Genomic DNA, 56461 nt, shown 5'->3' on the forward strand with positions numbered 1-56461 from the left:
CTATATTCATTTATTTATCACCTTTTTCTATATTCATTTATTTATCACCTTTTTCATAATCATATACATATACTATTTCATCTTTATAATCATTTTTACCACCTAATTTTTCATATACATGGCAAGCTCTAGGATTACCTTTATCAGTTATTAAAAACATTTCAGAACAACCAATCTCTTTAGAATATTCCTTAATAAAAGATAATAATTTTGAACCATAACCTTTGTCTTGATAGTTAGGTAACATTCCTATTGAGTGTAAATAAAACATTGTTTTTCCATCAGGTCTTAAAAGTGTATAGCAATATGCAAATCCTATAATTTTATTATTTTCTTTAGCTATAAACCCAAATGAACTGGTATCATTAAGAAATCCTTTTAAATTATCAATATCAAAAACCATATTATCATCAATTAAAACTTCTTCCATAAACTTTTTTTTTCACGCTATCAAAACTCCTTGTCAACTTTCGATTTGTCATAATCATTCTACCATACCGTTATGAATAAATCATCTCTTGCAAAATAATTTCTTCTGCCCGGTTGTGAATGTTATTGCAACGCTGCACCCATTCCATTTGATGGGTACGCTTCAATTCCTCGGTCACACCATCGGCAGCCTTCATCTGCTCCATGATGGTGTCTAACCGTTCCTGTGCCTGTTCGTTCAGGTCTGCAAGATATGTCCATAACTCCCCGGTCAGTGTCAATGTGTTCAATCTGGCTGGGTGGGCTTCTCTTAAATATTCCCGGTGCATCCGTCCGTACTTTCCGATAGGGCGGTGTTCCTCCGGCAGCTTCAAATCTGGGATATAGTAATCTCCGACAAGGATATAATCAATTCCGTTTTCCGTTATTCTTGGTTTCAATTCGCTCATGTTCCTTACCTCCTGTGGAAGCAGGCTCGTCTGGTACTAACTCAATCACATCGGTAATCTCACAATTCAGCGTTTCGCAGATACGGGCCAATGTATCCATGCTGATGTGCTTTCCCTCTTTGCTCATGTTGGCAATCATATTCGTTGTCATACCGGCGGCAAGCCTTAAATCTTCTTTTCTCATATCACGCTCTAACAGTGTATGCCAGAGTGGTTTATAGCTGATGTGCATATTGTTTTCCTGCCTTTTTATCCATACCACCGGGGCGGCTGCCCCGGCAGGAACTTTTCTCTTATTATAACACCAATCTTGTGTAATCACAATTTATTTTTGTATCCTGCCGCTGATACCGTCTGGATTGTGCTTTTCCTTTCTTTTTGTTCCCTTTAATTAGCCATAAACTGTTTCATGCCCTGGCTTTTCGCGCCCGGATTGTCGTTTCCGTAGCCCTCCAAGAGGTTGATAACGCCCCAAATGCCAAGACCTGCTCCGAGAGCGATAACGAGTGTCTGCAAAACGCCTACTGCGCTGTTGAAAAATGCCATAATATAACTCCTTTCTGCCGCTGTGCGGCTGCCCGAAAAAGGGCATAAAAAACGGCGGTCAGTTTTCGATAACTGCCGCGGTCATAAGTCCCCGCGCTGCGTTTGTTGCTGCTGCGCGGCGGTATTCAGTTGTAGGGTGCGGCTTCCTGCCGCGATACGCGCAAGGAGTAGGGGCGCGTACCATGTAGCCCGTGTTTATTATTTTTACTTTAAGCTCCCTCCTTTTCAAAAAGCGGTGTGTAGACAGGCTTAATGCCGTACTGCCGTTCCCGGACAGCTTCGATATACTTGATATAGGAAATACCTGCCTGTCTTGTCCTGCGTTCCTGTTCCCGCTGCATTTCCTCGGCAGCTTCCACAAGCCCGCTGATAGCCCGGATTAGCTGCTGTTTTGCCTTTTTCTTTCTGATACGCTTATTCATTTTCTGTGTCCTCCTGCAAATCTGCTTCGTCAACTTCGTAATAGTCAAATACCTCGTCCGGCTTTACGATTGCAGGACGGCGGCGCAAGTGCTTTTCCATGTCAAAGGCATTTTTCTTGTCAAAGTCGGAAAGGTACTTGTACTTCGGGTGTTTGGTAATATCGTATTTTTCGGAGAAGAACGGACGCACCCCGCGTAGTTGCAAGATACATTTCCCGCCGTCCATGACCGCAATTTCATCTTCGCTCATAAGCTGCTTGCCTAACTTCTGATAGTTCAGCCCGTGGGAAAGCTCCCGTCCTCTTGTTTCGGAAGTGTTGAAGCTGTCAATGGTTTCTTTCCCCAAGATTTCCGACATTTCTTTAAGGGTCGTTTTCTCCTTGCCGCCCAAGAACAGGGTCGTATCATGAGGTAAGCTTCAGCTCATCCTTCGAAAAGGACTTGCATCCACTCCCTCCCAAACCGCACGTACACCTCTCGATGTATACGGCTTTCCGCTTATCATTTGCGGTGTTACGAATGAATTAAATTATGGCATTCGGGGCATACCACGAGTGTTTTCCGTCTCCTTTTTCGCATGAGTAGTACCCACTCTGTATTTCCCTTTAAATCTTTGAGTTTCTTAACTTGGTGTATTACCAGATTTCTACAGTCTTTTTGGCATAATTCACAAGTATGACGTTCCACTCTCTGTTTGAGAGTGTTAGTCTTGGCATATTTTGAAAACTGCGGAAGCTCGCTTACATTATCAAACTTTGTAGCACATTCCTTCCGTTTATAACCATCCCTGTAGAATGTTGTTGTTTTCATTCCCTGCCTTGTTTCATACGCAACTGTAAATAATTCGTTTCTGCAATATCTCCGCTTAATCTCATGAACATTCGTCTTATACTTGCACGCAAATGTTTTATACATGCTGTATTTCATTACATTGGCAAATCTCCCTATTTTAAAGGAGTCATTCGCTATGGAGTAATAATTATATAATCCACGGACTTCTGCATTGTATCTTGCGAGAATTTCAATATCGCTCTGGTTTACCAGTTTTCCCCTATGAAGGGCTACAAATCTCTCTTTTCCGTTTTCGTTGATTTTGATTTTCATTGCTTTGTATTCAATTAACTTACCTACCATTTTTGGCGTGGAACATACAGTTTAACAACTCCTGTCTGACATCTCTGAACCCTTCCGTTAGAAGCCTTCTGTAGCGTCTGCACTCTTGATACCGTAATGTCGTAACCTAGAAATCTTGCTCTGTCTCCAGTGTGCGTAACCTTTGTCTTAGTGTCTGACATTTCTAATTTCAATGCTTTTTGCAGGAATATTTTCACGTCTTTCTTGATAGCTTCTGCGTCTGCTTTGCTACCAATAACCCCGATGATAAAATCATCCGCATATCTCGTATACTGCACCCTTTTATAATTACTGTCGTTATAGACGTAAGGTGTTGTAGATTTTTCAATCATTTCCAGTTCCTTAAGATTTTTGCATCTGATTTTCTTTTCTTCATCAGACAGACTATCCCATATCTCTCTGCCCTTTTTCCTATATCTGTATGCCTTACCGACACTGGACTTATATGCAGTAGAAAAATGTTTCTTCTTGGCTTCTGTATTGAAGTTTTCTGCATAATTTTCCATAAATTTGTCCAATTCATGAAGGTAAATATTTGCCAGCACTGGACTGACTCCCGACCCCTGCGGCACTCCGCTATAGGTTCTGTTGAATGTCCATTGTTCCATATATCCTGCTTTTAGGAATTTCCATATAAGCTGGATAAACGCTTCGTCATCAATCCTCTTTTTCAAGAGGTCGATAACTACATGGTGGTCGAAACTGTCAAAACAAGCGTGTATATCTCCTTCCACAAACCAGTTCGCACCAGTAAAGGTGTTCTGTATCTGTTTCAGTGCTGTCTGACAGCTTCTGTTTGGTCTGAACCCATGTGATTTATTACTGAACACAGGCTCATAAATACTCTCCAAAATCATCTTAACGACTTCCTGCACGAGTTTATCATCCCCTGACTGAATACCCAGAGGACGTTTTTTACTGCTGTTTTTCTTTGCAATATATTCTCTTCTTGCAGGCTTAGGTTGGTAACTTCGGTCTTTTAAGGATAAAATAATCCTCTCAATTCTCTCGTTACCCATGCCATCAATCGTTGTTCCATCAGCTCCGGCAGTCATACTGCCATCATTTGCGTAGATATTTTTATACGCAAGCCAATAAAACTCCGGATTGTACAGATTTCTGTATAATCTCTGAAATCTGTAAGTTTCATTCTTTGACTTTTCCATCAAATTTTTCAATACCTCAGTTGGATTTCTCAATGCCTCTCGCACCTTCCTTCATTTTAGTATTTTCTGATAAGCTGCTCCCCTTCGCCATGTGAACGTCATTAACGTCTCGGACTACTATGGGAGCTGTGTGACCATGCCTGTTACCAGGTTTAGGTCATCCCCAGTTAGTAAATACAGGATTAGCATTCAGTGTTGTCGGCACCGACTTTCGCCATTTATCCGCTGTCTTGCGGTTGCTCTTTCATGAGTATCGCTTGCTTTCATAACTGCGAAATGAAACCAACATGAAAAGCATACGTTTCAATCCTTTTCGTATGCGGGGCACGGGTTCCCCCGCTCTGGCTATCGTTTAGGCAGTTTAGCTTTGTACCTCATACACTGATTTTTATTCTTAAATATTCTGACGCATAGGATTAGCGCCTTTCCTATTTACGTTCCAACTGGAACAACAACATGCTACACTCCCCTTCGGGTTTCCCCTCTCGGATAAGTTGTAGAATAATAGGTTGTGATTTTTCATCACCTGATACTTTTACCTACCGCTTGCTAAAGGCGGTATCCTGTAAGTACCACGTCGCCAATTTATATTGCGCTGGCGACTTCCGGGCGCACGCAGTTGCCGACAATGGTATCGGCGTTGTCCTTGTAGATAGCCTTTAGCTGCGACTGGCTCTGCAAGATGATGGACGCGGAGATTTCGCGGCTCCTTATCGTGGCAATGAGTTTTTCAAACTTCGGTATCTGCCCGATATTTGCAAACTCGTCAAGCAGACAGCGCACATGAACAGGTAGCCGCCCGCCGTACACATCATCTGCCTTGTCACAAAGCAGATTGAAAAGCTGTGTGTAAAGGATTGATACAACAAAGTTAAAGGTGTCGTCGGTGTCGGAGATAATAACAAAAAGCGCGGTCTTTCGGTCGCCTAAGGTGTCAAGCTCCATTTCGTCGGTTTCCATCAGCTCGCGCAGTTCCCGAATGTCAAAGGGGGCAAGACGCGCACCGCAGGAAATGAGGATAGAGCTTCTTGTTTTTCCGGCAGACAGCAAAAACTTCTTGTACTGGCGCACCGCAAAATGTTCCGGGTCTTTTTCCTCCAAGCGTTCAAACATGAGGTCAACGGGGGATTGAAATTCCGGGTCGTCCTCGCGGGCTTCCGACGCATTTATCATTTCAAGCAGCGTCGTAAAGTTTTTCTCATTCTCCGGGGCTTCGTACCAGATGTAGCCGATAAGGGCGCAGTAAAAAAGCCGTTCCGATTTCACCCAAAAATCCTCGCCGGATTTTTCCCCGTCGCCTTTGGTGTTGGCGATAATGGTATTTACCAGTTTCAAAATATCCTTTTCGCTGCGCAGATAGGCGAAGGGATTGTACCGCATGGATTTCTTGAAATTGATGGTGTTTAGCACCTTGATTTTGTACCCGCCCCGCTGCAAGAGCTTTCCACACTCGATTAAAACCGTTCCTTTCGGGTCTGTGACAACATAGCTGCTGTGCATTTGCATTAAGTTGGGCTTTACAAAAAACCTTGTTTTGCCGCTGCCGGAGCCGCCGATGACAAGCACGTTTTTGTTTCTTGCATACTTCGGGTGCTTCGGGCGGCTGCTCATCATCAGCCTTTCGGTCTGCGTCAGCAGCACGTTATTTTCAAACATGGGGTCGATATATGGCTTTATATCCTCGGCATTGCCCCAACGTGCAGAGCCGTACTCCATGCCCTTACGGTATTTCTTTGCGTTCTTGCCTTTCACATAGACCGCAAGCCGGATAACGACAGCCCCGACAATGCCGATAAGCAAATCCATAGGGTTAAAACTCGGCAGGGCATTTGAAAAGGCAGCGGAAAAGCCGCTGCCAATGGAAACCAGCTTGCCGGAGAGGTCAGCCCCCGGCGAGAGCCGCACCGCCTGTCCGACTTTATCAAAGAGATACACAAAGAGCAGATAGGGGGCGTTTAGGATAAGCAGCTTCTTGATATTCGGCTTCATAGCGATACCTCCCTGTCCTTGTATTTTGTCTTTTGACGGTTCGCGTTAAGCTGCTTTGCTGCTTCCCGGAATGTGGCAAGTGCCTTTCGGATAGAGGGCTTTTGCTCCTGTGTCAGCTTCTTTGCGGAAAACTCCTTAAAGGCTGCGGTCAGAGCGTCCGCGTCCCGCCCCTTGAAAAAGACGAGATAACGGGGCGGCGTTTCGGTGCTGTCTTTCTTTAGGGCAAAGTCGATACCGTATTTTTTTGCCGTCTGCTCAAAGGCTTTGATATTGCCCTCGGTTATCTCAATGTTGGATAGCCCCGCGTTCTGCTTCGCAAGCTGCTTTAGGGTCTGCTTCCCGTGGGGCTGTTTTTCCTGCTGCTTTTTTGCCTGTGCAAGCATGGCTTTGATTGCCTTTTGCAGCGTTTCAGCGGTCAGCTTCGCTCCCTTGACAGAGAGCGCAACCACTTTTTCGTTGATTTCATCTTGCAATGTTTACCGTCCTCCTTTCCCGGTAGTAGTGATAGTGTTAAGGTGGTACGCCGCTTTTGGGCGTGAAAAAAGGGCGTCCGTTCTTCACGCCGCCCCGTTAAATCCGCACCCGCAGCCCGTTCAAGTCCTCGGCGCGGATACCTACAAGATACCAGTTGTCCCCGTACTCAATCCGGGTCGGCTTCCATTTGCCGCCTGTGAATACGTCCATGCACTCGCCGCAATGCAAGCCGCCGTAATAGTCGGCAATATCAAAGCGAATATCGTAGCGGTCAGCGGTTTCGTCAAAAATTAAAGCTCCTGTTTTCTGTGCCATGTGGTAAATCCTCCTTTTTTCGTTTACAGGCTTTCGCCCTCGTTGTAGGTGTAGTAGTCCGGGTCGCCGTATTTAGGCTTGCCGGATAATGCGCCGCTTGCCATGTCGTGAGCGACAAGGGAAGTATAGTAGCTGTCAATGGTAGACGGGGCATTGAAAAGCACCGCCTTTAGGTACTGCTTGATGTTGCGGATTTTCGTGGTGTTCTCCTGCATACAGTCAAGCACAAAGCGGATATGTTCGCTGTTCAGCTTCATAAACTTTGACTTCACAAGCTCGGCGGGGTAATCGTCCCCGGCAATACGGATTTTCTTTCTTGCCGTACAGACGGTTTCAAGCATGAGGTCAACAATTTCATTCAGACGGTCGCGGTCAAGGCTTCTGTCCTGTAAGAGAATGTCATAGGCGATATTGTCTTTGATAATTTCCTCATACACTCTGTAAGCGTCGTTCCTTTCCGTTCTTTTCCGTTCCGGCGGCTGTGCCGTTTCGTCCTCGCCATAAGGCAAGGGATTTAGGGAATGGATAGGAATGGAATGGGTACTTGATAAATCCGTATTTGATTTTTCTTTTTTTGGTAAGTTAGTTCTTTGTATATCTTTATTTAATTGCGTTGGATTTTCCAACGTAGGTTTTTCCTGCGTAGGTTTTTCCAACGTTGGATTATCCAATGTTGGATTTTCCAATGTAGGTAAATCCGATACAGGCGGGGTCTGCGGCTGCTCAAAGATTACATAGTCTGTGCCGCGCAAGCGTCCTTTCTCGTCGCGCTCCCTTGAACGGACGATATACCCGGCGCGTTCCAGTTCCTTAACGGCTTCCCGGATAGCGTCGATTTTCTCCCGGTTGATAAAGGACAGCCCCGCAAGGGTATAGTCCCAATCCTCCGGCAAGGACAGCATTTGCGATAACAGCCCTTTTGCCTTTAGGGATAGCTCCTTATTGCGTAAGTGGTGGTTGCTCATAACCGTATAGCCCTTGTTGCGCTCCACTCTGAAAACTGCCATAGCTTCATCACTCCTTTGCTGCATACCTGTTACGCAATAGAAACGCGATTTTGAGGGTTTAGGTATCAATCCCTTATCCGCTGAAAACCGCGCCCGCAAAGCCGCATAAATCAAGGGCTTTTTCCTGCCTACTGCGTAACAAAGGGCATGAAAAAAGCGGCGTTCCTGTTCTTCCTTGTGGGAAGTGAGAAACGCCGCCTGTGCGGTGCGTTATTCTGCTTCTTCGGCTATGAGGTCTTGTATGACTTCGCCAAAGTCTGCCGTAAAGGAAAAAATGAAGTATTCCAAAACGGCGGGGTCTGCGTCCATAGGCTCGGCTTCTTCGGAAAAGGGCAAGCCCATAAGCCCATAGAGCATTTTTATGATTTTGAACAGCTTCCCCCGGTCGGCGGGGGTGTTCATGGTAACAAGTACGTCGGTCAAGCGGTTTACGGTTTCCATGTCGCCGCCTGTCGTTACCCATACCATTTCTGCGAATGACTGCGTGATTGCCCCGGCGACAAGGTTTACCTTATCCTTGCTGATTTCGCCGGACGGGAGTATAATACCCTTGTCTAAAAGTACGTTTTTCATGTCGTCCTCCTATAATCTGTGGTGCCAAAATGGTGCCCGGTCTTACAAAATCATCTTATACGGAGATACGGCAAGATAAATGACGATACGCGGAAAACCTTGATTTTAAGCCATTTTCGCAAGGTTTTATAAACACTTGCGCGGGCTTATAAGAAGATTTCCGTCTATCAAATCAATAAAAAATCTCTGTCAGGAGTCTGAACTTCCGACAGAGATTTTTTTATGGTTTTTATGCCGCCGTATCGCGGGATTCTTTTCGAATGGTGAATGTAAAAATACAGATTACCACACAGCAGATGATCCAGGTCGTCGGTTCGCAGAAGCAGACGGCGCGGTATCCGATCGACGGGACGAGAAACAGGGCGAAGAGTATAAATGCACATCAAAGAGATGATGTCCTGGGTGGAAAGCCATCTGACGGAGCCGCTCACTTTAAAAGAAATCGCCGCAAGCGTTCACCTCTCTCCACGGGAATGTCAGCGGATTTTCAAAGCGTATCTGCACCGGACGCCGATGGAATATCTGCAGTGGAGACGGATTCTCGCAGCGGCAGACAATCTGCGGAACACAAACGAATTTTGCCCTTGTCGTTTTTGGGAACAGATGGTATAATCATTTCATAAATGCAAGACATTTGTGAAAAAATATCATAAAGGAACGAGGATGCAAGATGAAACGACGAGTATTACTGAAATTGAGCGGAGAAGCTCTTGCAGGAGAGAAACACACCGGTTTTGACGAGCCGACCGTCACAAAAGTGGCAAAACAGGTAAAAACTCTGGTAGACCAGGGGATTGAAGTCGGCATCGTAATCGGAGGAGGAAACTTCTGGAGAGGACGCAGTTCCGAAAATATCGACCGTACCAAAGCAGACCAGATCGGTATGCTGGCAACCGTTATGAACTGTATCTATGTATCAGAAATCTTCCGTTCCCAGGGAATGATGACCGCAGTTCTGACTCCATTCCCATGCGGAGAGTTCACAAAAGGATTTTCCAAAGACCGTGCAAACAAATATTTCCAGCACAACATGGTTGTATTCTTTGCCGGCGGTACAGGCCATCCATATTTCTCAACCGATACGGCAACCGTACTTCGCGCGATTGAGATCGAGGCAGACGAGATTCTGCTTGCAAAAGCAGTAGACGGTGTCTACGACAGCGATCCGAAAACAAACCCGGATGCAAAGAAATTTGACGAGATTTCCATTCAGGAAGTCATTGAAAAGGATCTGAAAGTGGTAGATATGACCGCATCCATCCTTTGCAAGGAAAACAAAATGCCGATGCTGGTATTTGGTTTAAATGAAGAGAACAGCATTGTAAATGCTGCAAACGGAAAAATTAACGGCACAAGAGTAACGGTATAATTAATAAAAATTCAGCAGTAAAACACTTGCTGTTTTACTGCGTAAGAAAATGATTCAGGTGTGAGCAGCTCTCCTTTTGCGAAGCAAAACTTTAAATGAGAGCTGCGAATGTCACAGTTCGCAGAACTGTGACCGTATAAGAGATAGCAGGAGGACAAATTTAATATGGCAAATCAGATCGACGAGAGAGTAAAACCGTTTGAGGTAAAAATGGGCAAATCCATTGCAAGCCTCGATTCCGAATTCGGAACCATCCGCGCAGGCCGTGCAAACCCGCACGTACTGGACCGCATTACTGTAGATTACTATGGAACACCGACTCCGCTGCAGCAGGTGGCAAACATCTCTGTTCCGGAAGCACGTATGATCCAGATCCAGCCGTGGGAAGCATCCCTGGTAAAAGAGATCGAGAAAGCGATCATGATGTCTGACCTTGGCATCAACCCGTCCGATGACGGAAGAGTCATCCGTCTGGTATTCCCGGAGCTTACCGAGGACCGTCGTAAAGAGCTGGTAAAAGAGGTAAAGAAAAAAGCAGAGGGCGCAAAGGTAGCCATCCGCAACATCCGCCGCGATGCCAATGATGCGTTCAAGAAACTTGCCAAAGAGGACGTTTCCGAGGACGAAATCAAAGAGCTCGAGGAGCAGACCCAGAAATTAACAGACAAATATATCAAAGAAGTAGATCAGATGGTGGACGTAAAATCCAAAGAAATTATGACCGTGTAATACAAAGAAAACGAGGGGCTGCCTGTCATTTGCAGGCAGCCTGTTATCGTTTACGGAGGAAAAAAGTATGGATAATGAATTAAAAGTGCCGAATCACATCGCCATCATCCTGGACGGAAACGGCAGATGGGCGAAAAAACGCAATATGCCGCGCGGCTACGGCCATATCGTCGGATGCGACAATCTGGAAAAAATGTGTGACGTGATTAAAGACATGGGTGTCAAATATCTGACCGTCTATGCGTTCTCAACCGAGAACTGGAAACGCTCCCGCGCCGAGGTGGAGGGCCTCTTAAAGCTGTTCCGCCAGTATCTGAAACGATGCATCAAAAAAGCACATAAAAATCAGATGCGCGTCAAAATCATCGGAGATCCGAGCGCATTCCCGCAGGATATTCAGGACAGCATTCATGAACTGGAGGAGTGCTCCAAAGATTACGATCACATGTACTTCCAGATCGCAATGAACTACGGTTCCCGCGATGAGATTCTGCGCGGCATGACCCGCATGATCGAGGATGTGAAAAACGGAACTCTCGCAGAGAATGCGTTTGATGAGAACGGAAAACTGACGGAGCAGTGTTTTGAGAGCTACCTCGACACCGCCGGAATCCCGGATCCAGATCTTCTGATCCGTACAAGCGGCGAGCAGCGCCTTTCCAACTACCTGATGTGGCAGCTGGCCTACACGGAATTTTACTTTACCGAGGTTCCGTGGCCGGATTTCCACGAAGAGGAATTGAGAAAAGCCATCGAACAATATAATAACAGAGACCGGCGTTACGGCGGCGTGAAGGAGGAATAAAAAAGATGTTTAAGACAAGACTGTTAAGCGGCATCGTGCTCGTCCTTGTGGCGCTGCTTACGATCTGCAGCGGCGGAACTGTGCTCTATATGACGGTTCTGTGCCTGTCGCTGATCGGTGCAGGAGAGCTGTTCCGCGTGATGAAGGTAAGAGAAGATAAATGGAATCTGTTGGAAATTACGGGCTATGCGGGCGTTGTGATTTTCTATCTGTCCCTGCTGCTTCATGACCCGATGTACCAGATGCTCGCGCTGATCCTGGATCTCGTGCTTCTGATGGCAGTATACGTATTTACTTATCCGAAATACAACGCCAATCAGGTGATGCCGGCGTTCTTTGCGATTGTCTATGTCGGCGTAATGCTTTCCTATGTATATCAGACCCGTATGCTGGACGGCGGAAAATTCCATGTATGGCTGATTTTCCTGTGCTCCTGGGGCTGCGATACGTGTGCATACTGTGTCGGCGTACTCTTTGGAAAACATAAAATGGCGCCGGTTTTAAGCCCGAAAAAATCCGTAGAAGGAGCTGTCGGCGGTGTCGTCGGAGCGATTCTGCTCGGCATCATCTATGCGGCTGCGACAAAGGGCGGCATGGTGGAATACGCCATCATCTGCGGTGTCGGCGCGCTGATCTCCATGGTCGGAGACCTTGCGGCATCCGCAATCAAACGAAATCAGGGCATCAAGGATTACGGAAAGCTGATTCCGGGCCACGGCGGTATTCTTGACCGCTTCGACAGCGTGATCTTTACCGCACCGATCATCTATTTCCTGTCGGTGCTTCTGATTCATTAAAAAAGCTTCCCCTACAGCATAAACGGGAAGCAGATGGGAGAAACTGGAATATGAAGAAAATAGCAATTCTTGGTTCAACCGGTTCGATCGGAACCCAGACCCTCGATGTCGTGCGTGCCAACGGCGATCTTGAGGTGGTCGGCATCAGCGCCGGAAGTAATATTACACTGCTCGAGCAGCAGATCCGGGAATTTCATCCGAAGTTTGCGGCAGTCGGCGATGAGGCGAAAGCGGCAGAACTCCGTGACAGAGTGAAGGATCTTCCTGTAAAAATCGGCAGCGGCATGGACGGCATGATCGAGCTTGCCACGATGCCGGAGAGCGAAATCCTTGTGACAGCGATCGTCGGCATGATCGGCATCCGCCCGACGGTTGCGGCGATGAAGGCAGGAAAAGACATTGCACTGGCAAACAAAGAGACACTGGTAACGGCGGGACACATTATTATGCCGCTGGCAGAGGAATGCGGTGTGCAGATCCTTCCGGTGGACAGTGAGCACTCGGCGATTTTTCAGTGTCTGCACGGGGAAAACAGAAAAGAAATTGAAAAACTTCTGATTACTGCATCCGGCGGTCCGTTCCGCGGAAAAACAAGAGCGGAGCTCGAAAACGTAACGGTAGAGCAGGCGCTCCGTCATCCGAACTGGTCGATGGGGCACAAGATCACGATTGATTCCGCGACACTCGTTAACAAAGGACTGGAAGTCATGGAAGCAAAATGGCTGTTCGGTGTTGATCTCGACCACATCCAGGTTGTGGTACAGCCAAAGAGCATTATCCATTCCATGGTAGAATTTAAAGACGGCGCTGTCATGGCACAGCTTGGCACACCGGATATGAAACTGCCGATCCAGTACGCACTGTATTACCCGGAGCGCCGCTTCCTTGCAGGCGACCGCCTCGACTTTGCGGCGCTGACACAGATCACGTTTGAAAAACCGGATATGGATACCTTCCTCGGCCTTCCGATGGCAATGCAGGCGTCCCGGACGGGCGGCTCCATGCCGACGGTCTTCAATGCGGCAAATGAACGCGCCGTTGCACTGTTCCTCGCGAAGAAGATCCGTTTCCTCGAGATTTACGACGTGATCGCCGGTGCAATGGAAGCACACAAAACGATTGCCGATCCGACGCTGGAGCAGATTCTCGCGGCGGAGCAGGAGACGTATGAATGGATTGCGAACAGATATAAGATGGGAGAATAAGACAGCATGATTGTAAAAATCCTGATAGCCGTACTCATTTTCGGAATCACCGTCATTATCCATGAGCTGGGGCATTTTCTTTTGGCGAAAGCGAATGGTATTACCGTGACGGAATTTTCGATCGGCTTTGGCCCGACGGTGGTAAAGACAGAAAAAGGAGGAACGGTCTATTCCTTAAAACTTCTGCCTTTCGGCGGTGCGTGCCAGATGCTCGGCGAGGACGGTGAAGAGGAGGGGGAAGGAACCTTTAACAGCAAATCCGTGTGGGCAAGAATTTCCGTCGTTGCGGCGGGACCGGTGTTCAACATGATTCTGGCATTTTTCTGCGCAATCTTTGTGATCAGTTACGCGGGAAGTTCCCCGGCGCGCGTCACAGAAGTGGCAGACGGTTCGCCGGAGGCAGAGGCAGGCCTGGAAGCGGGAGATATCATCACTTCCTATGAAGGAAGACATATTTCCATCGGAAAAGAGCTGAACTCTGTGATGACGGTACGGGGTGTGCCGACGGATGAGATTACGCTGGAGGTTAAAAAGGCCGACGGGGAAAAGAAAACGATCACATATGAACCGACGGTGACAACGCGGTATATGATGGGCTTTAACTACGATGACTGTGACCGCGGCATGGAATTCACGTATGTGCAGCAGAATATGCCGCTTGCCGCTGCGGGTGTTGTCGCGGGCGACCTGCTCGTATCGATCAACGGAGCGCCGATCACCTGTGTGGCAGATTTTACTGCTTACCAGACAGAGCATCCTTTCGATGGAAGCGCTGTGACGCTGGAGTATGAGCACAGCGGAAAGACGAAAGAGATTACGGTGACACCGGTTGAAAATACGTATGCGAATGTACAGTTTTCGTATCAGCTCCGGGAGAAACAGTCCCCGATCGGCGTGCTGAAATACAGCGTGCTGGAGATCAAATACTGGGTGCGCACCGTCATTGACAGCGTCAGTATGCTGATCACCGGACAGTATTCTGTGAACGATCTTTCCGGCCCGGTCGGCGTGGTGGATGCGATCGGAACCGCCTATGATGATGTAAAATCGCAGGGCGTTCTGGTTACGGTGATGACGATGCTGAACATGGTGATTCTGCTGTCATCAAACCTTGGCGTCATGAACCTGCTGCCGCTCCCGGCACTCGACGGCGGACGGCTTGTCTTTCTGATCATAGAAGCCATCCGCAGAAAACCAATCCGGCGAGACCTGGAGGGTATGGTTCACTTCGCGGGCCTGGTGCTTCTGATGGCGTTGATGGTCTACGTCATGATCCACGACGTCCAGCGGATCCTGTAAATCGAAAAATGAAAAGCAACAAAGCCTCATATTCTGCATACCATAAAAGGAGTGCAGGATATGGGGCTTTTTTATGAAAAATTTGCGTATGCAGCAGGAAATGACTGACCGCGGGCGGCTGGAAATCCGGGTAAATACAAGAATCCAGGCGCGGCCTGTTTCCGGGGCGCGGGTGACGGTTTCGTATACGGGAGATCCGCAGAATGTGATCGAGGAGCTGATTACCGACGGGGACGGCAGAACGGAGACGCTGGATCTGGCGACGCCGCCGCTCGAGTACAGTCTGGAACCGAATGTGAATCAGCCGTATTCCGAATATACGGTGAAAGTGGAGGCGGAAGGGTATGAACTGGTTGAAGTGACGGGCTCCGAGCTTCTTTCAGGAGAACAGTCCGTCCAGCAGGTGGACCTCAAACTGGCAGAGGGCGCAGCGTTTGCGGATGTGACGATCCCGGACCATACGTTGTTCGGCGAATATCCGGCGAAAATTCCGGAAAGTGAGATCAAGCCGACGAGGGAGAGCGGTGAGATTGTGCTGTCCCGTGTCGTGATCCCGGAGTATATCATCGTCCACGACGGAGCGCCGACCGACAGCACGGCACGCGACTATTATGTGCGGTACCGCGACTACATCAAAAACGTGGCGTGCTCGGAAATCTATGCAACATGGCCGGATGCGGCGATCCGGGCGAATATCCTCGCAATCATGTCATTTACGCTGAACCGTGTCTATACAGAATGGTACCGCAACAAGGGATACGATTTTACGATCACTTCGTCGACGGCCTACGATCACAAATGGATTTACGGCAGGAATATTTTCGACAGCATTTCCCTTGTGGTCGATGAGATTTTTGCTGATTACCTGTCGCGCCCGAATGTGAAACAGCCGATTCTGACGCAGTACTGTGACGGAAACCGTGTGAGCTGCCCGAACTGGATGAGCCAGTGGGGGTCCAAAAACCTGGCGGACCAAGGGTATTCAACGATTCAGATTCTCCGCAATTATTATGGAGACAATATGTATATCAACACGGCGGAGGAGATTTCCGGCATCCCGTCCTCCTGGCCGGGGTATGACCTCACCATCGGCTCGTCCGGGAACAAGGTACTGCAGATGCAGGAGCAGCTGAACGTGATTGCGGAGGTGTATTCATCGATTCCGACGGTCTATGAAAATGGCTATTTCGATGAAGAGACGCAGGACGCCGTCGAAGCGTTCCAGCGGCTGTTCGGCCTGCCGGTTTCCGGCATTGTGGATTATCCGACATGGTACAAAATTCAGTCGATTTATGTGGCTGTGACGAGGATTGCGGAGCTGCAGTAGGTATACAAAAGTCTTTATAAGGGGCGTGTTTTCTGCGAAAAAACGCGGAAAATGCGCCCTTTCTGCGGCTTTTGAAACGGATCAGAAAAATTTTAAAACTGTCAAGAAAAAATACTTGACACCCTGCGCCTTTTCGTGTATGATAACCAAGGTGATCGCAATGGAAAAAATATTGGAACAGACATTACTGTATGATTTTTACGGCGAACTTCTGACTGAACATCAGCGTCAGGTATATGAGGACGTGGTGCTCAACGATTTTTCCCTGAGCGAGGTTGCGGCAGCGCGGGGCATTTCCCGCCAGGGAGTTCACGATCTGGTCAGACGCTGCAACAAGACACTGGAAGAGTATGAAGAAAAGCTTCATCTGGTACAACGCTTTGTGCAGATCCGGGAGAATGTAAACGAGATCCGAAAGCTGACAGACCCATCCGGTGATACCCCGAAAGAAGATGTGATGCAGCGGATTGCAGCAATTGCATCGGATATATTAGAGGAGCTTTGAGCATGGCATTTGAAAGTTTAACCGAGAAACTCCAGAATGTTTTCAAAAATCTCAGAAGCAAGGGCCGCCTGACCGAGGCGGATGTAAAGACTGCGCTGAAGGAAGTAAAAATGGCACTTCTCGAGGCGGATGTCAGCTTCAAAGTAGTAAAACAGTTTATCAAATCCGTACAGGAGCAGGCAGTCGGACAGGACGTCATGAACGGACTGAATCCGGGTCAGATGGTCATTAAAATCGTAAATGACGAGCTGGTCAAGCTGATGGGTTCCGAGACAACGGAAATCGCACTGCGCCCGGCGAGTGAAGTTACCATTATTATGATGGCAGGTCTTCAGGGAGCCGGTAAAACAACCACAACCGCAAAAATTGCAGGAAAGTTAAAAGCCAAGGGAAGAAAACCTCTCCTTGCCGCCTGTGACGTCTATCGCCCGGCAGCGATCAAACAGCTGCAGGTCAACGGAGAAAAGCAGGGTGTGGAAGTGTTCGCTATGGGAGATAAAAACCGTCCGGTGGATATCGCAAAGGCAGCGCTGGTGCATGCAAAGACAAACGGCTTTAACGTATTGATTCTGGATACGGCAGGCCGTCTGCACATCGACGAAGAGATGATGCAGGAATTACAGGATATCAAAGCGGCTGTTCCTGTGGATCAGGCCCTTTTGGTAGTAGATGCTATGACCGGACAGGACGCAGTCAATGTGGCCGAGATGTTCAGCAATAAAGTCGGCATCGACGGTGTAGTACTTACAAAATTAGATGGTGACACCAGAGGCGGTGCGGCACTTTCAATCCGTGCAGTTTCCGGCAAACCAATTCTCTATGTCGGCATGGGCGAAAAGCTTTCGGATCTGGAGCAGTTTTATCCGGACCGTATGGCGTCCCGTATCCTCGGCATGGGCGATGTGATGAGCCTGATTGAAAAAGCGCAGGCAAACATCGACGAAGAAAAAGCAAAAGCCATGGAACAGAAGATGAAGAAGGCGCAGTTCGACTTCAACGATTATCTGGATTCCATGGAGCAGATGCGCAATATGGGCGGCATCTCCAGCATCCTGAATATGCTTCCGGGCGTCGGCGCGAAAATGAAGGGCCAGGATCTTGAGAGCATGGTGGATGAAAAAGACATGGCAAGAAAGGAAGCTATTGTACTTTCTATGACGCCAAAGGAAAGAGAAAACCCGGATCTCATCAATCCGTCGAGAAAGCAGAGAATTGCAAAAGGCGCCGGTGTTGACATCGCGGAGGTAAACCGTTTCATCAAACAGTTTGAACAGTCAAGAAAAATGATGAAACAGATGACCGGAATGGTCGGTAAGGGTGGTAAAAGAGGAGGATTCAAACTTCCCTTTTAGCATAAAAGAAAAAATATAAATAAATACATGAATTTACAATGGAGGTAAAGAAAAATGGCAGTAAAAATGAGATTAAGAAGAATGGGACAGAAGAAAGCTCCTTTTTATAGAATCGTTGTAGCAGATTCCAGATCCCCAAGAGACGGACGTTTCATCGAGGAGATCGGAACTTACGATCCGAACCGCGAGCCGAGCGCAATCAGCTTCAACGAGGAGGCTGCTAAAAAATGGCTGGCTAACGGCGCACAGCCGACCGAAATCGTTGCCAAACTCTTAAAACAGGCTGGTATCGAGAAATAATTCATACGGGGGTATCTTGTAATGAAAGAACTTATCGAAGTAATTGCAAAATCTCTGGTTGATCATCCATCTGAGGTAGTTGTGACAGAAACCGTCAGCGGTGATGACCTTCTGCTGGAACTCAAAGTAGATCCGTCAGATATGGGAAAAGTCATCGGACGTCAGGGACGCATTGCGAAAGCAATCCGTACGGTTGTAAAAGCAGCTTCCTCAAAGAGCGACAGAAAAGTTGTCGTAGAAATTTTACAGTAAGTAAAAGATAGGAAAAGGAACCGACAGTTGTTGCCGGTTCCTTTCTTTACGCGGGCAACGAGACAAAGTCCGTGCTTGCACGGGACCTTGGCGACTGCCGCGATAACTTGAGAAACTCGCAAAGCGTGTTTCTCAAGTCGCAATACACAGTAGAACTGGTTGGAAAGGGTTTTTGAATGGAAGAATATTTGCAGATTGGCGTAATTACCACAACCCACGGCGTACGCGGTGAGGTAAAGGTATACCCGACGACAGATCCGGAGCGTTTTCTTTCTCTGGACCGCGTTTTTCTCGATACAGGAAAAGAAAAAAAAGAACTCCATGTAACTGGCGTGCGTTTTTTCAAACAGCTTGCCATTGTAAAATTCAAAGGAATTGACAACATCAACGATATCGAACGGTATAAAGGCTGCAGCCTCTATGTGACGAGAGAGGATGCCATTCCGCTGGAAGAGGACGAATACTATATCGCAGACCTGCAGGGAATGCAGATGTACACCGAGGACGGCGAACTGTTCGGCACGCTCCGCGATGTGATGGAGACCGGTGCGAACGACGTCTATATTGTAGATTCGAAAGAGCACGGAGAGGTTCTGATTCCGGCGATCCATGACTGCATTCTGGATGTGGACCTGGATGAACAGAAGATGACGATTCACCTTCTTCCGGGCCTGATTGACTGATAAAGAGAGTAAAGAACGATGAAATATCATATTCTGACGCTGTTTCCGGAGATGATCGAGCAGGGGCTGCACACCAGCATCCTCGGAAGAGCCATCAACAACGGCTATATTTCCCTCGAGACGACGAATATCCGGGATTTTTCAGCAAATAAATTCAACCGCGTGGACGATTACCCGTACGGCGGCGGTGCGGGCATGGTCATGGAGGCGGAGCCGGTGTTCCGCGCCTACCAGTCGGTAGCCGAAAAGATCGGGAAAAAGCCGCGCACGGTCTATCTGACACCGCAGGGAAAAGTACTGAACCAGACGATGGTGGAAGAGCTGGCGCTTGAGGACGATCTTGTGCTGCTCTGTGGCCACTATGAGGGCATCGATGACCGCGTACTGCAGGAAGTGGTAACGGACTATATCTCGATCGGGGATTATGTTTTAACAGGCGGAGAACTCGGTGCAATGGTGCTGGTGGATGCGGTATCGCGGTTTGTGCCGGGTGTCTTAAGCAACGAGGAATCTTCGCAGTTTGAGTCACTGCAGGACAACTTGCTTGAGTATCCGCATTACACAAGACCGGAGACATGGCACGAGAAAAAAGTTCCGGAAGTGTTGCTTTCCGGTGACCACAAAAAGATCGAAGCATGGCGCCATGAGGCCTCTCTGGTGCGGACAGCCGAGCGGCGGCCGGACCTTCTGGAAAATGCATTCCAGATTTCCTGCGCATGCAATGAAAAAGAGGAATCGTCTGCCTGGGCGCACGATCTTTTGGCAGGCATGACACGCTATGGTGTAAGCCTTGATCTCGGACGAAAGAAGATCCGGAAACAGAAAAATCTGTTTGATGACCATGATCTGCTGATTCTGCAGCTTCCAGGAACGCTTGAGGAGGGTATGAAAGCAAAGAGCGAGTATATCCGCAGCTTTGCCGGAAAAGAAACACCGCTGGTGTTTTTGTGCCCGGACGGATTCTCGGAAGAGGAAGAAAAACTCGAAGAGCAGCTGGAAAAAAACGGTTTCCGTCTGGTCGCACGGCTTACCGGCATACCGTCCGCGGACGGCCTGCAGCGGTTTTCTTTCGCGCTTCGCAGTCTGCTGTACAGCGGCGAATGGAAAGTGAAAAAAATACTTGCATCTGCGGATGCATTATAGTATAATGTATTTTGTTGTGAGTAAAGAGATGGTCCGCTGTTGCAAAAAGGCATTAAGAACATCCAGGGTAAAAAAAGGAGATAAAGAAATGAACGACATTATTAAGAAAATCGAAGATGCACAGTTAAAAGCAGAAGCACCGGAGTTCCGCGTTGGTGATACCGTTAAAGTTTACGGTAAAATCAAAGAGGGTAACCGCGAGCGTATCCAGGTATTCGAAGGCGTTGTCCTGAAAAGACAGGGCGGCGGAAGCAAAGAGACCTTCACTGTTCGTAAGAGCTCTAATGGCGTAGGCGTTGAGAAAACATGGCCGGTACACTCTCCGAATGTTGAGAAAGTAGAAGTTATCAGACGTGGTAAAGTAAGACGTGCGAAACTGAACTACTTAAGAGACCGTGTTGGTAAAGCAGCGAAAGTGAAAGAGCTGGTAAAATAATAAGTCGTTAAAAGGATGGCCGGAGGAACATAAGCAATTGTGTTTCTCCGGTTTTGTCTTACGGAGAATTACACTATGGGTATGAATACCAGATATGTAAAGGAATATTTCTACAAGAAAAAGATCCGTTCCACGTTTGTATGGATTCTGGAAATTATTGCGGCGATTCTTCTTGCCGCGGCATTTTCCTGGTTTTTCTGCAGAAGTGTCGTGGTGCAGGAGGGTTCGATGGAGCCGACTCTCGTGCCGGGGGAGCGTGTGCTGATGGACTCCGCCTGGTACCGCTTAAGTTCTCCGAAACGCGGGGATATCATCGCGTTCCGGACGAGTGAGGACAAGAAGGCGAGCATCCACATCAAGCGTGTGATTGCGCTGCCGGGCGAGACGGTACAGATCAGGGACGGACAGATCCTCATCAACGGGGAAGTCTATAATGAAAAAGATGAATTTCCGGCCATCACAAACGCGGGACTTGCCTCCGAGCCGATCACGGTCGGGAAGGGACAGTACTTTGTACTCGGCGACAACCGGAACAACAGCGAGGACAGCCGCCACAACGGCATGGGACTCGTGGATTCGGACCGCATTGTCGGAAAGCTCTGGTTTACGATTTCGCCGTGGAAGAAAATCGGTTTCGTGTAAACGCAGCATAGAAGGAGAAGAAACATGAATTATCAGTGGTACCCGGGTCATATGACGAAGGCCCGCAGACAGATGCAGGAAGACTTAAGGCTCATCGACCTGATGATTGAGCTGGTCGATGCGAGAGTTCCTGCAGCGAGCCGCAACCCGGATATAGATGAACTTGGAAAGAACAAAGCACGGCTGATTCTGCTGAACAAATCGGACCTTGCCGATGAGCGCGGAAACGATGCCTGGATGGAATATTTCAAGGGAAAGGGATATTCTGTTGTGAAGGTCAATTCCCGTTCCGGAGCCGGCATGAAAGCGATCAACAGCGCCGTACAGGAGGCCTGCAAAGAGAAAATCGAGCGCGACCGCAAACGCGGCATCCTGAACCGTCCGGTCCGCGCGATGGTTGTCGGTATTCCGAACGTCGGAAAATCGACATTTATCAATGCGTATGCGGGCAGAGCCTGTGCGAAAACCGGAAACAAACCGGGCGTCACGAAGGGAAAACAATGGATCCGTCTGAGCAAACAGCTGGAGCTTCTGGACACACCTGGTATCCTGTGGCCGAAGTTTGAGGACCAGCAGGTGGGACTGCATCTTGCGATGATCGGTTCCATCAACGATGAGATCCTGAACGTAGAGGAGCTGGCGCTGTCCGTCATCGATTATCTGACGGCAGAGTATCCGGGAACGCTGGAGAAACGCTTTGGCTTTGAAGGTGTGACGGATCGTGTGGAAATCCTGGGTGAGATTGCGCGTGTGCGCGGCTGCCTGAAAAAGGGAAATGAGCTCGATTACGAAAAAGCAGCACGGCTTCTGATGGATGATTTCCGGAGCGGAAAGCTCGGCAGAATCACGCTGGAAAAACCGGAATAAATGGATTTATCAAAATAAAAAATGCGGAGAACAACGATGACAGAGAAAAAACAATCAATATCCGCCATACGGGAAATTTTTGCGGCAGCTCGGAGACGGAGCTGCCCGCCCTTTATCTGGAATACGAAGAGGATTCCCGTGCCGGCGTACAAAATCTGATTCAAAAATACCAGAAACAGGAAGAGGCCTTGAAAAAAGAGCGCGAGCGCACGGAACAGATGAAGATCTACGAGCACAAATATGAGGATCTTGGCTGGATCTGCGGCATCGACGAGGTCGGAAGAGGCCCTCTGGCGGGCCCTGTGGTCGCAGGTGCGGTCATTCTGCCGCGCGACAGTAAAATCCTGTATCTGAACGATTCCAAGCAGCTGACGGCCAAAAAACGCGACGAGCTGTACGATGTGATCATGCGTGAGGCAGTGGCCGTCGGCATCGGCTATGCCTCTCCGGCGCGGATCGACGAGATCAATATTTTACAGGCAACGTACGAGGCGATGCGGGAGGCGATCAGCAAGCTTTCCGTGAAGCCGGATGTGCTCTTAAACGATGCGGTGAAAATCCCGCAGGTGGACATCCGCCAGGTGCCGATCATCAAGGGAGATGCCAAGAGTGTTTCGATTGCGGCGGCAAGTATTATTGCGAAGGTGACAAGGGACCGCCTGATGGAAGAGTACGACAAGGTGCTTCCGGGCTACGGTTTTGCATCGAACAAGGGCTACGGTTCGGCAGAGCATATCGCTGCTTTAAAAGAAATCGGCCCGTCACCGATCCACCGGCAGTCGTTTATCGGCCATTTCGTGTAAAGGCGCCGCATCAAAAAAAGGAGAGGGTATCGCATTTGAACCAGCGGGAAGTAGGAACGAGACAGGAGAGCCGTGCGGCAGAATATCTGGAAAGCCTGGGATATCATATCTTGGTGCGGAATTTCCGGTGCCGCTTCGGTGAGATCGACCTGATCGCAAAACAGGACGACACATACATTTTTATCGAAGTAAAATACCGCACCGGCCGGACAGCCGGAGACCCGACAAGCGCCGTGGATGGAAAGAAACAGAAGAAAATTTCAAAAACAGCAGATTACTACCGCATGCTCCACCAGATCCCGATGGATGTGCCCTGCCGCTTCGACGTCGTGGCAGAGACACCGGAGGAGATCCGCGTCTATGCGAACGCGTTTTATTATCAGGGGAGCGGCTGGTAGGAAGGGAGTTTTTATGATACCAATTCAATGGAAACAAAACGATAAAAAAACGATGCATGTCAACGAGGCGGAAAACGGCGTGGTCTATCTGACCTGGCCGGCGATTGAGAAAATTGAGGGCATCCGCCATGCATTTTCTACACGGATCGGCGGGGTGAGTAAGAAACATCTTTCCAGCATGAATCTCAGCTTTTCGCGCGGCGACGATCCGGCGAATGTGCGGGAGAATTACAGAAGATTCTGTGAGGCGGCGGGGTTTGAAGTGGAAAACATTGTTACCTCCGATCAGGCACACACGACGAAGGTCCGTTATGTGACGAAAGCAGACTGCGGCAGCGGCGTGACAAGAGACCGCGATTTTCATGATATTGACGGTATGATCACTGATGAGCCGGGCGTCGTACTTGCGACATTCTATGCGGACTGCGTGCCGCTCTACTTTGTCGACCCGGTGCACCGTGCAATTGGACTTTCACATTCCGGCTGGCGTGGAACGGTCCACAAGATGGGACAGGCAACGCTCGATGCGATGCACGAACGGTTTGGAACAGAAGCAAAAGATGTGATCGCAGCCGTCGGCCCGTCGATCTGCCAGGACTGCTACGAGGTGAGCGGTGACGTGATCGAAGAGTTCCGGGCAGCATTCCCGGAAACACTGCATGAGAAACTGTTCTACGGAAAACCAGATGGAAAATACCAGTTAAATCTCTGGGAGGCGAATCATCAGATCCTTCTTGCGGCAGGAGTGCCGGAGAAGCAGATTCATCTGCCGAACCTCTGCACCTGCTGCAACCCGGATTTCCTGTATTCCCACCGTGCATCGAAGGGAAAAAGAGGAAACCTCGCGGCATTCCTTTCCCTGGTCTGAAAACAGAATAGAAAGCAGCAAAAAACGGACCTGGAAAAAACAGATCCGTTTTTTGCTGTATGCATCCGGCGGACACAAAATCGATTATCTGTGTTTTGCCAGCAGCTTATTGATTTTCTCTGTCGTAGACTGTACTTTTGCAACGGATACGTCGTGGTTAAGCGTATCGATGATGCTTGCCATATATTTGCTCATCTCAGCCGGCTCATACCAAGGACGGGAAACGAGTTCCGGTGTACGGTAGGTCAGGTCGGTGGTGATGACTTTGCTGATATAGCCTTTCTCATAGTAAGCATCGAATTTCTCCAGACCATCGGTGAAGAGGCCGAAGGTGGTGCAGACAAAGACGTGGTCAGCGCCGCGCTCTTTGACCTGTTTTGCAACGTCGAGCATACTCTCACCGGAGGAGATCATATCGTCGATGATGACAACATCTTTTCCTGCTACGGAATCGCCGAGAAACTCATGTGCCACGATCGGGTTCTTTCCGTTTACGATGGTGGAGTAATCTCTTCTCTTATAGAACATACCCATATCGACGCCGAGCACGTTGGAGAAGTATACGGCACGCGCCATCGCTCCCTCGTCCGGGCTGATGATCATCAGATGATCGTTGTCGATCGTCAGATCCGGAACGGAACGAAGAAGGGCTTTTAAAAACTGGTAGGTTGGCATGAAGTTGTCAAAGCCGCCGAGCGGAATTGCGTTCATGACACGAGGATCGTGTGCGTCGAAGGTGATAAAGTTGGAAACACCCATGTTCATCAGCTCCTGCAGAGCAAGTGCGCAGTCGAGAGACTCACGTTTGGTGCGCTTATGCTGTCTTCCTTCATAAATGAAAGGCATGATTACGTTGATCCGGTGTGCTTTTCCTGTTGCAGCAGCGATGATACGTTTCAGATCCTGATAATGGTCATCCGGTGACATGTGGTTCTCGTAGCCGCAGACCTTGTAAGTGATGCTGTAGTTGCAGACATCAACCAGGATGTAAAGATCGGCACCGCGGACGGATTCGTTGATCTTTCCTTTTGCTTCGCCGGAACCGAAACGCGGGCACTCGCAGTCAATCAGAAAAGAATCCTCGGAATATCCGGAAAAGGAAACCCCGTTGCGGCGCTCGGCGAGCTCTTTACGGAACTGAACCAGATACGCATCAACTTTTTTTGCCATTTCCATACTGCCCGGCAGAGCTGCGAGCTTTAACGGAGCAACCGGAATGGAATTTTCAAGTAAATCTAAATTAGCCATACAAACCTCCAGTAATCGACATTTTTTACAAACCATTTACTTCCTATTTATATCATCTTGGGAAAGGGTGCGTCAAGCAAAAAACGAAAGAATCCTTGCTTTTTGTGCAGGTTGTTGTTATTATAATGGATGAATGTCCGGAAGGTATGCAAAAAAAGCACGCTTTTTACTGGGCAAAGAGAAGTTATAAAGAAGTAAATGGAAAGGCCAAAACGTAAGATCTGTGAAAAACAAGACGAAACACATTATCAAGACAATAGAACCGGGCAGTATTGCCGAAGAACTGGAACTCGAACCGGGCGATGAACTGCTCCGCGTGAACGGGGAAATCATCGAGGACGTCTTCGATTACCACTTCCAGACCAACGACACGTATCTGGAACTCACGATCCGGAAAAAGGACGGCGAGGAATGGGACCTGGAAATCGAAAAAGAGTATGACGAGGAAATCGGCATCACATTCGAGAACGAGTTCATGGATCAGTACCGTTCCTGCAGCAACAACTGCATTTTCTGCTTCATCGATCAGATGCCGCCGGGAATGCGTCCCACCTTGTATTTTAAGGATGACGATTCGCGTCTGTCCTTCCTGCAGGGAAACTATATTACACTGACCAACATGAGCGACCACGATATCGACCGGATTATCCGCTACCATCTGGCACCGATCAATATTTCGTTCCAGACAACGAACCCGGAGCTCCGCTGCAAAATGCTGCACAACCGTTTTGCGGGCAATATCTTTCCGAAGGTCCAGCGCCTTTACGAGGCGGGAATCGAGATGAATGGACAGATTGTGCTCTGCAAGGGATACAACGACGGCGCAGAGCTGGAGCGCAGTATTTCGGATCTGTCAAAATATCTGCCGCATCTGAAAAGTGTTTCGGTTGTCCCGGTCGGACTTTCGAAGTACCGCGACGGACTGGCGCCTCTGGAACCGTTTACCAGGGAGGATGCAAAAGAAGTTCTTGCCACGATTCACAAATGGCAGAAAAAGCTGTATGAACAGTGGGGACTTCACTTTATCCATGCTGGTGATGAATGGTATCTGCTGGCGGGAGAGCCGATTCCGGAGGAGGAAAATTACGATGGCTATATCCAGCTGGAAAACGGAGTGGGAATGCTCCGGCTTCTGGAGGACGAGGTTGCGGAAGAACTTTCGAAACGAGAAGGGGACGACCGTCACCGTCATGTAACGATTGCGACCGGAAAAGCTGCGGCGCCGTCGTTGGAAAAACACATGCAGAAAATTCGTGAAAAATATCCGAATGTACAGGCGGAGGTTATCACGATTATCAACTATTTCTTTGGAGAATCCATTACCGTATCCGGTCTGATTACCGGAAAGGATCTGATGGAGCAGTTAGAGGGAAGAGATCTTGGCGACTGCCTGCTGCTTCCGTGCAACATGCTCCGTTCGGGAAAAAACGTCTTTCTCGACGATGTGACGGTGGAAGAGGTGGAAGAGCGCCTGAAAACACCGGTACAGATTATCGATGAGCCGGGCAGCGACCTGGTGAAAGCAGTTGTGGAGGAAAACCAGGAGACGATACACAGAAGGAGAACAATGTATGAGCAAGCCGATTGTAGCAATTGTGGGCCGGCCGAACGTGGGTAAATCCACCCTGTTTAATGTATTAGCCGGAGACAATATTTCGATTGTAAAAGACACACCGGGTGTAACCCGTGACCGTATTTATGCCGACGTGGAGTGGCTGAACCACAAATTTACGCTGGTAGACACCGGCGGTATTGAGCCGGAATCCAAAGATATCATTCTCTCCCAGATGAGAGACCAGGCGCAGATCGCCATTGATACCGCAAATGTCATCATCTTCATCACTGACGTCCGTCAGGGCCTTGTAGATGCCGATGCAAAAGTAGCTGATATGCTCAGAAGAAGCCGCAAGCCGGTTGTGCTGGTGGTCAACAAAGTCGACAACTTCGACCGTCAGATGATGGATGTTTATGAATTCTATAACCTCGGCATCGGAGAGCCGCACGCCATTTCCGCATCCGGAAAGCTCGGCATCGGCGATATGCTCGATGAGGTGACAGGATATTTTGATCCGGAGATGGAAAACGAGGAGGAGAGCGAGATTCCGCGCATCGCCATTGTTGGAAAACCGAACGTCGGAAAATCCTCTCTGGTCAACAAACTGCTGGGCTCGAACCGTGTCATCGTATCCGACATCGCCGGAACGACGCGCGATGCGATCGATACCACGATCATGCACAATGGAAATGAATATATTTTCATCGATACCGCAGGCCTTCGAAAGAAAAACAAGATCAAAGAGGAGCTGGAGCGGTACAGCATCATCCGTACCGTATCTGCCGTAGAGCGCGCAGATGTCGTTGTTCTTCTGATCGATGCAACCGAGGGCGTCACCGAGCAGGATGCCAAAATTGCCGGTATCGCCCATGAGCGTGGAAAAGGTATGATCATTGCGGTAAATAAATGGGATGCCTTGGAAAAAGATGACAAGACGATCTACCGCTTTACCGAAAAAGTAAGAAATACATTGGCTTACATGCCGTACGCAGAGCTTTTGTTCATCTCTGCGAAGACAGGACAGCGTCTTCCGAAGCTGTTCGAGACGATCGACATGGTTCTGCAGTACCAGAACCTGCGCGTACAGACCGGTGTCCTGAACGAGATTCTGACCAAGGCAATGGCAATGCAGCAGCCGCCGTCAGACCGTGGAAAACGACTGAAAATCTACTACATGACACAGGTTTCGGTCAAACCGCCGACATTTGTTATTTTCGTCAACGACAAAGAACTGATGCATTTCTCCTATGTTCGATATCTGGAGAATAAAATCAGAGAGTCGTTCGGCTTCCGCGGCACACCGCTGAAATTCATCATCAGAGAACGAAAAGAGAAGGAGCAGTAAAGAGTTATGGTACGGATCATATGCCTTTTGATCGGATACGCATTTGGCCTTTTTCAGACCTCATATATTTATGGAAGGACGAAGGGAATTGATATCCGGGAACACGGCAGCGGAAACGCAGGAACGACCAACGCGCTCCGGACTTTAGGGAAAAAAGCAGGCGCCATCACGCTTGCCGGCGACTGCATCAAATGCATTCTGGCGGTCCTGACGGTACGCCTGATCTTCGGTGCATCGCACCCGGAACTGCTGAAACTGCTGACGGTGTATGCTGCGGCCGGAACGATTCTCGGCCACAACTTCCCGTTTTACTTAGGCTTCCGCGGCGGAAAAGGAATCGCTGCAACCGCGGGTCTGATTATCTCGTTTGACTGGAGAATCACGCTGGTCTGTGCAGCGCTGTTTTTCCTGAATCTTGCAGTAACACACTATGTTTCCCTCGGTTCCATGATGGTTTACGTTGTCTTTTTTGCGATGGCCGTTATCATGGGACAGGCGGGCTGCTTTGCGCTGGAACCGCCGTATCTCTATGAGATGTACGTGGTGATCGCACTTCTTGCCGTGCTTGCCTTCTGGGAGCACCGTGCAAACATCAAGCGCCTCATCGCGGGAACAGAGCGGAAAACGTATTTATCCAAAAAGTCGGAGAAATAAAATATGGCAAAGATTAGTATCATCGGAGCAGGAAGCTGGGGAACCGCCCTCGGCCTCCTGCTCTGCAACAACGGGCATGACGTGACGATCTGCTCGGAAAATGAAAAGGAAATTGAGAGCTTAAAGGAACACAGAGAGCATCTGACGAAGCTTCCGGGCGTAAAACTGCCGGATGAAATGAAGTTCACCTGCGATGTGCGCGGCTCCCTTTCCGGACAGGACATCCTTGTGATGGCAAAAGCATCCCCGTACGTGCGAACCACATGTAAAAAGTATGCGGCGGATATTCCGGACGGCCAGCTCATCGTCAATGTGGCAAAAGGCGTGGAAGCCGATACCCTGATGACGATGTCTCAGATCATCGAGGAGGAAGTGCCGGGAACGAATGTCGTTGTTCTCTCCGGACCGAGCCATGCAGAGGAGGTCGGCCGCGGCCTGCCGACCACGATCGTTGTCGGCGCGCATGACCGCGAGAGCGCACTGTATGTGCAGAATGTGTTCATGAGCCCGGTCTTCCGCGTTTACACAAGCCCGGACATCACGGGAATTGAACTTGGCGGAGCTCTGAAAAATGTCATCGCACTGGCAGCCGGAACGGCGGATGGTCTTGGCTACGGCGACAATACGAAAGCGGCTCTGATTACCCGCGGGATCGCGGAAATTGCACGGCTCGGCACGGCGATGGGTGCCCATGCGGAAACCTTCTATGGCCTTTCCGGCATCGGTGACCTGATTGTAACGTGTGCGTCCGTACACAGCCGGAACAGGAAAGCAGGATATCTGATCGGCCAGGGAAGAACAATGCAGCAGGCGATGGATGAGGTTCAAATGATTGTTGAAGGTGTCTATTCCGCAAAAGCGGGGCTTACCTTGTCAGAAAAATTCGGAATCGAAACGCCGATCATTCAGGCAGTCAATCAGGTTCTGTTTGAAAACAAAAACCCGAAACAGGCTGTGGATGAACTGATGCAGCGTATGAAAAAAGACGAACTCGCCCCGGATCTCTGGGAGCGGTAAAAATAAGAAACCTGTCACTTCTGTGAAATGATACAGAGACGGCAGGTTCTTTTTTTTGTGCAGACCGAAATTTTTCAGCAAAAATACGGGAAAAAGATGACAATACTTTCGAAATCAAGTATAGTAATAGAAAGCGGAATAATTTTAACTGAAAAGATGCGGAGGAAAATACAGCAGGAGGAAGAAAGAATGAGAGGAGTAGAAACAAGAATTCAGGAAATCCGCCATGCCATTTTTACGGAAGTTGCAAAAATGGCGTATGACGTGGACTCCCCGGTGGAAAAGACGATCGAGGAAATTCCTTACCGTGTAATTCCCGGTGAGGTCGGAAATTTTAGAAATGATGTGTTTCTGGAGCGGGCGATTGTAGGAGAGCGGCTTCGCCTTGCAATGGGACTTCCGTGCAGAAGCGCGGCAGAGCACGCCCCGATCTCGGACAATATCAAACTGGCGGACCAGGCGGAGACGTATTATACACCGCCGCTCATTAATGTCATCAAATTTGCATGCAACGCCTGTCATGAAAAACGGGTTCTGATCACGGAGGGATGTCAGGGATGTCTTGCACATCCGTGCGTGGAAGTCTGTCCGAAAAAGGCCATTACGCTGGACCGCACCAATGGACGATCCTATATTGATCAGGATAAATGCGTCAAATGTGGTCAGTGTGCCAAGGTATGCGGATACCAGGCTATTATCATTCAGGAGCGTCCGTGTGCGAGAGCCTGCGGAATGGATGCCATCGGTTCAGATGAGAACGGAAAAGCGGATATCGATTACGAGAAATGTGTATCCTGCGGCCAGTGTCTCGTCAACTGCCCGTTCGGCGCTATTTCGGACAAATCCCAGATCTTCCAGGTAATCCGTGCGATCCAGTCGGGAGAGCGCGTCTATGCAGCGCTGGCACCGGCGTTTGTCGGCCAGTTCGGACCGAAAGTAACGCCTGGAAAACTGCGTGCGGCGATGAAAAAGCTCGGCTTTGCGGATGTCTTTGAAGTTGCGATCGGAGCGGATCTCTGTGCGGCACAGGAGGCAGAGGATTTTGTGAACGAAGTTCCGGAGAAACTGCCGTTTATGGCGACATCCTGCTGTCCGGCCTGGTCTGTAATGGCGAAGAAACTGTTCCCGGATTACGCTAACTGTATCTCGATGGCACTGACCCCGATGACGCTGACGGCGCGTCTGATCAAGAAACACAATCCGAATGCGAAGGTTGTCTTTGTCGGACCGTGTGCGGCGAAAAAACTGGAGGCCATGCGCCGGTCTGTCCGCAGTGAGGTGGACTTCGTTCTGACGTTTGAAGAGATGTCGGGCATTTTCGATGCGCGCCAGGTAGATGTGAGTGCACTTGAGGAAGATCCGGACGGCGTCAGCGATGCATCGGTGGACGGAAGAAACTTTGCTGTCTCCGGCGGCGTTGCAAAATCTGTGGAAAATGTAATCCGTGAAAAATACCCGGACCGCGAAATCAAGATGGCAAATGCAGAAGGTCTGAAGGAATGCCGGAAACTGCTGACAATGGCAAAGGCCGGAAAGTACAACGGTTATCTTCTCGAAGGCATGGCCTGTCCGGGCGGATGCGTGGCAGGAGCCGGCACGATGCAGTCAATCAAAAAGTCGCAGGCGGCAGTCAACAAATATGCGGCGCAGGCAAAACACAAGATTTCCAGTCAGACAGAATATGTAAAAGAACTGGACAAGCTGGTAGACTAAAAAGAACAGCAAGGTGGAGACAAAAGTGAAAAAGAAAAGAAAGATGGGCTTTGCGGCAGCGATTCTTGCAATGGTACTTCTGTTTGCAGGATGCGGCCAGACAGAGACAAAGACGGAGAGCAGAGGGACAAAAAGCACAGGATCAGAAAGTACAGTATCAGAAAATACGCAGACAGAGAGCAGCACAGCGGCATCGGAAACAGAAGATGAGACACCGGTCCATGTGCTTGCATTAAAAGGACCGACCAGCATGGGAATGGTAAAAATGATGAGCGATAACGACAGCAAAGAGTCACCTGCGGACACGTTTGAACTTGCCGCTGCCCCGGATGAGGTCAGCGCAAAACTGGTACAGGGAGAGGTGGATATCGCCGCGGTTCCGGCGAACCTTGCAAGCGTACTCTACAACAAGACAAACGGCGGCGTGCAGGTGCTCGCAGTCAATACGCTCGGTGTCCTTTATATCGTCGAGGACGGTGATACCGTACATTCCATTGCGGATCTGAAAGGCAGAACCATTTATGCGAGCGGCAAAGGTGCAACTCCGGAGTATGCTTTGAATTATATCCTCGAAAAGAACGGTCTCGTACCGGGTGAGGACGTAACGATCGAGTGGAAGAGCGAACACGCCGAGTGCGTGGCAGCACTTGCAGAAGATGCCGATGGAATCGCCATGCTGCCGCAGCCGTTTGTAACGACGGCACAGACGAAAAAAGAAACGCTGCGCACCGCACTTGACCTGACCGAAGAATGGAACAAAATCCAGGAGTCCGAAGGAACGGCGAGTACACTGGTGACAGGTGTTACCGTTGTGCGCACTGCCTTTGCCAAGGAGCATCCGGAAGCAGTTGCAGACTTCATGGAAGCTTACCAGGCATCCGTATCCTACGTAACCGAAAACACGGATGAGGCGGCAAAACTGATCGGGGATTATGACATTGTTCCGGAGGCAGTCGCAAAGAAAGCGCTTCCGGCATGCAACATTGTCTGCATCACCGGTGATGAGATGAAAGAGAAGCTTTCCGGTTATCTCGGTGTACTCAAAGACCAGAACCCGGAGGCAGTCGGAGGAGAACTTCCAGGAGATGACTTCTATTATTCCGAATAAAAACAAAAAAGAGAAACAGAGAAAAACGAAGCTCTGGCCGATCGTGTTCTGGCTTATGATCTGGCAGGCGGTAAGCGTTTTTGTCGGGCAGGAGATCCTTCTGGCATCTCCTGCCGCTGTTTTGAAACGCCTTTTTACGCTTGTAACAGAACCGGTCTTCTGGCAGTCCCTGCTGTTTTCCGGAGCACGCATCGGAGCCGGATTCCTTCTTGGTGCGGCGGCGGGAATTGCAGGAGCTGCACTTGCCGGTCGGTTTTCCATTGCAGAAGAACTCCTGACGCCGCTGGTTGCAGCAGTGAAAGCAGTGCCGGTCGCTTCTTTTGTGATTCTGATCCTGATCTGGGTTTCTTCGAAGAATCTTTCGGTTGTGATTTCGTTTCTGATGGTATTTCCGATCCTGTATACAAACACGCGGAACGGCCTACGGGAACTGGACACAGCGCTTTTGGAGATGACAGACGTTTTTCAGGTTCCGCGGCCGGTGCGGCTGCGCTGGGTGATCCTGCCGCAGCTGTACCCATATATCCGGACGGGATGTTCACTTTCCCTCGGCCTTTGCTGGAAGGCCGGAACGGCAGCAGAAGTAATCGGCATTCCGAACCGATCCATCGGAGAGCATCTGTATCAGGCAAAAATATATCTCGACACACCGGGACTCTTTGCCTGGACGGCAGCGATCGTGTACGTCAGCTTCTGTCTCGAAAAAGCTGTTTTAAAAGGAATGGATCTTGCGGAAAAAAGGATGCTGGTGATGAAATGAGAGAAGATACGATTGAAATCTGCCATCTGAAAAAAGCGTATGGAGAACACGTTATTTTTTCGAATCTTACGATGGAACTGAAAAAAGGAGCAGTGACCTGTCTGATGGCTCCTTCCGGGGCGGGAAAGACAACCCTGCTGCGGATTCTGGCAGGCCTGGAGCAGGCGGACGGCGGAAAAATCGGGGGACTGGAAGCCTTAAGAAAAAGTATGGTTTTCAGGAACCGCGGCTGGCAGAAGAACTGACAGCTGCAGCCAATATCCAGCTCGCGGTAAGGCGCCGCATGTTTGGAAAAGAAAAAAGAAGCTCCCGTCATCTTGTGGAGGAGATGGAGGAACTCGGCCTTTCGGGCTGTGAAAACCAGGCTGTATCGGAACTGTCGGGCGGCATGCGCCAGCGGGTGGCGGTTCTGCGGGCCATGCGCATGGACGCAGATTTCCTCCTTTTGGATGAGCCGTTCCGGGGACTGGATGCGGGGACGAAAAAGAAAACGATGAACTATATCCGCAGAAAAGGAAAAGAAAAAACGATGCTTCTGGTCACGCATGATTTAGAAGAAGCCGAAGCAATGGGGGACTGGATCTGCACCTGCAGCAGACTGGATGGTATCCTCGAAATAAAGAGAAACAGAAAAAGCAGCACAGAAATCTGAAATGGAAAGAAACGGATTTTCTGTGCTGCTTTTGCTGTGAATCCGCAGTTACAGCAGGTCATCCGGTATGGAAGCAGAGCGGAGCTGTTCGTCCATCGTGTCGATGAGCGCCATGTCGGCTTCAGAAAGTTCGAAGTCGAAGACATCCGCGTTGGTAAAAATGCGGTCTGGATGTGTCGATTTCGGGATGACACTGATGCCCTGCTGGACGAGGTAGCGGAGACCGATCTGCGCTTCCGTGCGTACATACTTTTCTGCCAGCTGCTGCATAATCTCACGGTTCAGATAAAGACCTCTTGCGAGTGGCGCATACGCTTGAACGGCGATTCCATGTGAACGGCAGAAAGCGATGAGCGGTTTCCGGTTCCAGAGCGGATGACATTCGATCTGGTTGACGGCCGGGATGACGCCGGAAAATTCAAAGAGGGCGGTAAGGTGCGGCTCCTCGAAGTTGCTGACGCCGATCGATTTTGCACGCCCGGATTCGCGGATTTTTTCGAGTGCGCGCCACGTCTCCGGGTAGCAGCCCGGCACCGGCCAGTGAATCAGGTAAAGATCAACGTAGTCGAGACGGAGACGGTCGAGGCTGCGGTTGAAGGCACCTTCGATATCACCGACCCGCTGCGCGGTATTCCATACCTTTGTGGTAATAAAAAAGTTTTCCCGCGGAATCCCGCTTGCGCGGATCCCGCGGCCGATGCTGTCCTCATTTTTATAGGAGGAGGCGGTATCGATCAGACGGTAGCCGTATTTTGCCGCGGTGACAATTGCTTTTTCTGCCTCTTTTTCTGTCGATTTGTAAGTGCCAAGCCCCAGAAGCGGCATCGCTCTGCCGTCGTTCAATGTGATGGTTGGAATAGAAAGTGCCATAAAAACCCTCCGTATCTTGAATCAAAAAAAGATTCTGCCGTATTTCTCTCATAATTATGTTTAGTATAACATGAAAATTTAAAGAAATCAGACCAAATATATTAAAAAAGTTTAACACAATCGGGAAATGAAAAAAATAACAAGCCACGCAAGAAAAAAGAAGGATGCCAGGACGGCCTGTACGGCGAATTGTACAGAAATTTTGTGGAGGCCGTATTGATTTTGTGCATGAAATAGAGTATAATAAGTTTGAATTGATATTTATTTATCATTCCCTGTACAATCTGCAGGACGTTTCAGGAAAACAAAAGCGGACGAAACGGACGGCAGAGCAGAAAAACGGGGACAGAGGAGGCCATATTATGCATTTATTATATGACGAGAATGGAAATCCCATTCCGCACGGAGCTCACGACGAGCACCATCATCACCATGACCATCATCACGAGGGAGAAGACTGCGGACATGCCTGCAATGCATGCGGTTCCGAAGAAAAATGCAAGGACGAGAATCTTGCCCTTTTAACCTATATGCTGCAGCACAATGAACATCACGCAGCAGAACTCGACGAGATGGCCGACAAACTGGAAAAAGCCGGAATGGCGGACGCCGCAAAACAGATCAGGGAGGGAGTATCCGATTTCCAGAAAGGCAATATGCGCCTGTCCCTTGCACTGACGCTTGTAAAAGAACATTTGAAAGAAGTTAAGTAGAGGAGGCGTAAGTTATGTGCCTTGCAACGGTATACAAAAATCCGGAAAACACAGTTGTCTGTAAAAATGTAAGCCGTATCGATGTCGATGGAGAATACGTTCTCATCCGCGACATCCTGGGCGAAGAGATCAGACTGCAGGGTAAGATCAAAATGGTAGATCTTGCAAACAGCATTGTAGAGCTGGACTGTGAATGATAATTGGTTGACGGAACCAGTTATTCTATAAAAGCGGTTTTAGACCCCGGGGTCTGCGAATCGGAACAAACAGAACAGGCGAACCGGGACTTAGAATAGGAATATATTATATTAAAGCGGAGGTAAATTGAATTATGAAACTTTCAGAAGAGATGAAAAACAAGACCCTTCTGTCTTTTGAGCTGTTCCCGCCAAAGACAGAGAAGGGACTGCAGAATCTGCCGGGTACCATCGACCACCTGATGAAATATAACCCGTCTTACATTTCCTGTACATACGGAGCAGGCGGCGGAAACGTCGGAGCAAATCGTGAAGTATGTCAGATGATCAAAAATGCCGGAACCACACCGGTTACTCATTTCACCGTTATCAAAAACACAAAAGAAGGAATTAAAGAACAGCTGGATCAGTATCTGGCTGACGGCGTAGACCACATGCTGGCACTGCGCGGTGATATTCCGCTTGGCGAGACCACAACCTGCGGTGACTTTGACTACGCTACGGATCTTGTAAAATTCGTACGTGATACCTACGGCGACAAATTTGAAATCGCTGTTGCAGGTTCACCGGAAGGCCACATCTCCTGCAGAAGTCTGGAGTCTGATATCGCAGTTCTGAAACAGAAACAGGACAACGGAGCTGACTACATCATGACACAGCTCTGCTGGGATATGGAGCAGTTCAAATACTGGCTCGATGCAATCCGTAAAGCAGGAATCACCATGCCGGTAGACGTTGGAGTTATGCCGATCCTGGATCAGGCAGCTACCATCAACATGGCACTTTCCAGAAACGGCTGTGTTATGGACAGAGAGCTTTCCAGAATGATCTCCAGACACTGGCTGTTCCCGAACCCATTTGCAGCAAAAGATGCAGAGGGCAAACCGTTCGACGTATTCTACGACAAGAAAGTTGCAGAGTTCAAAGAAGAGGGTATCGAATATACCGTAAAACAGATTGATGCATACCGTGCACTTGGTGTCAATGGAATTCATTTGTATGCACTGAATAAATGGAAAGACGTATCTGAAATCATCGACAGATCCGGCCTTTGCACACTGGTTTAATGAATTAATTACTTGAATTTGGGAGGCATCCGATTTTTATGGCACACGTAATAGCTGTCGCCGGAAAAGGCGGCGTTGGAAAAACAACATTATGCGGCTTGCTGATCCAGTATCTCTGCGAGTCAGGAAAAGGTCCTGTTCTTGCAGTTGATGCGGACGCAAACTCAAACCTGAATGAGGTGCTCGGCGTAGAAGTAGAGGCTACGTTAGGAGATATCCGGGAAGAAATCGCCCGCGCGGAAATGGCGTCAAAAAATCCGATTCCGGCAGGAATGAGCAAGGCAGATTACGCAGAATTCAAATTTGCCGGCGCAATTACCGAGGAAGACGATTTCGACCTTCTCGTGATGGGAAGAACACAGGGAAAAGGCTGCTACTGTTTCGTCAATGGACTTCTGCAGAACCAGCTTGCAAAATTGTACCCGAATTATCCTTTTATGGTAGTCGATAATGAAGCCGGCATGGAGCATATCAGCCGCGGTATTCTTCCGGGAATGGATACAGCTATTTTGGTCAGTGACTGCTCAAGAAGAGGAGTACAGGCCGCTGCGAGAATCGCGGAGCTGATCAAAGAATGCGATATGAAGCCGAAGCAGGTAGGACTGATCGTAAACCGTGCGCCGAATGGCGTGTTAAATGAGGGAACCCGTGAGGAAATTGAAAAACAGGGATTAAATCTCCTTGGCGTTGTTCCGCACGATGATCAGGTTTATGAATATGACTGTGACGGAAAACCAACCGTACGTCTGCCGGAAGACTCTCCGGTACGCGCGGCATTAAAGAAAATCGTAGAAAACCTTGATTTATAAAAACAGAGAATCTGCCCTCCGCTTTGTACACGCTGCAGACGGAGGGATATTTCAAAAGTAAAATATCCCCCATGGGAGGATGTTTTTACCATAAAAATATTAAAATACAATCTTGAGGAGGACAAGATGAGCGAATTCAAATTAACAAGCGTAGAAGAATTCGAACAGGCCACGAATGAGCTCCTGGAAAATGGTGCAAAGGTTGGCGCTGACGCATGGCAGTTTCGTGTAAAAAACCAGACCCCGCACTGTAAATTCGGTGAGCAGGGAACCTGCTGTCGTATCTGTACGATGGGACCTTGCCGTATTACACCAAAGGCACCGAGAGGAATCTGCGGATGCGATGTACACGGTATTGTAGGACGTAACTTCCTGCGCTTTACAGCAGGCGGTTCCGCAACACATTCCGATCATGGCCGTGAGATCTGCCACACACTGCATGAGGCTGATCCAAACGGAAACTACAAAGTAAAAGATCCGGAGAAACTGATCCGTATCGCAAAAGAGTGGGGCGTAGAGACAGAAGGAAAAGATATTTACGATCTGGCACATGAGATGTCCGAGCTGGCTCTTTTAGAGTATGGTAAACCGTTTGGAACACAGAGATTCCTGAAACGTGCTCCGCAGCACACACAGGAAATCTGGGAGAGAGAAGAAATCGCACCGCGTGCGATTGACCGTGAGGTTGCATGTTCTCTTCATATGACTCATATGGGATGTTCTTCCCTTCCGGAAGCACTCGTTCGCCAGTCCCTTCGTTCCGGACTTTCCGATGGATGGGGCGGCTCCATGATGGGTACCGAGTTCTCTGACGTACTGTTCGGAACTCCAAAGCCGATCGAAACCGAGGCAAACCTTGGTGTTATGAAAGAAGATGAAGTAAATATCATCGTTCATGGCCATGATCCGTCACTTTCCGAGATGATCTGCGAATACGCAGACGATCCGGAGATGATCGCATATGCAAAAGAAATGGGAGCAAAGGGAATCAACGTGGCAGGTGTCTGCTGTACTTCCAATGAAGTAGCAATGCGCCGCGGCGTGCCGATGGCAGGTAACTTCCTGCAGCAGGAAAACGTGGTACTGACCGGTGCCTGCGAGGCCATCGTTGTTGACGTACAGTGTATTTTCCCGGCCCTTGGACCTTTAAGCAAATGTTTCCATACTAAATTCGTTACCACCAGCCCGATTGCGCAGATGCCGGATGCAGAATACATTCGTTTCAACGCAAAAACAGCAGGTGAGAATGCAAAAGCCATCGTAAAAATGGCAATTGAAAACTTTAAAAACCGGAAACCGGAGCTGGTACATATCCCGCATATGAAGCAGAAAGCAACCGTTGGATACTCTTTTGAGTCCATCATCAAGACTCTGGATAAAGTAACCAATTCCCAGGTTGACCAGACCGGAACTCTGATGCCGCTGTGGCAGTGTGTGGCATCCGGCGTTATCCGCGGTGCAGTTGCCATGGTAGGATGCAACAACCCGAAAGTCCGTCCGGACACCGCTCACATCGAGCTGATGAAGAAGCTGATCGCGCACGACGTTATCATCGTTGCTTCCGGATGCTCTGCACAGGCAGCAGCAAGAGCAGGTCTGATGGACAAACGTGCTAAAGATCTCTGCGGTGCAGGTCTGAAACGTGTCTGCGAGCTGGCTGATATCCCGCCGGTACTCCACATGGGATCCTGCGTTGATATCTCCCGTATGATGGTTCTTGTAGCAGAACTTGCTAAAATCGGTAATGTCAATATTTCCCAGCTTCCGGTTGTCGGATGTGCTCCGGAGTGGATGTCTGAGAAAGCAGTTTCCATCGGAAACTATGTTGTAGCAACCGGTATCGATACTTACCTTGGCGTAGAGCGTATGTATCCGGATCCACTGAGGTAACAGGACTTCTGACCAACGGTGTCCGCGACTGGGTTGAGGCAGCTTACACAGTAGAAAAAGACATCGACAAGCTGGGCGATGCAATGCTCGCACGAATCGAAGAGAAACGTGCCGCACTCGGCGTATAAAAAGGACAGGGCGGTCCCTGACGTAAAAAGAGACCGCCCTTTTTGAAGTGAAAAGGTGTAAAATGAAAATAGCAGTAACTGGAAAGGGTGGCGTAGGAAAAACAACCATCGCAGCGACCCTTGCAAGACTTTATGCAGAAGAAGGCCATCCGGTTCTGGCTGCAGATGTCGATCCGGATGCCAATCTGGGCCTTGCGCTTGGATTTCCGGAAGAAATCCTCGATTCGATCGTTCCGATTACCAAAATGAGAAAACTGATCGAAGAGCGCACCGAGGCAAGTGCAGACAACCGGTTTTACAAGATAAATCCGAGAGTAAGTGATATCCCCGATAAATACAGCAAAGAGTACAATGGAGTCAAACTCCTGACGCTTGGCACCGTGGAGACGGCCGGAAGCGGCTGTGTCTGCCCGGAGCATGTGATGCTGCGGAGAATCATCAACAGCCTGGTCCTTCACAGAGGGGATGTTGTCATCCTCGACATGGAAGCAGGCCTTGAGCATCTGGGAAGAGGAACGACGGAGGGCATGGATATGTTCATCGTAGTCATCGAGCCGGGTGCAAGAAGTATTCAGACCTATAAGAATGTCAAACGTCTGGCCGAAGAGCTTGGCGTTCATCAGGTTCATGTCGTGGCAAACAAAGTACGCGACGAAAAAGATGAGGCATTCATACAGGACCGTATCCCCCCGGAGGATCTTCTGGGCATGGTCCACTACAACCCGGAAATTATGGAAGCGGACAGGGAAGGTTCGTCTCCATATGATTACAGCGCGGCTGCAGTAGAAGAGATACGGAAAATAAAAACAAAAATCGATAAGTCAAACATGCCTGGCATGGAAAAAGTGTGATAGGAGGAAAAACACATGACATTATTCGAGAGAGTATTTGGCGGAAATGATGCAGTATACGGTCTTACCGAAGCTGCCATTGATGCCGCAATCGCAGCAAACGGAGAGGAAAAAGCAGTCAGCTTCCCGGACACTGCTTACGCACTTCCGTGTTACTATGCTGTAACAGGAGTAAAGGTTACCAACTTAAAAGAGATGAAAGAGGCTCTTGGCGTGGTAAAATCTCTGATGACAAGAGAAAATCAGCTGAATGATGTATTTATGTCCGGTGTTGCAACTGCACTCTGCGCAGAGTTCATCGAGGCAATTAAATACATCGACGGTGCAAAACCATATGATGAGCCGTGCTACGGCCATTTAAGCGATGCCATCATCCGTGAGCTTGGTGTGCCGCTTGTAACAGGCGATATCCCGGGCGTAGCTGTTATCCTTGGAAGCGCTCCGACCGCACAGGAAGGCGTGGATCTGGTTAAGAGCTATCAGGCACAGGGTATTCTTGTAACACTGGTTGGCGGAATCATTGATCAGTGTCAGGAATTAGGATACAAGACCGGCGCAAACGTACGTGTCATCCCGCTTGGAAAAGACGTAACATCTGTAATCCACGTTGTATCCGTAGCAATCCGTGCAGCCTGATCTTCGGTAACGTAACTGCAGGCGATGCAGGCGCACTGATGACCTACACCAAAGACCGTGTACCGGCATTCGTAAATGCTTTTGCTCCTCTGGATGATGTGATCGTTGCATGCGGCGCTGGTGCGATTGCACTTGGTTTCCCGGTTATCACAAACGATGACAAAGACGTTCCGGCTATTCCGAAGAGTCTCATTATCCAGAAGGACGTTTCCAAATTCAACGCAACTTCTCTGGAAGCCCGCGACATCAAGATTAAAATTACAAACATCGATATCCCGGTTGCATTCGCATCTGCATTTGAGGGCGAAATCATCCGCCGCGGTGATATGCAGGTTGAGTTTGACGGTTCCCGTGTAGACTGCTGCGAGCTGGTTCAGACAAAAGATGCTTCCGAAGTAGAAGATCACAAGATCGAGCTGATCGGACCGGACATCGACGAGTTCGAGGTAGGTTCCAAGCACAGCATTGCATACGTGGTTGAGGTTGCCGGAAAGAGCATGCAGCCGGATTTCGAGCCTGTATTTGAGCGTAAATTCCACAGCTACCTGAACTGCATCGAAGGTGTGATGCATACCGGACAGCGTGATATGATCCGTATCCGTGTCAGCAAAGAAGCTTTCAACGCTGGTTTCCGTGCAAAACACTTCGGAGAAGTTCTGTACGCACAGGTGAAGAACGAGTTCGAGGCTGTTGTTGACAAATGCCAGGTTAAGATCTACACCAATCCGGAAGACTGTACCAAGATCCGTCACGAAATTGCAATTCCAGTATTCGACAAACGTGATGAGCGTCTGTCTACCATGACAGATGAATCTGTACCGGTATACTACAGCTGTATCATGTGCCAGGCATTCTCCCCGAGCCATGTATGTGTTGTTACACCAGAGCGTCTCGGACTTTGCGGTGCTGTTTCATGGCTGGATGCAAAAGCTACCAACGAGCTGGATCCGAACGGACCTTGCCAGGTTATCACAAAAGAAAAAGTAATCGATGAGAGAATCGGTGAGTATGAGGATGTTAACGAGGCTGTTCGTAAGCTTTCCCAGGGTGCTCTTGATGACGTATCCCTGTACTCCATCATGGAAAAACCAATGACATCCTGCGGATGCTTCGAGTGTATCTGTGGTATCGAACCATTCTCCAACGGTGTCTGCATCGCAAACCGTGAGTACGCAGGCATGACTCCTTTGGGAATGACCTTCTCCGAGCTGGCTTCCATGACAGGCGGCGGTGTTCAGACTCCTGGATTCATGGGACACGGCAAACACTTCATCGCTTCCAAGAAGTTTATGAAAGCAGAAGGCGGTGTTGCCCGTATCGTATGGATGCCGAAAGAGCTGAAAGAGCAGGTTGCAGAGAAACTGAATGAAACAGCAAAAGAGCTGTACGGTATCGACAACTTTACCGATATGATCGGTGATGAGACCATCGCAGAAGATCCGGAGACACTGGTTGCATTCCTGACCGAGAAAGGTCATCCGGCACTTGGCATGGATCCAATGATGTAATTCGTATTTTACAGGCTTATCCTGTGAAAGAATAAGCAGACCGGCATGGCTTGGGAGGGGATTCCAAAGCGGAGGAGGAAGCCCTTTCCGGCACATGCCGGCAGCTGTAAAGTGATTTTCTGGAAAAAAACGGCTGACGAAGAGAAAACGGATACTTTTTGTCAGAAAATCTTGGAAAATATCCTGGTAAATCTTGCATTCTCTGGGAAAAAACGTTAAAATAATAACAGGTGTGTCCATGAAGCGGAATCATGGAGATATGCCTGTATGGAATTTATTTTTAAGGAGGCTTTTTTTATGCCGTTTAATCGCAAACCACAAAAGTTTAATGCAGCAATTAAATCCGTTGTAATCGGCAGCGGAGACAAAACCGTAACTCTTGGCGGAGAAAACGTATTACCATTCTATGCTTTCGATGGTGAAATCAAAAACGGACCGAAGGTCGGCGTTGAAATCACAGATCTTGGTATGGAAGGAGAACCGGAAAGCGTAAAAGCATACTATGAAGGTGCAGCTACCATGGGCGAGATTGCAAAAAAAGCAGCAGCTATGGAAGGTGCAGATTTCCTCTGCCTTCGTCTGGCAGGCGGAGACCCGAACGGTCTGAACAAATCGGTAGAAGAACTCATTGAGACAGTCAAAGAGGTTGCTGATGCCGTTGACGTGCCGCTTGTTGTAGAAGGATGTAAAAACGTTGAGAAGGATTCCGAACTGCTCACAAAAGTAGCAGAGGTCCTTCAGGGAAGAAACGTTCTTGTTATGTCCGCAAGAGAAGAAGATTACAAGGCAGTTGGTGCAGCCGCAGGTCTGGCATACAGCCAGAAAGTCGGCGCTGAGTCCGCTGTAGATATCAACCTTGCAAAACAGCTGAATGTTGTTATGACCCAGCTTGGTGTCAGCGCAGACAGCATTGTTATGAACGTAGGTTCTGCAGCAGTCGGATACGGATATGAGTACGTAGTATCTACACTGGACCGTATCAAAGCAGCAGCATTATCCCAGGACGATAAAATGCTGCAGATGCCAATTATTACTCCAATCGCTTCTGAGACATGGAATGTAAAAGAGGCAATGGCAACAGAAGAGGAATCTCCGGAATGGGGAAATCAGGAAGTACGAGGAGTCTCTATGGAGATTCAGACAGCAGCCGCATCTCTGGCTTCTGGTTCTGATGCAGTTATCCTCAAACATCCACAGTCTGTTGCAACCATTTCCAAAATGATTCAGGAACTGATGTAATCAGTACGTAAGGAAGAGATTAGGAGGATAAAGAATTATGGCATTATCAGGTATTCAGATTTTTAAAATGACCCCAAAGAAAAACTGTAAGGAGTGCGGATGTCCGACCTGTATGGCATTCTCCATGAAGGTTGCACAGGGCGCTATGGATATTTCAGCGTGCCCATATATGTCTGACGACGCTATGGCACAGCTTTCCGAAGCTACCGCACCGCCAATGAAGACGATCAAAGTCGGAACCGGCGACAGTGAGTACACTCTTGGCGGAGAGACGGTCCTCTATCGTCATGAGAAAACATTTGTAAGCAAAACCCGTTATGCGGTATCTCTCTGCAGCTGCATGTCTGACGAAGAGATCGATGCAAAACTGGAAGAAGACAAAAAAGTTGATTACGACCGTATCGGTGAGCGTATGTGCGCAGAGATGCTGTATGTAAACTATGCCGGAAATGGCGTAGACAAATACGTATCTCTTGTAACGAAAGCAGCAGCAACCGGAAAAGTTCTGGTACTTGGCTGTGAGGACGCAGACGCTGCAAAAGCTGCTCTGGAAGTATGCAAAGCAGGCAAACCGATCCTGAATGGTGCAAATGCATCCAACTATGAAGAGATGAGCAAACTTGCCACAGAGGCAGGCGTTGTTCTCGGCGTTAGTGGCGCAAACATTGATGAGCTTCACGACACCGTAGAAGCAATCGAGAAACTCGGCAACAAGAACCTTGTTCTTGATACCACAGAAGCGACCATCAAAGAGACCTTTGCTACTACTGTACAGGTAAGACGTGCATCCTTAAAGGATACAGACCGTACCTTTGGTTATCCGTCTATTGTAAATCTGGCAAAAATTGCACAGGGCGACAGATATATGCAGCAGGCACTGCTTTCCCTGTTCACCATGAAATACGGTTCCATTATTGTTCTTGAGGAAATGGGATACGCAGAGGCACTTCCGGTATTCGGACTTCGCCAGAACGTATTTACCGATCCGCAGAAACCGATGAAAGTAGAGCCGGGCATCTACCCGCTGAACGGCGCAGATGAAAATTCGATCTGCCTGACCACCGTAGACTTTGCTCTGACCTATTTCCTGGTATCCGGAGAGCTCGAGAGATCCGGAGTTCCGGTCAACCTTGTAATCAACGACGCCGGCGGACTTTCTGTACTGACATCCTGGGCAGCAGGTAAATTCTCCGGTAACTCTATCTCCAAATTCTTCAAAGAGAATGTAGAAGATAAAGTAAAATCAGAAAAGTTATCATTCCTGGTAAAGTAGCCGTATTAAAGGGCGACATTGAGTCCAAGCTTCCTGGATGGGAAGTAATCGTTGCTCCGCTTGAGGCAGTTCAGCTTGTAAAATTCATGAAAGATCTGCAGGCAAACGGAGAACTGTAATACATAAAAATTCCGGGAGGAACTCCGGTATCCGGAAGTTTCTTCCGTGAAAAAATAATTATGGGGGATTCCCAAAAGAAAAGGAGAAGAGATATGGCAAAATTTGTAACCATCGGCGAAAGACTTTCCGTTACAGCTCCTACTGTAAACAAAGCATTCGCAGCAAGAGATGAAGAGCCAATTTTAAAGAGAGCAAAACAGCAGCTGGACGCTGGTGCCGTTTACCTTGATGTAAACATCGGACCGGCTGAGAATGATGGAGAAGACATCATGAAATGGGCTGTTGAGCTGCTGCAGAGCAATTTTGACAATGTTCCTCTGGCTCTGGATACATCCAACAAAAAAGCAATTGAGGCTGGTATCTCTGTATACAACCGCTCCAAAGGAAAACCGATCGTAAACTCTGCAGATGCTGCAGGAAGAATCGAGTACGTTGACCTTGCGGCTGCAAACGATGCAATCGTTATTGCACTTTGCAACGGTGAAGGAATTGCAAAAGACAACGACGAGCGTATGATGTACTGCCAGACCCTTCTGGAAAGAGGTATGGAGCATGGCATGGAGCCGACAGATCTGTGGTTTGATCCGCTGTTCCTGGTTGTAAAAGGAATGCAGGACAAACAGATGGAAGTTCTTGAGTGCATTAAGATGTTCAGCGATATGGGACTGAATTCTACCGGCGGACTTTCCAACAACTCCAACGGTATGCCGAAAAACATCCGTCCGATCATGGATTCCGCACTTGTAGCTATGGCTATGATGCAGGGTCTGACCAGCGCCATCGTTAACCCGAATGACCTGAGACTGATGGAGACCATTAAATCCTGTGACGTATTCAAAGGCAACACTCTGTACGCAGATTCTTATCTGGAGCTTTAATCTTTAAATCTCGCAGGTTTTCCCCTGATGGTGCCGTAGCGTTTGCGAAAACCTGAGGCACCATCAGGGGTTTTTCTATCTAAAAGCGGAAAAATAAAAAAACAGCGGAGAATATATACGACTGGGGGATTTACAGATTATGGCAAAAGTAACCTTTCGATTTGAAGAGGGAGAACCGGTAGTCACCTACGCAACCGAGGGTGAGCGCCTTCTTGAAGTAGCGCAGAAGAGCAATGTGCCGATCGATGCACCGTGTTCCGGAAACGCATCGTGCGGTAAATGCCGCGTTCGTCTTGTGAGCGGTGAGCTGGATTCCAAAATAACCCGCCATATTTCTGAGGAAGAATATCAGAATGGCTGGAGACTGGCGTGCGTCAGCACCGTCAAAGGCGATGTTGAAGTGGAAGTGCCGGACATTGCATCCGCTTACCGGAGCCGCATGAAAGTGGCAGACCTTAGTTCACCGAGTGAAATTGCAATTTTTGAAGATACGAAAAAGAAAATTACAGACGCTGGTCTGGAGCTGAAAAACAGCATGCAGGTGATTACAATCTCAATGGAAGAGCCTACTCTGGATGATACGATGCCGGATAACGAGAGAGTAACCTGGGCTGTACAGGCAGCGACGGGGCTTGACCGGGTACGGATTCCGTACTCTGTACTGAAAAAAATGCCGGATGTCCTTCGGGAATCCCATTTTCAGGCACAGTGTGTCGTCCGGGTTACGCCAAATGACGTCTTTTTATACGATATGCTTCCAATGGAAGCAAAAGCAGTTGTCGGCGGTCTCGTTGTCGACATTGGAACAACGACAGTTTCTGCACTGATCGTGGATATGCTGAGCGGAGAAATCCTGGCAAAAGCCTCTTCCGGAAACGGACAGATCCGGTATGGTGCGGATGTTATCAACCGTATCATTGAATCCCAGAAACCGGGAGGCCATGAAAGACTGCAGAATGCAATCATCAAAGAAACCTTAAACCCGATGATCTCCAACATGTGCCGTGCAGCGAAAATCAGCAGTCAGCAGATTTACCGTGCGGCGATTGCCGGAAACACTACCATGGAGCATCTGATGATGGGCATCAATGCAGATCCGCTTCGGATGGAGCCGTATATTCCGGCCTTCTTTAAGACAAACTCACTGTTTGCATCGGATGTCAATCTTGCGATTCATCCGGACGCCCATATCATTCTGGCACCGAACATCGGAAGCTATGTGGGCGGAGATATTACTGCCGGCGCGTTGGTCAGCATGATCTGGAACCGGCCGGAGATGAGTCTTTTTATTGACCTTGGTACCAATGGCGAGCTTGCATTTGGAAACTCTGACTTTATGGTAAGCTGTGCCTGCTCGGCCGGACCGGCCTTTGAGGGCGGCGATATCAGCTGTGGCATGCGTGCGACCGACGGTGCGATTGAAAAATGTACGATTGATCCGGAGACGATGGAACCTTCGTACCATGTTATCGGAGATGAGGGTACGAAACCGATCGGCCTTTGCGGTTCCGGTATCATCGATGTGATTGCGGCGCTGTTCCGCGCGAAGATGGTCAATCCGAAGGGTAAATTTATCCGTGAGGGAAAACGGATCCGCCACGACAAATATGGCATGGGAAGCTATGTCATTGCGTTCGAGGAGGAGGCTGGAAGTGTCCGCGATGTTGAGATTACCGAGGTCGATATCGACAACTTTATCCGCGCCAAGGGCGCGATTTTCTCAGCGATCCGTACGATGCTGAACTATCTGGATATGGATGTTTCCATGATCGAGGAGGTTTACGTAGCGGGCGGTATCGGAAGCGGCATCAACATGAAAAATGCCGTTACCATCGGTATGTTCCCGGACATCCCGCTGGAAAAATTCCATTACATCGGCAACTCTTCCCTGACTGGCGCGTATTCGATGCTCTTATCGACAGCGGCAGAGAAGAAGACGTACGAGGTTGCCCGGAACATGACGTATCTGGAGCTCTCGACCGTACCGACGTATATGGATGAATTTGTAGCGGCCTGCTTCCTGCCGCACACGGACACAGCGATGTTCCCGTCTGTAGAAGTATAAAAACGGAAGTGAGAACCTTTTTTTGAGAGGAATTGGATTCACATGGCAGTAGACTTGAATTACGAAAAAGACAGCAAAGAACGGATTCCCTATGAACATTACCTGGAAGTATACCAGAACGCGGATCCGGCGGAGATTTCCAGCCGGTGTAATGTACCATATGACGCCGAAAAACACGAGTTTACGGTATCCCTGATGGGTGTTTCCTACCGGATTTCCTGGCCGGAGTACCGCGTGCAGCATCTTGGAGATGACGGCACAGACGGTCCGGTGATCGGCTGGTATCCGCTCGAGGAGAAGCCGAATGCAAAAATTCTGGTGCTGCGCTATCTGACCGAGGGCGGAGCTGCCCCATCCACCGGAAAATTTCTGACATACCGGGAGATTCCGTGGGGAGAAGTTTATTTTAAACAGTTCCAGGGAAGATGCCTGTTCCGTCTTGCGTTTGGCTTTGGCGGAAAGCTGGATGCATTCCGTGAGATCATGGAACGTGTCGGCGCTCAGGCGATTTCATCCGGTGATGTCGGATATGAGCTGGAGTTTATGAAAGGGCTTTTTGTACGACTGATTTTATGGGCAGGAGATGATGAGTTTCCGCCGTCCGCGCAGATCCTCTTTTCGGACAATTTCCCGGCTGCATTTACGCAGGGAGAGGATATGGCGGTTGTGGGAGATGTCACAATTGATATGCTGAAGGCTCTGGCTGCAAAATAGTTATGGTTTGAGGCCATCAGGATGGCTTCTGGATCGAAAAAAATAAGCGGAGGAAAATAACATGGGATTTTCAACAGTACCTTGCAATGAGTTTGTAGACGTGCTCGGTTCCAAAGCACCGGTTCCGGGCGGCGGCGGAGCTTCTGCACTGGTTGGCGCTGTCGGCACAGCGCTTGGCAACATGGTTGGTGCGCTGACAGTAGGTAAAAAGAAATATGCGGATGTCGAAGAGGAAATGAAAGAGCTGATGGCGAAAGCAACCACGCTTCAGGACGAACTGCTTCACCTGATCGAGCGCGATGCAGAAGTGTTCGAACCGCTCTCCAAAGCATACGGCATGCCGCGCGAGACAGAGGAGGAGAAGGCAGAAAAAGCAAGAGTCATGGAGATTGTGCTGAAGGATGCCTGCTCTGTTCCAATGGAAATTATGGAAAAATGCTGCGAAGCAATCGACCTGATCGTAGAATTTGCAGCAAAAGGTTCTGCACTTGCGATCAGTGACGCAGGTGTTGGCGCAGCATTCTGCAAAGCAGCCTTAGAGGGTGCTTCCCTGAATGTATATATCAACACGAAATCTATGAAAAACCGGGAATATGCAGAAGAACTAAATCGAAAATGTGATGAAATGCTTGCGGTCTATACCGTAAAAGCAGACGAGATTTTCCGGAACGTACTGGGAAGACTGAAAGCCTGAAAACAAACGGCCAGAGAAACTTCCCGGCAGCAAGCGGGTTGCAAAAGGAGTTCTCTTTGACCGAAAAGAAAAGCGGAGGATAAAAAAATGGCAAAACAGTTATTAGGAAAAGAAGTAACAGCAGCATTAAATGAGAAGATCAAAGCAAATGTAGCAGAGCTGGAAGCAAAAGGAGTAAAACCGACTCTCGGAATCATCCGTGTCGGAGAGAGAGAGGATGACCTTTCCTACGAAAGAGGAGCAACCAAACGCTGTGAGACCTTAGGCGTTGCATACGAGAAATTCCTTCTCCCGGCAGACGTTACCCAGGAAGAGCTGATGGCTACCATCGATAAAGTAAACAAAGACGATTCCATCCACGGCGTTCTGATTTTCCGTCCGCTTCCGAAACATCTCGATGAGGCAGCAGTCATCAAAGCACTCTCCCCGGAGAAGGACGTAGACGGTATCACAGACGGTTCCATGGTAGGCGTATTCGCCGGAACAAAACAGGGCTTCCCGCCATGTACTCCGCAGGCCTGCATGGAGATCCTCGACCACTACGGTATCGACTGCACCGGCAAAAAAGCTGTTGTCGTAGGCCGCAGCCTCGTTGTAGGAAAACCGGCAGCCATGATGCTGTTAAAGAAAAACGCAACCGTAACCATCTGCCATACCAGAACGAAAGACATGCCGTCTGTAGTCAAAGAGGCAGATATCGTGATCGTAGCAGCAGGCCGTGCAGGTGTTGTGGATGATACCTACCTGCGTGCAGGCCAGACCGTTATTGATGTCGGAATCAACGTAAACGAAGAAGGAAAACTCTGCGGAGACGTTGCATACGCAAAAGCTGAGCCGATCGTTGAGGCAATCACACCGGTTCCAGGCGGTGTAGGATCCGTTACCACATCTGTTCTGGTCGGCCATGTGGTAGAGGCTGCCATGAGAAAAAACAGCTGATCATAGGCTGAAGATAAGAATGTGACAGAAAAAAGGCACTGTGCGTCCGAAAAAAGGGCGGCGGTGCCTTTTTTGCGTGCGCGGCAGTGCAGTTTTGGTGATAGGAGAGGGGACCGGCTCATAGAATATAACAGTACATAGCAACAAAGATCAAAAGGGGGACAACAGCGCATGGATGCATATTCAGTATACCGCGATATTCAGAAACGAACGAAGGGCCAGTTCCTGATCGGAGTGGTGGGGCCTGTACGGACGGGAAAGTCCACCCTGATCCGCCGTTTCCTGGAGGTGCTGGCACTGCCGTATCTTTCGGAAAAGGAACAGGCGGAGGTACGGGATGCCCTGCCTTTAAGCGGGGAGGGAAAGACGATCACAACGGTGGAGCCGAAATTTGTGCCGAAAGACGCCGTGGAGCTGCAGCTTGGGGAGGGCGATCCGATCCGGCTGCGACTGATCGACTGCGTCGGTTTTCTGGTGCCGGACGCGGCGGGAAATCTGGAAAATGAGAAGGAGCGGATGGTGAAAACACCGTGGTCCGAGCAGGCGATTCCGTTCCGGGAGGCGGCGGAGATCGGTACGAAGAAGGTGATCGCAGAACATTCCACGATCGGTCTTATGGTGACGTGCGACGGATCGTTCGGCGAGCTGCCGCGGGAGAATTTTCTGCAGGCGGAGGAACGAACCGTTGCGGAGCTCAAAAAGCAGGGAAAGCCCTTCCTGATTCTTGTGAATGCGAAAAAACCGTACCGGGAGGAGACACAGCGCAGGTAAAGGAGCTTGAAACAAAATTCGGCGTGGCAGCGATGGCGGTGAACTGCGACCAGCTCCGCAAAGAAGATATTCTGCATATGCTCGAAAAGGTGCTGTATGAGTTTCCGCTTCAGCAGATGGAATTTTATATTCCTAAATGGGTGGAGCTTCTTGCCGATGACCATCCGCTGAAGGCAGAGCTGCTGCAGAAGATCCGTGAGATGTGCAGGGAAAAGACGCGCCTGAAGGATGCAGTGGGCGGAAAAACAGCGATTGCCAGTCAGTATGTCAGCCAGACACTGCTGCAGTCGATGGATCTTGCGAGCGGTACGGTGAAGGTGCGGATTGAGGTGAAAGAGCAGTATTATTATGAAATGCTGAGTGTACTTGCCGGCGTGGAGATCAAAGGCGAGTATGATCTGGTGCAGACGATCCGCGAGCTGTCGGCACAACGGGAAGAGTACCGCAAGGTAGAGGACGCGATTCATGCGGTGCGCGGATGCGGCTACGGCGTCGTGATTCCGGGGAGGGAGGAGATTCAGCTGGAGGAGCCAGCCGTGATCCATCAGGGAAACAAATACGGCGTGAAAATTAAATCGGTGAGCCCGTCGATTCATATGATCAAGACCAACATCGAGACGGAGATTGCGCCGATCGTCGGAAGTGAGCAGCAGGCGGAGGATCTGATCGCCTATATCAAAGAGAGCGCAAAGAGCCCGGAGGGAATCTGGAATACCAACATTTTCGGCAAATCCGTCGAGCAGCTCGTTGACGACGGCATCCGCAGCAAAATCGCCCAGATCACCGAGGACGGCCAGGCAAAACTCCAGGATTCCATGCAGAAAATTGTCAACGACAGCCGGGGCGGAATGGTGTGTATTATCATTTAATACAAAAGCTGTTCGAATATTTTTGAGTAATTGTGCAATAATACTTGAAAAGCGAACCAAAATAGCGTATAATCCGAATTGTGAAAAGAAAAGAAGAAAAATGTAACTTCCTGGAATGTTCGATGATCTCATTATTTTGAACCTACATTTACTTTAAACGGGAGGCTTATTATTGTCATGTGGATGTCAGGCCACCCTGGAAACAGACGTCAGTGGAAGGCAGAAATGATGACTGCGGCTACCCACCTAGCTTGCGTTGCTAGGAGTCAAAGTATGGGAAACGGCATTCCGGGGTTACAAAAGAGAAAAAAGAGAATCATGAAAATGGTTCTCTTTTATACGTTACATACAACCAAAAGGAGAAGGAACATGAAAAAACAGGGTTTTGGAACAACAAAAGACGGAAAAGAAGCATTGCTCTACACGCTCTCCAATAAAAACGGAATGGAAATCAGCGTAACCGATTACGGCGCACATCTGGTATCGGTTCTCGTTCCGGATAAGGATGGAAAGAAGAGAGACGTTGTCCTTGGATTTGACTCCGTAACCGGCTATGAGACCGACGGAAGCCATTTTGGAGCCACCATCGGAAGAAACGGAAACCGTATCGCGGGAGCAGCATTTGAACTGCACGGAAAAACATACCAGCTGGCAAAAAATGAGAACAACAACAACCTGCACAGCGGCCCGGACGGATACGATTACCGCCTCTGGAACGTAGAAGAGGCGGATGACAGCGCCGTTACCTTCGTTCTGATGAGCCCGGACGGAGACCAGGGATTCCCGGGAAACTTTGAAGTGTCCGTTACGTATACCCTGACCGATGAGAACGCCGTAGAAATCCACTATGAGGGAAGCTGCGATCAGGATACCGTTGTCAACATGACAAACCACAGCTACTTCAACCTGGCAGGCCACGATGCCGGATCTATTGAGAACCAGACACTTGTCTTAAAAGCGGAGCAGTTCAGCCCGGTGATCGATTCTGCATCCATCCCGACCGGCGAGCATGCACCGGTACAGGGAACCCCGATGGATTTCACCAGCGAGAAAGCAATCGGAGCAGAGATCGAAGCAGATTTCGAACAGCTCAAACTGACCGGCGGCTACGACCACAACTTTATCCTGGACAAGGCTGTCGAGGGAAGCATTGAGCTGATGGCAGTCGCATCCTGCAAAGAGAGCGGCATCACCATGGAAGCCTTCACGGATCTGCCATGCGTTCAGTTCTACGCCGGAAATTTCATTGCTCCGGTTACCGGAAAGAATGGGGTATTCTATGACAAACGCAACGGCTTCTGCCTGGAATCTCAGTATGTGCCGAATGCCATCAACCAGGAGGGTGAGGAGAAACCGATCCTCGAGGCAGGCGATACTTACGACACCACAACCGTATACAAATTCATTTTCTAAGATCCTATTTTATAGCAATCCTCGAAAATAATGCAAAAAATTCAGCACCGCAGAGCATGAATTACTGCGTCACAGATTTTCGTCGTACCTCGGTACGCCTTCAAATCTGTTCCTTGCAATTCGCGCTCTGCAGCACTGCCTTTTTTGCATTATTTTCGGGTCTTGCTATAGAAACAGCATAAAAAAGCTCCCTTCCTGCAGCGTCCTGTGAAAACAGGAGCGCAGGCGGGGAGCCTTTTTATGGGAAAATATGCAGAAAACGAATTCTGAAAAAACAGAAAAAGAAAAGACCCTGTTTTCGAATCCAACAGAATCTTACCAGTTATGTCATATTCTTTTCAGAGGTGGGTAACCGCTTCGCCATCTGAATCAACCTGCAAGCGGAATAGCAGACACCTTTAAGCGGAGGATGGCGCCTGACTAAGAACAGGCGAAACCAGAATCTGAAACGGTTTACCCGGCCGTTTAATGCAATGCATAAATCTCGCTCGAAGGTTTCTAAAAATCTAATCGAAAATTTTCAGACATTCCATATCCCATAATAGTCTTTGAATGGAAGCTTTCATCGGAAGCATCAACCCTATGCATACAGAGCAGGTTTCCTGACTTACAGATCATCGTTCCACATTCCTTCTCATATGTTGCGGACATACAATGGATTTGTTATGCTTCACTCCCTGATTACAGTGACCGGATCGCCCAGGAATCTCACCTGAATTCCCTCTCTCACCAAAAGACGGATCTTCTTTTGATGCACTCTGGATGTTGATATGAAATTTATACACAACCGTACTATATACCATAGGGCGGTATTTGTCAAGGAAAAATCGCAAAAAGAAAAGGAATCGGACAAAAAGCCGTGTGCATAGAATGAGATATGAAGAGAAAAAATGATAAATTGGAATTGATACTGTTAGGAGTGGGGATTCTCCTGTTGCTGTTATTGTTTGTTGTGAAGCGCCGTCTGGATGCGCCGGAAGAGACAGCGACAGCAGAAAGCAGGACGGAGACGATGGAAGGCAAAAAGCAGGAGGAGACGATACAGAACATGGAACAGGAAAACGCGGCTTTTCTGAACAGTAAAAAGGAAGAACAAAAAGAAACAACGGCAGCCGGACCGGTACAGATTCGTGTCCTTCTGACGGACTGCGGAAAGCTGGGATACGCACAGAAACAGGTGTCCCTGCGTGGAAACGCAAGCCTTTCCATGAACGACGGCGCATACATAGCTTCCCCGCAGGAGACGATCTGTGTGACGGAACAGGAATGCGGGGAAGTTGTGCATGTGGTGCCGGCCGATGAGACGGCGGGAACGGCGGTTTCCCTGACGGGAAAGCCGGAGGACGAGACGGTTTATCCGGGAAGTTTTGTCATCTATAAAAGCGAAGAGGGACTTCTCGTTGTAAATGAACTTGATCTGGAAATGTATCTTCGGTATGTCGTGCCGAGTGAGATGCCGTCCTCCTATGAAAAGGAGGCATTAAAAGCACAGGCGGTCTGTGCGAGAACGTATGCGTGTGCCAGGATTCGTGAAAAAACGTGGGAGAACTACCACGCGGATGTAGACGACAGCGTGGAAAGCCAGGTCTACCACAATATGGAAGCGCAGCCGGAGACAGACGCTGCGGTGGCGGAGACAGAAGGAAAAATCATCACCTGCGGCGGGGAACCAATTCAGGCGTATTTTTCTCAACCTCCTGCGGGAAGACGAGTACGGATGAAGTGTGGAATACGGCGGAGACGGCAGAATATCTGAAGAGCGTGACGGTAGGCGGGGAGAAGCAGGAACCGGAGACGGAGGAGGCGTTTGCATCGTTTATCACCAAAAGGGACAGCACAAGTCTGGAAGTGGAGGACGGCTGGTACCGCTGGCAGGTGACGATTCCGGCGGATGTGCTGTCAGAACGGGCAGCGGATCAGAAAATCGGGGAGATCACGGGGATTGAGGTGCGGCGGCGGTCAGAGGGAGGTGCGGCAGAAACCGTCCGTATCGAGGGGGAAAAAGGATCCATGGAAATCGAGGGAGAGTATCAGATCCGAAAGTTCCTCTCGGCGAAAGGCTGGCCGATTCAGAAAAATGACGGAACTGTAAGCTGTGAGATGGAGCTGCTTCCGAGTGCCTGCTTTATCGTGGTTCCGGAAAAAGAAGGGGAAACGGCTGTCTCCTTTACATTTTACGGCGGCGGCTACGGCCACGGCGTCGGCATGTCACAGAACGGTGCGAAACATCTGGCGGAGCAGGGAAAATCGTATGAGGAGATTCTCCGCTATTTTTACCAGAACATCGAAATCGGCGACTGCCGTTCCCTTTTTTAAAAAAATCACCGAAAACAGATTTTTTGTGCTATAATGGGCGAAAGCAAAAAACAGTTAGAAAATGACGAGGAGAGAAACATGGCGACAATCAAGGACATAGCGGCACGTGCCGGCGTTACGGCGACGACCGGTTTCCCGCGTGATCAACAACCGCGGATACATCAG

The 56461-nt window shown here is 49.1% G+C and carries 52 protein-coding genes, 1 other RNA gene, 8 pseudogenes and 1 riboswitch; of the genes and pseudogenes, 47 read left to right on the forward strand and 14 right to left on the reverse strand.

From position 1 onward, the window contains the following. Window positions 1-37: 37 nt before the first annotated feature. The 12 genes and pseudogenes from DW965_RS13545 to DW965_RS13600 form a co-directional block, all read right to left on the reverse strand. Window positions 38-430 (reverse strand): GNAT family N-acetyltransferase, encoded by a 393-nt coding sequence (locus tag DW965_RS13545; protein ID WP_000393259.1) that lies wholly within the window; start codon window positions 428-430, stop codon window positions 38-40. A 70-nt stretch (window positions 431-500) separates the two neighbouring features. Continuing rightward, window positions 501-878, reverse strand: coding sequence for a TnpV protein (locus tag DW965_RS13550; protein WP_003533403.1), 378 nt, complete (start codon window positions 876-878; stop codon window positions 501-503). Further along, window positions 838-1110, reverse strand: a complete 273-nt coding sequence (locus tag DW965_RS13555; protein WP_002593556.1) for a helix-turn-helix domain-containing protein — start codon at window positions 1108-1110, stop codon at window positions 838-840. The genes DW965_RS13550 and DW965_RS13555 overlap by 41 nt, the downstream gene beginning before the upstream one ends. Window positions 1111-1265: 155 nt before the next feature. Continuing rightward, window positions 1266-1424: a Maff2 family mobile element protein gene (locus tag DW965_RS13560; RefSeq protein WP_116705496.1), complete on the reverse strand. Its 159-nt coding sequence runs from the start codon at window positions 1422-1424 to the stop codon at window positions 1266-1268. A 209-nt stretch (window positions 1425-1633) separates the two neighbouring features. Then, entirely contained in the window at window positions 1634-1846 is a 213-nt protein-coding gene (locus DW965_RS13565) for a condensin complex subunit 2 (protein ID WP_117524149.1), read from the reverse strand. Further along, window positions 1839-2252, reverse strand: a pseudogene (locus DW965_RS13570) (TraM recognition domain-containing protein); the annotation flags it as partial. The pseudogene DW965_RS13570 and the gene DW965_RS13565, both read right to left, overlap by 8 nt. Before the next feature lie 107 nt (window positions 2253-2359). Beyond that, window positions 2360-4179 (reverse strand): annotated as a pseudogene (locus DW965_RS13575) (reverse transcriptase domain-containing protein). 582 nt (window positions 4180-4761) lie between these two features. Then, window positions 4762-6135: pseudogene (locus DW965_RS13580) on the reverse strand (VirD4-like conjugal transfer protein, CD1115 family); the annotation flags it as partial. After that, window positions 6132-6608, reverse strand: a complete 477-nt coding sequence (locus DW965_RS13585; RefSeq protein ID WP_005928540.1) for a PcfB family protein — start codon at window positions 6606-6608, stop codon at window positions 6132-6134. The gene DW965_RS13585 and the pseudogene DW965_RS13580, both read right to left, overlap by 4 nt. Window positions 6609-6705: 97 nt before the next feature. Further along, window positions 6706-6924, reverse strand: a complete 219-nt coding sequence (locus DW965_RS13590) for a DUF5348 domain-containing protein (RefSeq protein WP_005422968.1) — start codon at window positions 6922-6924, stop codon at window positions 6706-6708. Between the two features lie 23 nt (window positions 6925-6947). Continuing rightward, window positions 6948-7931 (reverse strand): DUF6017 domain-containing protein, encoded by a 984-nt coding sequence (locus tag DW965_RS13595; RefSeq protein ID WP_117524151.1) that lies wholly within the window; start codon window positions 7929-7931, stop codon window positions 6948-6950. Window positions 7932-8141: 210 nt separating this feature from the next. Next, entirely contained in the window at window positions 8142-8504 is a 363-nt protein-coding gene (locus DW965_RS13600; protein ID WP_117524153.1) for a hypothetical protein, read from the reverse strand. Window positions 8505-8879: 375 nt separating this feature from the next. Here DW965_RS13600 and DW965_RS13605 point away from each other — a divergent pair, with 375 nt between their 5' ends. The 20 genes and pseudogenes from DW965_RS13605 (at window position 8880) to pgeF (ending at window position 24284) form a co-directional block, all read left to right on the forward strand. Further along, window positions 8880-9116: a helix-turn-helix domain-containing protein gene (locus DW965_RS13605; protein ID WP_117760370.1), complete on the forward strand. Its 237-nt coding sequence runs from the start codon at window positions 8880-8882 to the stop codon at window positions 9114-9116. A 58-nt stretch (window positions 9117-9174) separates the two neighbouring features. Beyond that, a complete protein-coding gene (gene pyrH, locus DW965_RS13610; RefSeq protein ID WP_022461497.1) occupies window positions 9175-9873 on the forward strand; it encodes a UMP kinase in 699 nt (232 codons plus the stop codon). 210 nt (window positions 9874-10083) lie between these two features. Further along, on the forward strand, window positions 10084-10602 hold the full coding sequence (frr, locus tag DW965_RS13615) for a ribosome recycling factor (RefSeq protein WP_373141022.1): 519 nt from the start codon (window positions 10084-10086) through the stop codon (window positions 10600-10602). 67 nt (window positions 10603-10669) lie between these two features. Then, complete coding sequence (uppS, locus tag DW965_RS13620) at window positions 10670-11407, forward strand: polyprenyl diphosphate synthase (RefSeq protein ID WP_022461499.1); 738 nt, start codon at window positions 10670-10672, stop codon at window positions 11405-11407. A 5-nt stretch (window positions 11408-11412) separates the two neighbouring features. Next, window positions 11413-12204: a phosphatidate cytidylyltransferase gene (locus DW965_RS13625; RefSeq protein WP_022461500.1), complete on the forward strand. Its 792-nt coding sequence runs from the start codon at window positions 11413-11415 to the stop codon at window positions 12202-12204. Between the two features lie 50 nt (window positions 12205-12254). Further along, on the forward strand, window positions 12255-13409 hold the full coding sequence (locus DW965_RS13630; RefSeq protein ID WP_055266585.1) for a 1-deoxy-D-xylulose-5-phosphate reductoisomerase: 1155 nt from the start codon (window positions 12255-12257) through the stop codon (window positions 13407-13409). Between the two features lie 6 nt (window positions 13410-13415). Next, complete coding sequence (gene rseP / locus DW965_RS13635) at window positions 13416-14708, forward strand: RIP metalloprotease RseP (RefSeq protein WP_022461502.1); 1293 nt, start codon at window positions 13416-13418, stop codon at window positions 14706-14708. Window positions 14709-14781: 73 nt separating this feature from the next. Beyond that, on the forward strand, window positions 14782-16035 hold the full coding sequence (locus DW965_RS13640) for a peptidoglycan-binding protein (protein ID WP_117509058.1): 1254 nt from the start codon (window positions 14782-14784) through the stop codon (window positions 16033-16035). A 160-nt stretch (window positions 16036-16195) separates the two neighbouring features. Beyond that, window positions 16196-16540 (forward strand): YlxM family DNA-binding protein, encoded by a 345-nt coding sequence (gene ylxM / locus DW965_RS13645; protein ID WP_330377042.1) that lies wholly within the window; start codon window positions 16196-16198, stop codon window positions 16538-16540. A 2-nt stretch (window positions 16541-16542) separates the two neighbouring features. Further along, on the forward strand, window positions 16543-17892 hold the full coding sequence (gene ffh, locus DW965_RS13650; protein ID WP_118600598.1) for a signal recognition particle protein: 1350 nt from the start codon (window positions 16543-16545) through the stop codon (window positions 17890-17892). Window positions 17893-17946: 54 nt separating this feature from the next. Continuing rightward, on the forward strand, window positions 17947-18192 hold the full coding sequence (rpsP, locus tag DW965_RS13655; protein WP_022461506.1) for a 30S ribosomal protein S16: 246 nt from the start codon (window positions 17947-17949) through the stop codon (window positions 18190-18192). Between the two features lie 21 nt (window positions 18193-18213). After that, window positions 18214-18444 carry a KH domain-containing protein gene (locus DW965_RS13660; protein ID WP_022461507.1) on the forward strand — a complete coding sequence of 77 codons (231 nt, stop codon included), beginning with the start codon at window positions 18214-18216 and terminating at the stop codon, window positions 18442-18444. Window positions 18445-18620: 176 nt separating this feature from the next. Further along, window positions 18621-19127 (forward strand): ribosome maturation factor RimM, encoded by a 507-nt coding sequence (rimM, locus tag DW965_RS13665; protein ID WP_022461508.1) that lies wholly within the window; start codon window positions 18621-18623, stop codon window positions 19125-19127. Between the two features lie 18 nt (window positions 19128-19145). Beyond that, the gene (trmD, locus tag DW965_RS13670) at window positions 19146-20270 is read left to right on the forward strand and encodes a tRNA (guanosine(37)-N1)-methyltransferase TrmD (RefSeq protein WP_117760368.1); all 1125 of its coding nucleotides are present in this window, start codon (window positions 19146-19148) and stop codon (window positions 20268-20270) included. Window positions 20271-20358: 88 nt separating this feature from the next. Next, window positions 20359-20706 (forward strand): 50S ribosomal protein L19, encoded by a 348-nt coding sequence (rplS, locus tag DW965_RS13675; protein WP_022461510.1) that lies wholly within the window; start codon window positions 20359-20361, stop codon window positions 20704-20706. A gap of 81 nt (window positions 20707-20787) precedes the next feature. Continuing rightward, window positions 20788-21348 carry a signal peptidase I gene (gene lepB / locus DW965_RS13680; protein ID WP_243001822.1) on the forward strand — a complete coding sequence of 187 codons (561 nt, stop codon included), beginning with the start codon at window positions 20788-20790 and terminating at the stop codon, window positions 21346-21348. Between the two features lie 24 nt (window positions 21349-21372). Next, window positions 21373-22215 (forward strand): ribosome biogenesis GTPase YlqF, encoded by an 843-nt coding sequence (gene ylqF, locus DW965_RS13685; protein WP_117800923.1) that lies wholly within the window; start codon window positions 21373-21375, stop codon window positions 22213-22215. Window positions 22216-22251: 36 nt separating this feature from the next. Beyond that, a pseudogene (locus DW965_RS13690) lies at window positions 22252-23018 on the forward strand (ribonuclease HII). A 35-nt stretch (window positions 23019-23053) separates the two neighbouring features. Then, window positions 23054-23416: a YraN family protein gene (locus tag DW965_RS13695; RefSeq protein WP_022461514.1), complete on the forward strand. Its 363-nt coding sequence runs from the start codon at window positions 23054-23056 to the stop codon at window positions 23414-23416. Window positions 23417-23429: 13 nt separating this feature from the next. Then, window positions 23430-24284 (forward strand): peptidoglycan editing factor PgeF, encoded by an 855-nt coding sequence (gene pgeF / locus DW965_RS13700; RefSeq protein WP_243001823.1) that lies wholly within the window; start codon window positions 23430-23432, stop codon window positions 24282-24284. 84 nt (window positions 24285-24368) lie between these two features. Here pgeF and DW965_RS13705 read toward each other — a convergent pair whose 3' ends face one another. Continuing rightward, window positions 24369-25532, reverse strand: a complete 1164-nt coding sequence (locus DW965_RS13705; protein WP_117509055.1) for a ribose-phosphate pyrophosphokinase — start codon at window positions 25530-25532, stop codon at window positions 24369-24371. Window positions 25533-25755: 223 nt separating this feature from the next. Here DW965_RS13705 and DW965_RS13710 point away from each other — a divergent pair, with 223 nt between their 5' ends. The 9 genes from DW965_RS13710 (at window position 25756) to DW965_RS21580 (ending at window position 34336) form a co-directional block, all read left to right on the forward strand. Beyond that, the gene (locus DW965_RS13710; protein ID WP_119198479.1) at window positions 25756-27150 is read left to right on the forward strand and encodes a DUF512 domain-containing protein; all 1395 of its coding nucleotides are present in this window, start codon (window positions 25756-25758) and stop codon (window positions 27148-27150) included. Continuing rightward, window positions 27104-28432, forward strand: coding sequence for a ribosome biogenesis GTPase Der (der, locus tag DW965_RS13715; RefSeq protein WP_119198480.1), 1329 nt, complete (start codon window positions 27104-27106; stop codon window positions 28430-28432). The genes DW965_RS13710 and der overlap by 47 nt, the downstream gene beginning before the upstream one ends. 6 nt (window positions 28433-28438) lie before the next feature. Next, a complete protein-coding gene (gene plsY, locus DW965_RS13720) occupies window positions 28439-29086 on the forward strand; it encodes a glycerol-3-phosphate 1-O-acyltransferase PlsY (RefSeq protein ID WP_055226461.1) in 648 nt (215 codons plus the stop codon). A 3-nt stretch (window positions 29087-29089) separates the two neighbouring features. Further along, on the forward strand, window positions 29090-30103 hold the full coding sequence (locus DW965_RS13725; protein ID WP_119198481.1) for an NAD(P)H-dependent glycerol-3-phosphate dehydrogenase: 1014 nt from the start codon (window positions 29090-29092) through the stop codon (window positions 30101-30103). 189 nt (window positions 30104-30292) lie between these two features. Then, window positions 30293-31816, forward strand: coding sequence for a 4Fe-4S dicluster domain-containing protein (locus DW965_RS13730; protein WP_022461521.1), 1524 nt, complete (start codon window positions 30293-30295; stop codon window positions 31814-31816). Window positions 31817-31841: 25 nt separating this feature from the next. Beyond that, the gene (locus DW965_RS13735; protein WP_243036638.1) at window positions 31842-32924 is read left to right on the forward strand and encodes an ABC transporter substrate-binding protein; all 1083 of its coding nucleotides are present in this window, start codon (window positions 31842-31844) and stop codon (window positions 32922-32924) included. Then, a complete protein-coding gene (locus tag DW965_RS13740; RefSeq protein ID WP_055226458.1) occupies window positions 32902-33684 on the forward strand; it encodes an ABC transporter permease in 783 nt (260 codons plus the stop codon). Before DW965_RS13735 ends, DW965_RS13740 begins: the two co-directional genes overlap by 23 nt. Continuing rightward, on the forward strand, window positions 33681-33929 hold the full coding sequence (locus DW965_RS21575) for an ATP-binding cassette domain-containing protein (protein ID WP_330421195.1): 249 nt from the start codon (window positions 33681-33683) through the stop codon (window positions 33927-33929). The genes DW965_RS13740 and DW965_RS21575 overlap by 4 nt, the downstream gene beginning before the upstream one ends. A 14-nt stretch (window positions 33930-33943) precedes the next feature. Beyond that, window positions 33944-34336, forward strand: a complete 393-nt coding sequence (locus DW965_RS21580; protein WP_330421199.1) for an ATP-binding cassette domain-containing protein — start codon at window positions 33944-33946, stop codon at window positions 34334-34336. 48 nt (window positions 34337-34384) lie between these two features. Here DW965_RS21580 and DW965_RS13750 read toward each other — a convergent pair whose 3' ends face one another. Beyond that, entirely contained in the window at window positions 34385-35206 is an 822-nt protein-coding gene (locus DW965_RS13750; protein WP_055226455.1) for an aldo/keto reductase, read from the reverse strand. 362 nt (window positions 35207-35568) lie between these two features. On the opposite strand from DW965_RS13750, the gene DW965_RS13755 reads away from it, so the two are divergent. The 18 genes and pseudogenes from DW965_RS13755 to DW965_RS13845 all read left to right on the forward strand — a co-directional run bounded on the left by DW965_RS13755 (window position 35569) and on the right by DW965_RS13845 (window position 56296). Next, window positions 35569-35919 carry a hypothetical protein gene (locus tag DW965_RS13755; protein WP_055218122.1) on the forward strand — a complete coding sequence of 117 codons (351 nt, stop codon included), beginning with the start codon at window positions 35569-35571 and terminating at the stop codon, window positions 35917-35919. Between the two features lie 14 nt (window positions 35920-35933). Further along, window positions 35934-36116, forward strand: a complete 183-nt coding sequence (locus tag DW965_RS13760) for a CooT family nickel-binding protein (RefSeq protein WP_117509049.1) — start codon at window positions 35934-35936, stop codon at window positions 36114-36116. A 134-nt stretch (window positions 36117-36250) separates the two neighbouring features. Then, window positions 36251-37183 (forward strand): methylenetetrahydrofolate reductase, encoded by a 933-nt coding sequence (locus DW965_RS13765; protein WP_022462431.1) that lies wholly within the window; start codon window positions 36251-36253, stop codon window positions 37181-37183. A 38-nt stretch (window positions 37184-37221) separates the two neighbouring features. Further along, window positions 37222-37992: an ATP-binding protein gene (locus DW965_RS13770; protein WP_118699877.1), complete on the forward strand. Its 771-nt coding sequence runs from the start codon at window positions 37222-37224 to the stop codon at window positions 37990-37992. A gap of 126 nt (window positions 37993-38118) precedes the next feature. Then, window positions 38119-40010, forward strand: a pseudogene (gene cooS / locus DW965_RS13775) (anaerobic carbon-monoxide dehydrogenase catalytic subunit). Between the two features lie 62 nt (window positions 40011-40072). Further along, on the forward strand, window positions 40073-40861 hold the full coding sequence (locus tag DW965_RS13780) for an ATP-binding protein (protein WP_022462428.1): 789 nt from the start codon (window positions 40073-40075) through the stop codon (window positions 40859-40861). Between the two features lie 15 nt (window positions 40862-40876). Beyond that, window positions 40877-43005: pseudogene (acsB, locus tag DW965_RS13785) on the forward strand (acetyl-CoA decarbonylase/synthase complex subunit alpha/beta). Window positions 43006-43302: 297 nt separating this feature from the next. Continuing rightward, entirely contained in the window at window positions 43303-44244 is a 942-nt protein-coding gene (acsD, locus tag DW965_RS13790) for an acetyl-CoA decarbonylase/synthase complex subunit delta (RefSeq protein WP_022462426.1), read from the forward strand. 37 nt (window positions 44245-44281) lie between these two features. Then, complete coding sequence (gene acsC, locus DW965_RS13795; protein WP_330415059.1) at window positions 44282-45517, forward strand: acetyl-CoA decarbonylase/synthase complex subunit gamma; 1236 nt, start codon at window positions 44282-44284, stop codon at window positions 45515-45517. A 212-nt stretch (window positions 45518-45729) separates the two neighbouring features. Further along, complete coding sequence (gene acsE, locus DW965_RS13800) at window positions 45730-46515, forward strand: carbon monoxide dehydrogenase/acetyl-CoA synthase methytransferase subunit (RefSeq protein ID WP_022462424.1); 786 nt, start codon at window positions 45730-45732, stop codon at window positions 46513-46515. 139 nt (window positions 46516-46654) lie between these two features. Next, the gene (gene acsV / locus DW965_RS13805) at window positions 46655-48580 is read left to right on the forward strand and encodes a corrinoid activation/regeneration protein AcsV (RefSeq protein WP_117760359.1); all 1926 of its coding nucleotides are present in this window, start codon (window positions 46655-46657) and stop codon (window positions 48578-48580) included. 42 nt (window positions 48581-48622) lie between these two features. Beyond that, window positions 48623-49294 (forward strand): DUF3786 domain-containing protein, encoded by a 672-nt coding sequence (locus DW965_RS13810; RefSeq protein ID WP_117760358.1) that lies wholly within the window; start codon window positions 48623-48625, stop codon window positions 49292-49294. 61 nt (window positions 49295-49355) lie between these two features. Beyond that, window positions 49356-49988 (forward strand): cyclodeaminase/cyclohydrolase family protein, encoded by a 633-nt coding sequence (locus DW965_RS13815; protein ID WP_117509042.1) that lies wholly within the window; start codon window positions 49356-49358, stop codon window positions 49986-49988. An 87-nt stretch (window positions 49989-50075) separates the two neighbouring features. After that, on the forward strand, window positions 50076-50927 hold the full coding sequence (locus DW965_RS13820) for a bifunctional 5,10-methylenetetrahydrofolate dehydrogenase/5,10-methenyltetrahydrofolate cyclohydrolase (protein WP_022461835.1): 852 nt from the start codon (window positions 50076-50078) through the stop codon (window positions 50925-50927). A gap of 171 nt (window positions 50928-51098) precedes the next feature. Next, window positions 51099-52567 (forward strand): annotated as a pseudogene (gene spoIVA, locus DW965_RS22215) (stage IV sporulation protein A). Window positions 52568-52671: 104 nt separating this feature from the next. Beyond that, a non-coding RNA gene (gene ssrS, locus DW965_RS13830) (6S RNA) lies at window positions 52672-52866 on the forward strand. A 70-nt stretch (window positions 52867-52936) separates the two neighbouring features. Beyond that, window positions 52937-53980: an aldose epimerase family protein gene (locus tag DW965_RS13835; protein ID WP_055218365.1), complete on the forward strand. Its 1044-nt coding sequence runs from the start codon at window positions 52937-52939 to the stop codon at window positions 53978-53980. Window positions 53981-54555: 575 nt separating this feature from the next. Next, window positions 54556-54756, reverse strand: a riboswitch (cobalamin riboswitch). A gap of 431 nt (window positions 54757-55187) precedes the next feature. Continuing rightward, window positions 55188-56296 (forward strand): annotated as a pseudogene (locus tag DW965_RS13845) (SpoIID/LytB domain-containing protein). Window positions 56297-56461 lie beyond the last annotated feature (165 nt).

Origin of the sequence: Blautia sp. AM47-4 (assembly GCF_003479865.1) — a bacterium.
GTDB classification, from domain to species: domain Bacteria; phylum Bacillota; class Clostridia; order Lachnospirales; family Lachnospiraceae; genus Fusicatenibacter; species Fusicatenibacter saccharivorans.

Excerpts from the sequence above, each read along its gene's own strand:
- DW965_RS13820 (WP_022461835.1), top strand. The coding sequence starts at position 50,076 with ATGGCAAAACAGTTATTAGGAAAAGAAGTAACAGCAGCATTAAATGAG.
- DW965_RS13705 (WP_117509055.1), bottom strand. The coding sequence starts at position 25,532 with ATGGCTAATTTAGATTTACTTGAAAATTCCATTCCGGTTGCTCCGTTA.
- DW965_RS13750 (WP_055226455.1), bottom strand. The coding sequence starts at position 35,206 with ATGGCACTTTCTATTCCAACCATCACATTGAACGACGGCAGAGCGATG.
- pgeF (WP_243001823.1), top strand. The coding sequence starts at position 23,430 with ATGATACCAATTCAATGGAAACAAAACGATAAAAAAACGATGCATGTC.
- trmD (WP_117760368.1), top strand. The coding sequence starts at position 19,146 with ATGAAATATCATATTCTGACGCTGTTTCCGGAGATGATCGAGCAGGGG.
- DW965_RS13740 (WP_055226458.1), top strand. The coding sequence starts at position 32,902 with ATGACTTCTATTATTCCGAATAAAAACAAAAAAGAGAAACAGAGAAAA.
- DW965_RS13810 (WP_117760358.1), top strand. The coding sequence starts at position 48,623 with ATGGCAGTAGACTTGAATTACGAAAAAGACAGCAAAGAACGGATTCCC.
- ylqF (WP_117800923.1), top strand. The coding sequence starts at position 21,373 with ATGAATTATCAGTGGTACCCGGGTCATATGACGAAGGCCCGCAGACAG.
- DW965_RS13730 (WP_022461521.1), top strand. The coding sequence starts at position 30,293 with ATGAGAGGAGTAGAAACAAGAATTCAGGAAATCCGCCATGCCATTTTT.
- DW965_RS13815 (WP_117509042.1), top strand. The coding sequence starts at position 49,356 with ATGGGATTTTCAACAGTACCTTGCAATGAGTTTGTAGACGTGCTCGGT.
- acsC (WP_330415059.1), top strand. The coding sequence starts at position 44,282 with ATGGCATTATCAGGTATTCAGATTTTTAAAATGACCCCAAAGAAAAAC.
- DW965_RS13605 (WP_117760370.1), top strand. The coding sequence starts at position 8,880 with ATGCACATCAAAGAGATGATGTCCTGGGTGGAAAGCCATCTGACGGAG.
- DW965_RS13550 (WP_003533403.1), bottom strand. The coding sequence starts at position 878 with ATGAGCGAATTGAAACCAAGAATAACGGAAAACGGAATTGATTATATC.
- lepB (WP_243001822.1), top strand. The coding sequence starts at position 20,788 with ATGAATACCAGATATGTAAAGGAATATTTCTACAAGAAAAAGATCCGT.
- uppS (WP_022461499.1), top strand. The coding sequence starts at position 10,670 with ATGGATAATGAATTAAAAGTGCCGAATCACATCGCCATCATCCTGGAC.
- rplS (WP_022461510.1), top strand. The coding sequence starts at position 20,359 with ATGAACGACATTATTAAGAAAATCGAAGATGCACAGTTAAAAGCAGAA.
- DW965_RS13590 (WP_005422968.1), bottom strand. The coding sequence starts at position 6,924 with ATGGCACAGAAAACAGGAGCTTTAATTTTTGACGAAACCGCTGACCGC.
- DW965_RS13660 (WP_022461507.1), top strand. The coding sequence starts at position 18,214 with ATGAAAGAACTTATCGAAGTAATTGCAAAATCTCTGGTTGATCATCCA.
- DW965_RS13770 (WP_118699877.1), top strand. The coding sequence starts at position 37,222 with ATGGCACACGTAATAGCTGTCGCCGGAAAAGGCGGCGTTGGAAAAACA.
- plsY (WP_055226461.1), top strand. The coding sequence starts at position 28,439 with ATGGTACGGATCATATGCCTTTTGATCGGATACGCATTTGGCCTTTTT.
- DW965_RS13565 (WP_117524149.1), bottom strand. The coding sequence starts at position 1,846 with ATGAATAAGCGTATCAGAAAGAAAAAGGCAAAACAGCAGCTAATCCGG.
- der (WP_119198480.1), top strand. The coding sequence starts at position 27,104 with ATGAGCAAGCCGATTGTAGCAATTGTGGGCCGGCCGAACGTGGGTAAA.
- DW965_RS13555 (WP_002593556.1), bottom strand. The coding sequence starts at position 1,110 with ATGCACATCAGCTATAAACCACTCTGGCATACACTGTTAGAGCGTGAT.
- DW965_RS13545 (WP_000393259.1), bottom strand. The coding sequence starts at position 430 with ATGGAAGAAGTTTTAATTGATGATAATATGGTTTTTGATATTGATAAT.
- DW965_RS21575 (WP_330421195.1), top strand. The coding sequence starts at position 33,681 with ATGAGAGAAGATACGATTGAAATCTGCCATCTGAAAAAAGCGTATGGA.
- DW965_RS13835 (WP_055218365.1), top strand. The coding sequence starts at position 52,937 with ATGAAAAAACAGGGTTTTGGAACAACAAAAGACGGAAAAGAAGCATTG.
- rimM (WP_022461508.1), top strand. The coding sequence starts at position 18,621 with ATGGAAGAATATTTGCAGATTGGCGTAATTACCACAACCCACGGCGTA.
- acsV (WP_117760359.1), top strand. The coding sequence starts at position 46,655 with ATGGCAAAAGTAACCTTTCGATTTGAAGAGGGAGAACCGGTAGTCACC.
- DW965_RS13765 (WP_022462431.1), top strand. The coding sequence starts at position 36,251 with ATGAAACTTTCAGAAGAGATGAAAAACAAGACCCTTCTGTCTTTTGAG.
- DW965_RS13600 (WP_117524153.1), bottom strand. The coding sequence starts at position 8,504 with ATGAAAAACGTACTTTTAGACAAGGGTATTATACTCCCGTCCGGCGAA.
- rseP (WP_022461502.1), top strand. The coding sequence starts at position 13,416 with ATGATTGTAAAAATCCTGATAGCCGTACTCATTTTCGGAATCACCGTC.
- ffh (WP_118600598.1), top strand. The coding sequence starts at position 16,543 with ATGGCATTTGAAAGTTTAACCGAGAAACTCCAGAATGTTTTCAAAAAT.
- DW965_RS13640 (WP_117509058.1), top strand. The coding sequence starts at position 14,782 with ATGAAAAATTTGCGTATGCAGCAGGAAATGACTGACCGCGGGCGGCTG.
- DW965_RS13560 (WP_116705496.1), bottom strand. The coding sequence starts at position 1,424 with ATGGCATTTTTCAACAGCGCAGTAGGCGTTTTGCAGACACTCGTTATC.
- DW965_RS13595 (WP_117524151.1), bottom strand. The coding sequence starts at position 7,931 with ATGGCAGTTTTCAGAGTGGAGCGCAACAAGGGCTATACGGTTATGAGC.
- DW965_RS13625 (WP_022461500.1), top strand. The coding sequence starts at position 11,413 with ATGTTTAAGACAAGACTGTTAAGCGGCATCGTGCTCGTCCTTGTGGCG.
- frr (WP_373141022.1), top strand. The coding sequence starts at position 10,084 with ATGGGCAAATCCATTGCAAGCCTCGATTCCGAATTCGGAACCATCCGC.
- DW965_RS13760 (WP_117509049.1), top strand. The coding sequence starts at position 35,934 with ATGTGCCTTGCAACGGTATACAAAAATCCGGAAAACACAGTTGTCTGT.
- acsE (WP_022462424.1), top strand. The coding sequence starts at position 45,730 with ATGGCAAAATTTGTAACCATCGGCGAAAGACTTTCCGTTACAGCTCCT.
- pyrH (WP_022461497.1), top strand. The coding sequence starts at position 9,175 with ATGAAACGACGAGTATTACTGAAATTGAGCGGAGAAGCTCTTGCAGGA.
- DW965_RS13780 (WP_022462428.1), top strand. The coding sequence starts at position 40,073 with ATGAAAATAGCAGTAACTGGAAAGGGTGGCGTAGGAAAAACAACCATC.
- ylxM (WP_330377042.1), top strand. The coding sequence starts at position 16,196 with ATGGAAAAAATATTGGAACAGACATTACTGTATGATTTTTACGGCGAA.
- rpsP (WP_022461506.1), top strand. The coding sequence starts at position 17,947 with ATGGCAGTAAAAATGAGATTAAGAAGAATGGGACAGAAGAAAGCTCCT.
- DW965_RS13755 (WP_055218122.1), top strand. The coding sequence starts at position 35,569 with ATGCATTTATTATATGACGAGAATGGAAATCCCATTCCGCACGGAGCT.
- acsD (WP_022462426.1), top strand. The coding sequence starts at position 43,303 with ATGCCGTTTAATCGCAAACCACAAAAGTTTAATGCAGCAATTAAATCC.
- DW965_RS13630 (WP_055266585.1), top strand. The coding sequence starts at position 12,255 with ATGAAGAAAATAGCAATTCTTGGTTCAACCGGTTCGATCGGAACCCAG.
- DW965_RS13725 (WP_119198481.1), top strand. The coding sequence starts at position 29,090 with ATGGCAAAGATTAGTATCATCGGAGCAGGAAGCTGGGGAACCGCCCTC.